49 protein-coding genes (1 of these 49 running past the window's edge) are annotated in these 57,059 nt (G+C 65.5%); 16 read left to right on the top strand and 33 right to left on the bottom strand.

The annotated features are described in order from the left end of the window. The 10 genes in view from gspL to ACNFCI_RS20320 are tightly spaced (at most 30 nt apart) and all read right to left on the bottom strand, a layout consistent with a single transcriptional unit that may run on beyond the window. A protein-coding gene (gene gspL / locus ACNFCI_RS20365) for a type II secretion system protein GspL (protein WP_416768160.1) crosses the window boundary here: on the bottom strand, positions 1 to 1,008 show its 5' portion. 99 nt of this gene lie to the left of the window's left edge; the window shows 1,008 of its 1,107 coding nt (coding positions 1-1,008); the start codon lies at positions 1,006 to 1,008; the stop codon falls past the left edge of the window. Next, a complete protein-coding gene (locus ACNFCI_RS20360; RefSeq protein WP_416768159.1) occupies positions 1,005 to 1,595 on the bottom strand; it encodes a PulJ/GspJ family protein in 591 nt (196 codons plus the stop codon). Before ACNFCI_RS20360 ends, gspL begins: the two co-directional genes overlap by 4 nt. Next, positions 1,592 to 1,960 carry a type II secretion system protein GspI gene (locus tag ACNFCI_RS20355; RefSeq protein ID WP_416768158.1) on the bottom strand — a complete coding sequence of 123 codons (369 nt, stop codon included), beginning with the start codon at positions 1,958 to 1,960 and terminating at the stop codon, positions 1,592 to 1,594. The genes ACNFCI_RS20360 and ACNFCI_RS20355 overlap by 4 nt, the downstream gene beginning before the upstream one ends. Next, positions 1,957 to 2,394: a type II secretion system minor pseudopilin GspH gene (gspH, locus tag ACNFCI_RS20350; RefSeq protein ID WP_368829787.1), complete on the bottom strand. Its 438-nt coding sequence runs from the start codon at positions 2,392 to 2,394 to the stop codon at positions 1,957 to 1,959. Before gspH ends, ACNFCI_RS20355 begins: the two co-directional genes overlap by 4 nt. Positions 2,395 to 2,397: 3 nt before the next feature. Then, positions 2,398 to 2,832 (bottom strand): type II secretion system major pseudopilin GspG, encoded by a 435-nt coding sequence (gene gspG / locus ACNFCI_RS20345; RefSeq protein WP_084856732.1) that lies wholly within the window; start codon positions 2,830 to 2,832, stop codon positions 2,398 to 2,400. Positions 2,833 to 2,862: 30 nt separating this feature from the next. Further along, positions 2,863 to 4,065, bottom strand: coding sequence for a type II secretion system inner membrane protein GspF (gene gspF / locus ACNFCI_RS20340; protein WP_416768157.1), 1,203 nt, complete (start codon positions 4,063 to 4,065; stop codon positions 2,863 to 2,865). Between the two features lie 2 nt (positions 4,066 to 4,067). Further along, on the bottom strand, positions 4,068 to 5,516 hold the full coding sequence (locus tag ACNFCI_RS20335; RefSeq protein ID WP_416768164.1) for a GspE/PulE family protein: 1,449 nt from the start codon (positions 5,514 to 5,516) through the stop codon (positions 4,068 to 4,070). Beyond that, entirely contained in the window at positions 5,516 to 7,468 is a 1,953-nt protein-coding gene (gene gspD / locus ACNFCI_RS20330) for a type II secretion system secretin GspD (RefSeq protein WP_143515201.1), read from the bottom strand. The genes ACNFCI_RS20335 and gspD overlap by 1 nt, the downstream gene beginning before the upstream one ends. A 3-nt stretch (positions 7,469 to 7,471) precedes the next feature. Further along, positions 7,472 to 7,897, bottom strand: coding sequence for a pilus assembly protein PilZ (locus ACNFCI_RS20325; RefSeq protein ID WP_084856727.1), 426 nt, complete (start codon positions 7,895 to 7,897; stop codon positions 7,472 to 7,474). Beyond that, positions 7,894 to 9,534 (bottom strand): lipoprotein UxpA, encoded by a 1,641-nt coding sequence (locus ACNFCI_RS20320; RefSeq protein WP_416768156.1) that lies wholly within the window; start codon positions 9,532 to 9,534, stop codon positions 7,894 to 7,896. Before ACNFCI_RS20320 ends, ACNFCI_RS20325 begins: the two co-directional genes overlap by 4 nt. A gap of 224 nt (positions 9,535 to 9,758) precedes the next feature. On the opposite strand from ACNFCI_RS20320, the gene ACNFCI_RS20315 reads away from it, so the two are divergent. Beyond that, positions 9,759 to 11,807 (top strand): PhoX family protein, encoded by a 2,049-nt coding sequence (locus ACNFCI_RS20315; protein ID WP_084856724.1) that lies wholly within the window; start codon positions 9,759 to 9,761, stop codon positions 11,805 to 11,807. 214 nt (positions 11,808 to 12,021) lie between these two features. Here ACNFCI_RS20315 and gspK read toward each other — a convergent pair whose 3' ends face one another. Continuing rightward, positions 12,022 to 12,987 (bottom strand): type II secretion system minor pseudopilin GspK, encoded by a 966-nt coding sequence (gene gspK / locus ACNFCI_RS20310; RefSeq protein ID WP_416768155.1) that lies wholly within the window; start codon positions 12,985 to 12,987, stop codon positions 12,022 to 12,024. 142 nt (positions 12,988 to 13,129) lie between these two features. Here gspK and tatA point away from each other — a divergent pair, with 142 nt between their 5' ends. Genes tatA through tatC form a run of 3 tightly spaced genes read left to right on the top strand, consistent with a single transcriptional unit; the run spans position 13,130 to position 14,405 of the window. Then, a complete protein-coding gene (gene tatA, locus ACNFCI_RS20305; RefSeq protein ID WP_084856720.1) occupies positions 13,130 to 13,360 on the top strand; it encodes a twin-arginine translocase TatA/TatE family subunit in 231 nt (76 codons plus the stop codon). After that, on the top strand, positions 13,360 to 13,638 hold the full coding sequence (tatB, locus tag ACNFCI_RS20300; RefSeq protein WP_084856718.1) for a Sec-independent protein translocase protein TatB: 279 nt from the start codon (positions 13,360 to 13,362) through the stop codon (positions 13,636 to 13,638). Before tatA ends, tatB begins: the two co-directional genes overlap by 1 nt. Further along, on the top strand, positions 13,635 to 14,405 hold the full coding sequence (tatC, locus tag ACNFCI_RS20295) for a twin-arginine translocase subunit TatC (protein WP_368829795.1): 771 nt from the start codon (positions 13,635 to 13,637) through the stop codon (positions 14,403 to 14,405). The genes tatB and tatC overlap by 4 nt, the downstream gene beginning before the upstream one ends. Before the next feature lie 72 nt (positions 14,406 to 14,477). Here tatC and cutA read toward each other — a convergent pair whose 3' ends face one another. Together cutA and purL are read right to left on the bottom strand one after the other, a co-directional pair. Next, entirely contained in the window at positions 14,478 to 14,789 is a 312-nt protein-coding gene (cutA, locus tag ACNFCI_RS20290; RefSeq protein ID WP_084856714.1) for a YqfO family protein, read from the bottom strand. 2 nt (positions 14,790 to 14,791) lie between these two features. Then, on the bottom strand, positions 14,792 to 18,691 hold the full coding sequence (gene purL / locus ACNFCI_RS20285) for a phosphoribosylformylglycinamidine synthase (RefSeq protein ID WP_324813220.1): 3,900 nt from the start codon (positions 18,689 to 18,691) through the stop codon (positions 14,792 to 14,794). 321 nt (positions 18,692 to 19,012) lie between these two features. On the opposite strand from purL, the gene mltF reads away from it, so the two are divergent. After that, the gene (gene mltF, locus ACNFCI_RS20280; protein WP_196144602.1) at positions 19,013 to 20,470 is read left to right on the top strand and encodes a membrane-bound lytic murein transglycosylase MltF; all 1,458 of its coding nucleotides are present in this window, start codon (positions 19,013 to 19,015) and stop codon (positions 20,468 to 20,470) included. A gap of 126 nt (positions 20,471 to 20,596) precedes the next feature. Here the strand turns inward: mltF and tadA are convergent, their stop codons facing one another. The 6 genes from tadA to ACNFCI_RS20250 form a co-directional block, all read right to left on the bottom strand. After that, on the bottom strand, positions 20,597 to 21,076 hold the full coding sequence (tadA, locus tag ACNFCI_RS20275; RefSeq protein ID WP_416768154.1) for a tRNA adenosine(34) deaminase TadA: 480 nt from the start codon (positions 21,074 to 21,076) through the stop codon (positions 20,597 to 20,599). Then, positions 21,076 to 22,458 carry a multicopper oxidase family protein gene (locus ACNFCI_RS20270; RefSeq protein ID WP_324814129.1) on the bottom strand — a complete coding sequence of 461 codons (1,383 nt, stop codon included), beginning with the start codon at positions 22,456 to 22,458 and terminating at the stop codon, positions 21,076 to 21,078. The genes tadA and ACNFCI_RS20270 overlap by 1 nt, the downstream gene beginning before the upstream one ends. Positions 22,459 to 22,633: 175 nt before the next feature. Continuing rightward, positions 22,634 to 24,211 carry a glutamine-hydrolyzing GMP synthase gene (gene guaA / locus ACNFCI_RS20265; RefSeq protein WP_084856706.1) on the bottom strand — a complete coding sequence of 526 codons (1,578 nt, stop codon included), beginning with the start codon at positions 24,209 to 24,211 and terminating at the stop codon, positions 22,634 to 22,636. Between the two features lie 78 nt (positions 24,212 to 24,289). Then, positions 24,290 to 25,759, bottom strand: a complete 1,470-nt coding sequence (gene guaB / locus ACNFCI_RS20260) for an IMP dehydrogenase (RefSeq protein WP_084856704.1) — start codon at positions 25,757 to 25,759, stop codon at positions 24,290 to 24,292. An 86-nt stretch (positions 25,760 to 25,845) separates the two neighbouring features. Then, a complete protein-coding gene (locus ACNFCI_RS20255; protein ID WP_084856702.1) occupies positions 25,846 to 26,403 on the bottom strand; it encodes a sugar ABC transporter ATPase in 558 nt (185 codons plus the stop codon). 46 nt (positions 26,404 to 26,449) lie between these two features. After that, positions 26,450 to 27,205, bottom strand: coding sequence for a sulfite exporter TauE/SafE family protein (locus tag ACNFCI_RS20250; RefSeq protein WP_368829800.1), 756 nt, complete (start codon positions 27,203 to 27,205; stop codon positions 26,450 to 26,452). A 97-nt stretch (positions 27,206 to 27,302) separates the two neighbouring features. Between ACNFCI_RS20250 and ACNFCI_RS20245 the strand changes: the two genes are divergently transcribed. From ACNFCI_RS20245 to leuA, 4 genes are all read left to right on the top strand, one after another. Continuing rightward, complete coding sequence (locus tag ACNFCI_RS20245; protein ID WP_324814142.1) at positions 27,303 to 28,208, top strand: LysR family transcriptional regulator; 906 nt, start codon at positions 27,303 to 27,305, stop codon at positions 28,206 to 28,208. Positions 28,209 to 28,228: 20 nt separating this feature from the next. Beyond that, positions 28,229 to 29,608, top strand: coding sequence for an exodeoxyribonuclease VII large subunit (gene xseA / locus ACNFCI_RS20240; RefSeq protein WP_324814146.1), 1,380 nt, complete (start codon positions 28,229 to 28,231; stop codon positions 29,606 to 29,608). A gap of 3 nt (positions 29,609 to 29,611) precedes the next feature. Then, positions 29,612 to 30,439, top strand: coding sequence for a peptidoglycan DD-metalloendopeptidase family protein (locus tag ACNFCI_RS20235; RefSeq protein WP_416768153.1), 828 nt, complete (start codon positions 29,612 to 29,614; stop codon positions 30,437 to 30,439). 472 nt (positions 30,440 to 30,911) lie between these two features. After that, complete coding sequence (gene leuA, locus ACNFCI_RS20230) at positions 30,912 to 32,585, top strand: 2-isopropylmalate synthase (protein WP_084856694.1); 1,674 nt, start codon at positions 30,912 to 30,914, stop codon at positions 32,583 to 32,585. A gap of 136 nt (positions 32,586 to 32,721) precedes the next feature. On the opposite strand, the gene ACNFCI_RS20225 is transcribed toward leuA, so the two are convergent. The 3 genes from ACNFCI_RS20225 to zwf are packed head-to-tail and all read right to left on the bottom strand — an operon-like array spanning position 32,722 to position 35,589. Further along, positions 32,722 to 33,402, bottom strand: a complete 681-nt coding sequence (locus tag ACNFCI_RS20225; RefSeq protein ID WP_416768152.1) for a bifunctional 4-hydroxy-2-oxoglutarate aldolase/2-dehydro-3-deoxy-phosphogluconate aldolase — start codon at positions 33,400 to 33,402, stop codon at positions 32,722 to 32,724. Positions 33,403 to 33,419: 17 nt separating this feature from the next. Next, complete coding sequence (pgl, locus tag ACNFCI_RS20220; RefSeq protein WP_084856690.1) at positions 33,420 to 34,133, bottom strand: 6-phosphogluconolactonase; 714 nt, start codon at positions 34,131 to 34,133, stop codon at positions 33,420 to 33,422. After that, a complete protein-coding gene (gene zwf / locus ACNFCI_RS20215) occupies positions 34,120 to 35,589 on the bottom strand; it encodes a glucose-6-phosphate dehydrogenase (RefSeq protein WP_324814160.1) in 1,470 nt (489 codons plus the stop codon). The genes pgl and zwf overlap by 14 nt, the downstream gene beginning before the upstream one ends. Before the next feature lie 209 nt (positions 35,590 to 35,798). Between zwf and hexR the strand changes: the two genes are divergently transcribed. Further along, positions 35,799 to 36,662, top strand: a complete 864-nt coding sequence (gene hexR / locus ACNFCI_RS20210; protein WP_216356234.1) for a DNA-binding transcriptional regulator HexR — start codon at positions 35,799 to 35,801, stop codon at positions 36,660 to 36,662. Here the strand turns inward: hexR and ACNFCI_RS20205 are convergent. The 10 genes from ACNFCI_RS20205 to edd form a co-directional block, all read right to left on the bottom strand. Further along, positions 36,655 to 37,509, bottom strand: a complete 855-nt coding sequence (locus tag ACNFCI_RS20205; RefSeq protein WP_084856685.1) for a D-hexose-6-phosphate mutarotase — start codon at positions 37,507 to 37,509, stop codon at positions 36,655 to 36,657. The genes hexR and ACNFCI_RS20205 overlap by 8 nt on opposite strands. Positions 37,510 to 37,626: 117 nt before the next feature. Next, the gene (locus tag ACNFCI_RS20200) at positions 37,627 to 38,928 is read right to left on the bottom strand and encodes a carbohydrate porin (protein WP_324814196.1); all 1,302 of its coding nucleotides are present in this window, start codon (positions 38,926 to 38,928) and stop codon (positions 37,627 to 37,629) included. An 84-nt stretch (positions 38,929 to 39,012) separates the two neighbouring features. Further along, positions 39,013 to 40,161, bottom strand: a complete 1,149-nt coding sequence (locus tag ACNFCI_RS20195) for an ABC transporter ATP-binding protein (protein WP_084856682.1) — start codon at positions 40,159 to 40,161, stop codon at positions 39,013 to 39,015. A gap of 3 nt (positions 40,162 to 40,164) precedes the next feature. Then, positions 40,165 to 41,001 (bottom strand): carbohydrate ABC transporter permease, encoded by an 837-nt coding sequence (locus ACNFCI_RS20190; protein ID WP_324814163.1) that lies wholly within the window; start codon positions 40,999 to 41,001, stop codon positions 40,165 to 40,167. Then, positions 40,994 to 41,902, bottom strand: a complete 909-nt coding sequence (locus ACNFCI_RS20185) for a carbohydrate ABC transporter permease (RefSeq protein ID WP_084856678.1) — start codon at positions 41,900 to 41,902, stop codon at positions 40,994 to 40,996. The genes ACNFCI_RS20190 and ACNFCI_RS20185 overlap by 8 nt, the downstream gene beginning before the upstream one ends. Positions 41,903 to 42,011: 109 nt before the next feature. Beyond that, the gene (locus tag ACNFCI_RS20180) at positions 42,012 to 43,277 is read right to left on the bottom strand and encodes an ABC transporter substrate-binding protein (protein WP_084856835.1); all 1,266 of its coding nucleotides are present in this window, start codon (positions 43,275 to 43,277) and stop codon (positions 42,012 to 42,014) included. A gap of 136 nt (positions 43,278 to 43,413) precedes the next feature. Beyond that, positions 43,414 to 44,868, bottom strand: a complete 1,455-nt coding sequence (locus ACNFCI_RS20175; RefSeq protein ID WP_368829804.1) for an ATP-binding protein — start codon at positions 44,866 to 44,868, stop codon at positions 43,414 to 43,416. Next, positions 44,849 to 45,574: a response regulator gene (locus ACNFCI_RS20170; RefSeq protein ID WP_084856674.1), complete on the bottom strand. Its 726-nt coding sequence runs from the start codon at positions 45,572 to 45,574 to the stop codon at positions 44,849 to 44,851. The genes ACNFCI_RS20175 and ACNFCI_RS20170 overlap by 20 nt, the downstream gene beginning before the upstream one ends. 84 nt (positions 45,575 to 45,658) lie before the next feature. Next, entirely contained in the window at positions 45,659 to 46,618 is a 960-nt protein-coding gene (locus ACNFCI_RS20165) for a glucokinase (protein WP_368829805.1), read from the bottom strand. Further along, a complete protein-coding gene (edd, locus tag ACNFCI_RS20160; protein WP_416768151.1) occupies positions 46,615 to 48,441 on the bottom strand; it encodes a phosphogluconate dehydratase in 1,827 nt (608 codons plus the stop codon). The genes ACNFCI_RS20165 and edd overlap by 4 nt, the downstream gene beginning before the upstream one ends. 264 nt (positions 48,442 to 48,705) lie before the next feature. Between edd and gap the strand changes: the two genes are divergently transcribed. The 6 genes from gap to ACNFCI_RS20130 all read left to right on the top strand — a co-directional run bounded on the left by gap (position 48,706) and on the right by ACNFCI_RS20130 (position 55,439). Continuing rightward, the gene (gene gap, locus ACNFCI_RS20155; protein ID WP_084856669.1) at positions 48,706 to 49,707 is read left to right on the top strand and encodes a type I glyceraldehyde-3-phosphate dehydrogenase; all 1,002 of its coding nucleotides are present in this window, start codon (positions 48,706 to 48,708) and stop codon (positions 49,705 to 49,707) included. Between the two features lie 207 nt (positions 49,708 to 49,914). Further along, entirely contained in the window at positions 49,915 to 50,427 is a 513-nt protein-coding gene (locus ACNFCI_RS20150; RefSeq protein ID WP_084856667.1) for an RNA polymerase sigma factor, read from the top strand. A 91-nt stretch (positions 50,428 to 50,518) separates the two neighbouring features. Next, positions 50,519 to 51,475 carry a FecR family protein gene (locus ACNFCI_RS20145; RefSeq protein ID WP_084856833.1) on the top strand — a complete coding sequence of 319 codons (957 nt, stop codon included), beginning with the start codon at positions 50,519 to 50,521 and terminating at the stop codon, positions 51,473 to 51,475. A 126-nt stretch (positions 51,476 to 51,601) separates the two neighbouring features. Continuing rightward, positions 51,602 to 54,190, top strand: a complete 2,589-nt coding sequence (locus ACNFCI_RS20140; RefSeq protein ID WP_368829806.1) for a TonB-dependent receptor — start codon at positions 51,602 to 51,604, stop codon at positions 54,188 to 54,190. 177 nt (positions 54,191 to 54,367) lie between these two features. Beyond that, the gene (locus ACNFCI_RS20135; RefSeq protein ID WP_324814185.1) at positions 54,368 to 54,958 is read left to right on the top strand and encodes a biliverdin-producing heme oxygenase; all 591 of its coding nucleotides are present in this window, start codon (positions 54,368 to 54,370) and stop codon (positions 54,956 to 54,958) included. Positions 54,959 to 55,013: 55 nt separating this feature from the next. After that, a complete protein-coding gene (locus ACNFCI_RS20130; RefSeq protein ID WP_084856831.1) occupies positions 55,014 to 55,439 on the top strand; it encodes a YbaN family protein in 426 nt (141 codons plus the stop codon). On the opposite strand, the gene arcD is transcribed toward ACNFCI_RS20130, so the two are convergent. Beyond that, positions 55,419 to 56,846: an arginine-ornithine antiporter gene (arcD, locus tag ACNFCI_RS20125; protein ID WP_368829807.1), complete on the bottom strand. Its 1,428-nt coding sequence runs from the start codon at positions 56,844 to 56,846 to the stop codon at positions 55,419 to 55,421. The two genes, ACNFCI_RS20130 and arcD, sit on opposite strands and share 21 nt — an antisense overlap. Positions 56,847 to 57,059: the final 213 nt, after the last annotated feature.

Below are 57,059 nucleotides of genomic sequence, written 5' to 3'. Positions count from 1 at the left end.
CCAAGGCGGCGCGGCGCCATCACCCTCCATGCGAAGGTGCCAGCGCCGGCCATCGAAGCGCACGGCCTGCAGGCGCCAACGGGGTTGCTCACGCAGCCAGGCCTGCAAACGGGTTTGCAGGTCCTCGAGCTGGCGCAGGCGCAGTTGCCGTTCCGTCTCGGCCCCCTGCAGGCGCTTGAGGGCCTGTGCGGCCTGGCGTGACGACGCCTGTTGGCCTACCACCGCGTGTACCTGGGCTCGCCATAGTTGCGCCTGGCGCCATTGCTGGTGCGTCCACAACCCGGCCCATAGCGTGCACAACAGCAGGCAAGCCAGCATCAGGCGCAGATGCACGCGCGGCAGTTGGGGCCTGCGCCAAGTTTGCGTACGCTGCTGGGCGAACAGCCCGGGCAGCGCGTCGAGGTTGGCCAGGTGCGTCGGCCAGGCGCCCTCCATGACCTCCATCGGCAGGCCCGCCCAAGGCGAACGCGGGGCCTCGCCCAGGGCCTGCGGCCAGGCCAGCCAATGCTCGCGGCCATCCTCGACCACGCCTCTGAACAGCCTCATGTCCGTCGGCTTGCGCCATTGCCATGCCGTGCCCGTCGTCGGTGCCGGCAGCAGCTGGAACTCCGCCCAGCAGCGCTCGAGCGGCAATCCCCAGGTTGCACACTGGGCTTGCCAGGCTTCGAGCTGCTGGCGGGCCACGATTACCAGACGTACCTGGCCCGCCAGCCGGGCAAGGTTGGCGCAGGCCAGGGTCTGGGGGTCCTGCAACAACTGGTCCTCCAGCAGCAATGGCCACTCCTCGCGCCTGAGCCCAGCAGGTGCAGGCACCTGGAAATGGCTGCACGCCTCCCCCGGCACCACCAAGGCTACACGGGCGTGCGGCTCGGCTGGCGGCTCGCCCTGGCCCTGGCGCAGCGGTGTGTCGCCGTCCACCAGCAACCAGTCCCAGGGGGCGTCGGCCTGGCCGGGGCGCAGCAGGAGCCAGGGCCGGGCCGGCGCGGGTCGGCGCCACTCACGTTTCATGAGCGCCCCCAGGGCAATACGAAGGTGCAGGCATACGGTGCTCCATCACGCTGCAGATGCAGGCGCACGCCACGACCAGGGTGCACCGGTTGGTCGGAAGGCCAGGCCAGCCAACGGCCCTCCTGGAAATAGAGAATGTGCATGGCGTCCACCCGCTGCAGTTGGTCACGCAACACCCAGTGCGGCTCAGCCACGGCGTACAGGTCTGCCGAGCTTTCCAGCAGCAGCCGCTGGCCCTGGGCATCGAAGCGCAGGCGCTGGCGCTGCAGGCGCGACCCGCCCTCGGCCTGCGGCCAGCCAGTTGCAGCCACCCAGAACAAGGTGTTGCGCTGCGGCTGCCAGTCGAGCCAGCGCACCGCCAGGGGCAGGCGTTGTTCATACACCCGGCGCAGCACCGGGCTGTCGAAACGACGCTCCAGGGCCAGGCAGAACTCCAGGACGCTGTCTGCGTCGGCAGACGTGCCGAGGCGTTCGCGCACCTTGAGCCAGCCGTTCACCAGCGCCGCAAGCATGACGCCGAGCACGGCGGTCAAGGCCAGCGCCACCATCAGTTCGATCAGGGTCATGCCTCCCTGGCGCGCGTTCATGGGCGCTCCAGGAAAAGGCTGTACTGCCCCAGCGGCAGACGTTGGTCGGCGTCGGCGAACAGCCGCAACTCGCCCCGGCGCAAGTCGCGCACACCTGTGCCACGCAGTTGCAACTGCCAGTGGCAGGCCTGCCCGCCCTGGTGCAGTACGCCGCTGTTCTGGTTGGACGGTGGCCAGTAGCGCTCCACGGTAAAACGCGCCTGCAGTTCGCGCGCGCAGAGCAGGCCCAGGCGATGCTGTTGCACGCTTTCCTGCACGGCCAGGCGCTGGCGCAGCACCTGGCTGGTGATCACCGCCAGCACTGCGGCGATCGCCAGGGCGACGCTCACTTCGAGCAAGGTGAACCCTCGCTGGCGCGCCTTCATGAGCCCTGGATCCTGCGCAGCTGGCCATCACGCCCCCACGCCCAACGCTCGCTGCCTTCGGCCCAGCGCCAGGTCAGGCTGCCCGGCTGGGCCCAGCCCTGCGGGGTGAACACCAGTTGCGGTGCCTGGCTCGCGGGCCAGTCCGGGCGCAGCGCCGTGGGCCAGTCGCCCAGGCGGGTCGGCTCGGCTACCCAACCTGCCGGCTCACGCCGAACGAACTCCGGGCGCTGGCCGTTCCAGCGCAGGCCACGCAACTGGCCCGCGTGCCGGGCCAGGGCAGACTGGCTGCGGATCTCGGCGGCCAGGCGCGCCAAGGCTTGATCGGCGCCAGCCTTGCCGCCGTCGAGCCAGGCCACGCCGAGCCCGGTCATCAGCCCGGCGATAGCCAGCACCACCAGCAGCTCGAGCAGGCTGAAGCCGCGTTGGCCGGTCACAGGTCAGAGCGCCCAGTTGCCCAGGTCGGCATCCAGGCCCTCGCCGCCCGGCACGCCATCGGCCCCCAGGGAATAGACATCGACCCGGCCATGCTCACCAGGCAAGCGATATTGATAGGGCGTACCCCAAGGGTCTTCCGGCAAGCGACGGATATAGCCGTCGCTGCGCCAGGCCCGTGGCAGCGGCTCCTGGGTCGGCTTCTTCACCAGGGCCGCCAGGCCCTGTTCGCTGCTGGGAAAGCGCAGGTTGTCCAGGCGGTACATGTCCAGCGCCTGTTCCAGGGTCGCCAGGTCGGCCATGACCTTCTGGCGCATGGCCTTGTCCTGGTTGCCCAGCACGCTGGGGGCGACCACGGCGATGAGCAGGCCGATGATGAAGATGACCACCATGATTTCCATGAGGGTGAAGCCACGCTGGCGGGGGCGTCGGTGCTGCATGTCGGTGCTCCTTTTCACATTGCGGGGTTTTCACAGTTGCAGGCCCTGGTTGAGCTGCATGATCGGCAACAGCACCGCCAGCACGATGAACAGCACCACGCCGCCCATCACCAGGATCATCAGAGGTTCGAAGAGCGCCATGGCTGTGTCCACCTGGCGGGCGAAGCCGCGCTCCTGGTCATCGGCCACGCGCTCGAGCATGTCGGCCAAGGTGCCGCTGGCCTCGCCGCTGCCGACCATGTTCACCAGCAGCGGCGGGAACTGGCCGCTGGCATCCAGGGCCCGGTGCAGGCTGGTACCGCCTTCGACCTGAGTACGCACCTGTTCCATGGCCTGGCGGATGCGCCGGTTGCCGACCGTCTCGGTGGCCACCTGCAAGGCTTCGAGCAGGGCCACGCCGCTGCCGCAGAGGATCGCCAGGCTGCGCGCGAGCCGCGCGCTTTCCAGTACCTGCAGCAGCGCGCCGACACGCGGCAGGCGCAGCAACAGGTCGTCGCGGCGCAAGCGCCAGTGGGGCTTGCGCAGCAGCCAGGCGCACAGCAACGTCGACAGGAACGCCAGGCCCAGCAACCAGGGGCCTGCCGTGACCAGGCCCTGGCTGAGCCCGATCAACAGCGAGGTGACCAGGGGCAGGCTCTGCCCGGAATGGGCGAACTGCTCGGTGAGCTTGGGAACCACGAAGGTCATCAGGCCGATCACCACCGCCAGCGACACCCCCATCAACACGCTGGGGTAGATCAGTGCCGTGCGGGCCTTGTGCTGCTGGCGCTGCACCTGCTCCAGATGATCGGCCAGGCGCGCCAGCACCTGGGCCAGGCGCCCGGAGCGCTCGCCGGCTTCGACCAGGGCACAGTACAGGCCGGTGAAGGGGGCGCCCTGGCGGGCCAGGCTGCGCGCCAGCCCCAGGCCTTCAGCCAGCGAGCCGCGCACGGCGACCAGTACCGTGTGCAACGCTGGCTGACGCAGTTGCCGCTCCAGGGTCGCCAGGGCATCGACCAGGGGAATGCCGGCACCGGTCAAGGTCGCCAACTGCCGGGTGAGCTCGCACAGTTGCGGCCGGCTCAGGCGTTGGCGGTGCGGCTTGCTTTCGCCCGGGTCCTGACGCTGCAACTGACGGGCGAACAGGCCCTGCTCGCGCAACAGTTGCCGGGCATGGCGCTCGGTGTCGGCCTGCACGCTGGCCTTGTGGATTCGCCCGGCCATGTCGACCGCCTGGTATCGGTAGGTCGGCATGCTCAGCCCTGCACCACGCGCAACACTTCGGCCAGGCTGGTCCGGCCGCGGGCCAGGCAGTCGCTGGCCATGCCCACCAGGCTCTGGCGCCGGTCGGCGAGGTAGCCTTGCATGGCCACCTCGCTGGCGCCGTCATACAGCAGCGCCACCAGGCCGGCATCCAGTTCGATGAATTCGTAGAGGCCCAGGCGCCCCACATAGCCAGTGCCCTGGCACTGCTCGCAACCGACCGGGTGGTAGGTCTCGTCCAGGTTCGCAAGCTCAGGCCACAGACGCCGCTCGGCCGCCTGCAGTGGGTGTGGCACGGCACATGGGCACAACCGCCTGACCAGGCGTTGGGCCAACACGCCACGCAGGCTGGAGGCGATGAGGAACGGCTCGACACCCATGTCGCGCAGACGCGTCACCGCGCCCACGGCACTGTTGGTGTGCAGGGTCGAAAGCACCAGGTGCCCAGTGAGGCTGGCCTGCACCGCGATCTGCGCGGTTTCCCGGTCACGGATCTCGCCGAGCATGATCACGTCCGGGTCCTGGCGCAGGATGGCACGCAGGCCACTGGCGAAGGTCAGCCCCGCGCGTGGGTTGATGGCGGTCTGGCCGATGCCGGCGATGGCGTATTCCACCGGGTCTTCGACCGTGAGAATGTTGCGGCTGCCGTCGTTGAGGCTGTTGAGGCAGGCATAGAGCGTGGTGGTCTTGCCAGAACCGGTGGGGCCAGTGGAAAGCACGATGCCATTGGGGCGGGCCAGGCAGCCACGCAAGCCGTGCAGCACCGCTTCGGTCATGCCCAGGTTGTCCAATGCCAGCAGGCTGGCCTGTTTGTCCAGCACGCGCATCACCACCCGCTCGCCGTGGATGCCCGGCAAGGTCGAGACCCGTACGTCCACTTCGCGCCCGGCAGCGCGCAGGGTGATGCGCCCGTCCTGGGGCTGGCGCTTCTCGGCGATGTCCAGGCGTGCCATGACCTTGATCCGCGACACCAGCATGGCCGACAGCGCCCGCGGCGGGCGCAGCACCTCGCGCAGGTGACCGTCGATGCGCAGGCGCACCACCAGGCTCTGCTCGAAGGTCTCGATATGGATATCCGAAGCGCGCTGGCGCAAGGCCTGGGCGAACAGGCCGTTGATCAGGCGAATCACCGGCGCTTCGTCATCGCTTTCGAGCAAGTCCTCGATGCGCGGCATCTCGCTCATCAGCCCGGCCAGGTCGACCTGGTCGCCGATGCCTTCGATCAAGGCCTCGGTGGCCGACTCCCCCGCTTGGTACAACAGGCCAAGACGCTCGTCGAAGGCAGCACGGTCCAGGTATTGGCAGGCGAGCGGCTGGCCATGCACGCGCAGCAGCTCGTGAAGCTGGTCGCTGTCGGCATCGTCGCGCAGCCACAGCTGCCAACCTTCGGCACTCGGGGCCATGGCCAGGCCGGCCTGGCGTGCCAGGCGATATGGGAGCATCACCAGTCCCCGCCTTCCAGGCGCGCACGGCTGGAGGGGAACACCTTCAGCAATTGCGAGCCCTCGGCCAGCTCCGGCAGGTGCAGCGGCGTGCCCTGCTGCAGGCTGCGGTATTTCTCCTGGCTCAGGCCCGCCAGGCTCTGGCCGTCGCGCAGGATGCGCGGGCGGATGAACACCATCAGGTTCTGCTTGGTGTTCTTGCTGGCGTCGGAGCGGAACAGCCGGCCCAGCCCCGGGATGTCGCCCAGCAACGGGACGCGCTGGTCGCTGGTGCTCAGCTCGTCGCTGATCAGGCCACCGAGGATCACCAGGCCATTGTCCTCGACCATCACCTTGGTCTTGATTTCGCGCTTGTTGGTGATGACGTCGCTGGCCGCGCTGGAATCAGCGATCGACGAGACCTCCTGGACGATGTCCAGGCGCACGCTGTTGTCGATGTTCACCTGCGGCTTGATACGTAGCTTGACCCCCACTTCCTTGCGCTCGATGGTCTGGTAGGGGTTGGCGTTGTTCTGGGTCACGGAGCCGGTGACGAAGGGCACCTCCTGGCCGACCAGGATCGACGCCTCGGCGTTGTCCAGGGTCAGCAGGGTCGGCGTCGACAGCAGGTTGAAGCCGCTCTTGCCCTTGAGCGCGTTGATCAGCATGGCGAAGTTGAAGCCGCCGCCGATATGGCCGATGCCGACGGTGGCACCGGTGGTGGCCGAAAGCAGCTTGCCGAGCTTTTCGTTGTCGCCGCTGGCGGCCGCCCCGGCGACGTTGGCGATGTTCACGCCGTTGCTGCCGAAGTTGACGATACCGGCGCCGAACTTCTCGTCGGCGAACAGCCATTGCACGCCCAGCTCCTGGGCCTGGCTGTCGCTGACCTCGGCGATGATCGCCTCGACCACCACCTGGGCACGGCGGATGTCCAACTGCTCGACGATGTTGCGGTAGGCGGCCAGCTCGCTGTCCGGGCCGACCATCACCACGGCATTGGTGCCTTCTTCGTACTCCAGGCGAATACCCGAGTCGCTGGCCATCGCCACCGGCGCCTCCTTGCCCTGCCCTTCGCCTTCGGTCGGCACCGCGCCGCTCTGGCTGAGGCCGCGCAATACCTTGACCACCTCACTGGCGTTGGCGTGACGCAGGTAGATCACCTGGGTGTTGCTGCTGTGCAGGCTGTCGCTGGGCCGGTCGAGCTGGGCCAGCAGGGCGCGCACGCGCTCGCGGCTATCGGCGCTGCCGCGTACCAGCAAGGCGTTGCTGCGCGGGTCGGCCACCACCTGGGCGCTGTCGGCGCCCTGCTCGCGGGCCAGCAAGCGGGTTACCAGCTGGGCGGTGTCGGCGGCACTGGCATGGCGCAGCGGCATCATCTGCAGGGGCTCGTCGCTGACCTGGTCGAGCTGGCGCAGCAGGCTGTCGATACGCTCGAGGTTGCTGCGCCAGTCGGTCACCACCAGCAGGTTGGCCGCAGGATACGGGGTGATGACACCGACCCGGGGGTCGATGAGCGGCTTGAGGATGCCAAGCATCTGTTCGCTGGCAGCGTTGCGCACGTTGAACACCCGGGTGGCCACGCCATCGCTGCCCTCGCTCTGCCTGCCGGCGGCCTCCACAGGCACCGGCTCCAGGCGCGCGGCCTGGTCGGGGACGATCTTCACGCTGCCGTTGGGCAGGTCGACGGCGGCAAAGCCCTGCGCACGCAACTGGGCCAGGAAGATGTCGTAGATGGCCTCGGCGTCATGGCGATCGACGGTACGCACGGTGACCTTGCCCTTGACCCGTGGGTCGACGATGAAGCTGGTGCCGGTGATGCGCGACACGCTGTCGATGAACTCGCCAAGGTCGGTGTCGACGAAGTTCACCTCGTACAACGGCGTGCCGTTCTCGTCGATCTCCTCGGGCTCCTCGGCCCAGGCCAGTGCAAGGCCCAGGCTCAACATTGCGGCCACACAGTATCTTGCAAACATCGCTCATCCTTGCCGCTTGAAGCCGGTCACGGCGGGCCGTGGCGGCCAGGGCAGGCGTTCGCGCCGCCCCTGGTTGTCGAAAATCAGGCCATCGGCGTCGATGGCCTGCAGCACGATGCCCGGCGCCAGCCGCTGGCCAAGGCCGAGGGTGCGTACCTGTTCGCCGAAACGCAGCACCACCACCGTGGCGGACAGCGGCTGCGCCTTGAGGCCTCCCAGGTAGCGCAGCGGCAAGCGGGTCAAGGGAATGACGCCATCGTCGAGCGCGGGCTGCCAGTGGCCGGCCATCAGACCGGGCAGGCCCGTATCGCGGCTGTCGGGAGCACGGGCGGGCTGCAAGGGTTGGCTGAGCTGCAGCACGCATTGGGCGGCGAGCCAGCCGGCCAGGGTCAGCAGCGATGCGCCGAACAGGCGGCCGCGCCAGGTCACGACGCCACCTGCCGAGGGTGCCAGCCGGGGTGGCCCTGTACATAGCGCACATCCGGCCGTTGCAGCGTGTCCAGCTGCCAGTCGGGGCGCTGGCGCAGCAGCCAGGCCTCGACCTTCTGCCACAACGGCTCGCCGGCCTTGGCATCGAACTGCAGGCCAAAGGTGCGGCACAGCCCTTCGACCGGCTCGAGGCCCGCGACCCGCTTGCCCTGGGGGCTGTAGCTCAGGCGCCAGGCCTGGCCTTGCCAGCGGGGCAGGTCCTGGCTGTTGTCCAGCAGCAGCGGGTCGCCGAACAATTGCTCGGCGGCGTTCTCCAGCACCTGCTCGACCTGCCGCGCCGGCGCCTCGACCACCGGTGCCGGGTAGCCGCCAGACAACGCGATCAGGTGTTCGCGGGTGATGAATTCACCGCTGGCCAGCGGTGCGTCGTAGCGCAGCCCTGGCAGCAACACCGGGACGCTGCTGCCGTCGGCCAGTGCCTGGTGCAGCAAGCGGTCCCAGCTGCCGCCGAGGGTGTCGCGACGCCAAAGAGCTTCCGGCGCCCTGGCCAGGGGCTGGTCAAGCCAGGCGGCATGCCCGGCGCGTTGCAGGTACAGCTGCGTACGCAACTGGCTGGCGCGGCCCTGGGCAACCGGGCCGAGCTGGTGCTCGAAGGCGGGGAAGAATTGCGCCGTGAACCGCCACTGCCCGGCCACCTGCTGGCAACGCAGGCGGAATGCGCCACTGGCGCGGCAACCGGCGAACAGCACCGGCACGCGCCGCCCGCTGGCCTGGGTGACCTCTACCGGTGCGGGCCAGAAGTCCTGGCCGCGGGCGCAAAGCAGCACGTCGAGCTCAGGCACCCGCTCGGCCAGCCACAGGCCAGGGCCGGTGCCGACATCGGCCAGCGCCACGACCAGGTCGGCTTCACGGCGCGCCTGCTGAAAAGTGGGCAACAGTGATTGGTACCACTGTTTAAGGGAGGCTTTCTGGTCTTGGGCATAGGGGTCGGTCACCCCGACCACGGCAATGCGCGCCCCGCCCCGCTCGAACACCCGCATGCCATCGATGGCCAGTGCCTTGGCCTGGCTGACTGCGAGGCCGGCACCAACAGTGGTGGCCGGTGCCTGGCGATACAGGCCGGCGCAACGCTGCGGCCAGAGCACGCGTTCGTCGCTGCTGACCCGCACCTCGCTGCCCAGCAGCTGGCTGCCCTGCACACCGCTGTCGCCCTGGGTCAGGTAGGCCAGGCCGCTGCCGTTCCAGCATTGGCCGTTCTCCAGGGTCAGGCTGTTGTTCGCCCCCGCCTCGCCACGCAATTGCTCCAGCAACGCCGCCAGCACCGCATAGCCACCCAGGCGGGCATTGCCGGCCTGGGTGGCATCGAGCAAGGGGGCCAACGCGGGGTCGAACGCCAGGGCACTGGCGCCGGTCATCCAGGGTGCACGCCCCAGGTGGCTGACCGGCCCCAGCCGGGTCGCCGGCACCACGGGTGGGCCGGGCTGACGGGTGTCGAGGGTGTCGGCGAAGTAGAGCAGGTCCACCGCGGCGTTGTCGCGGCCCCGCCCCGGGAATGTGGAGCAGGCGCCAAGCAAGGGTGCCAGTGCTCCGACACCCATCCAGCTGATGACTTCCCGCCTGCCTACACTGCTTGCCATCGCCCCCGCCATCCTCGCCCGTCTCCTTGTTGGGTCCCGGATATTGCGGCGCCTGGATGACAGTTTGATGGCAGATATCCGACAATGATTCCAAAAAAATCTTTGTAACGCGATGCTAAGAACGGCCTGTTTTAAAAAGCCCTTAACATTTCTGCCAACCAATCATCATCTTTGCGCTCTACAGTCGCGGTTTTCTTCAACTCAGCCAACCTAAGGACACCCTGATGAGTCGAGATACCGGCGACAACCTGGACCGCAACCCAAGCGACAACCTGCCAATGGCCAGCGTCATGGACGCGTACCTGAGCCGTCGCAGCGTGATGCGCGGCAGCCTTGGCGCAGCGATCGCCATGATCGCCGGTACCGGTCTGACAGGCTGCTTCGACGGCGGCGGCTCCGACCACGACGATGCCCCCGCGCCCGAGCCGGAAAAGCCGAAACTCAAACTGGGCTTCCAATCCATCCCCGGCTCGCGCACCGATGCCTGCGTGGTCGCCGCGGGCTACAGCGCCTATGTCCTGGCGCCCTGGGGCACGCCGCTGAACCGCAACGCCAACCCATGGAAGGCCGACGGCAGCAACACCTCCACCGACCAGGCCAATGCCATGGGCATGCACCATGACGGCATGCACTTCTTCCCCATCGACGGCCGCTCCGACGATGGCCTGCTGGCGATCAACTTCGAGTACATCGACGCCGCTGCCCTGCACCCCAACGGACCGACCACCGACCTGGACGGCAAGCGCCCGGTCGAGGAAGTGCGCAAGGAGATCAATGCCCACGGTGCCGGTGTGGTGCGCCTGAGCAAAGTCAACGGCCGCTGGCAGGTGGTGGACAACGACCCGCTCAACCGCCGCTTCACCACCGCCTCGCTGATGGACATCGCCGGCCCGCTGCGCGGCACCGACCACGTCAAGACCAAGTTCTCGCCCACCGGCACCCAGTGCCGCGGCACCAACAACAACTGCGGCAACGGCTACACGCCGTGGGGCACCTACCTGACCTGCGAAGAGAACTGGCCCGGCATCTTCGTCAACAAGGCCACCCGGCCAGAGGACCAGGTGCGTATCGGCGTGGCCACCGCCAACGGCCAGTACAAGTGGGAGAGCGCAGCCGGTGACAGCACCGAGGTGAATGACGAATTCGCCCGCTTCGACATCACCCCGAGCGGCGCCAGCGCCACCGACGACTACCGCAACGAAGCCAGCACCTACGGCTACATCGTCGAGATCGACCCGTACAACAGCGCGACCCTCGCCACCAAGCGCACCGCCCTGGGGCGCTTCCGTCACGAAGGCTGCTGCCCGGGCCTGCCGGTGGCCGGCAAGCCCCTGGTCTGGTACATGGGCGACGACTCGAACAACGAGTACCTGTATAAGTTCGTCTCCGACGCCGTATGGAGCGAGGCCGATGCCAACCCGTCCGACCGCCTGGCGACCGGCGCCAAGTACATGGACAAAGGCAAGCTCTACGTAGCGCGCTTCAATGCCGACGGCACCGGCAAGTGGCTGCTGCTCGACGTGGCCACCCCGACCACCGGCGGCAGCACCCTGGGCGCGCTGTACGGCGACCTGCCCGGCATCATCCTCAACACCCGAGGTGCCGGCGACGCTGTGGGCGCCACGCCGATGGACCGCCCGGAGTGGACCACAGTCAACCCACTCAACGGCGACGTCTACCTGACCCTGACCAACAACAGTGCGCGCACGCCGGACAAGGTGGATGCCGCCAACCCTCGCGGGCCGAACCGCCACGGCCACATCATCCGTTGGCACGACAGCGACGATCACCTGAGCTTCACCTGGGACATCTTCGTGTTCGGCGCCAATGCCGATGGCACCGCGGACATCAACCGCTCCGGTCTTACCGAACTGAACCAGTTCGCCAGCCCCGACGGTATGAGCTTCGATAGCCGGGGCGTGCTGTGGTTCGAGACCGACAACGGTGAGAAGAGCGTGACCAGCTACACCAACGACCAGTTGCTGGCGGTCATCCCGACCGACCTGGTGGACGCCAACGGCAAGCAGGTGCCGGTCAATGCCAAGAACCAGGTGGACCTGCGCCGCTTCTTCGTCGGCCCGAACGGGTGCGAGGTGACCGGTATCGCCTTCACGCCGGACAACAAGACGTTGTTCGTCAACATCCAGCACCCGGACAACTGGCCGTCGACCGACAAGGCGACCGACGTGACCCCGGCAGGCACCACGGTGCGGCCACGGGCTTCGACGGTGGTGATCCAGCGTAACGATGGCGGGGAGATCGGGACGGTCTGACCCAACGGGGCCGCGTTGCGGCCCAATCGCCGGCAAGCCGGCTCCCACCTGCCCTGCGCTGTTTCAAAGACATCGCCATACCGGTGGAAGCTGGCTTACCAGCGATAGGGCCAGGGCAAGCAACCAAGACAGTTGCACCCACTTGTCCTGCGCTGTTTTCAGAGACACCGCCGTACCTGTGGGAGCCGGCTTGCCGGCGATGGGTTCTCGCCTTTCACCAGAGAACTGGCGACCTACTGCTGACCCGCACCTGCTGCGCCGGCACCCTCGCATGCCATTGCACCACCCCCTGCGCCTGCACCTGGAACTCGCTGCGCAGAGTGCGCCCTTCTTGTTCGAATGACAGCTGCAACAGAAAGTACCCACTGTTGAGCAGCAACCCCTCGCTCAGCCGTTCGAAGGTCTCGTCGTCCACCGCCCCCAAGGCCTGGCGCAGTGCCGCCGCATCCACGTAGCCAGACGCCGGCCTGCCGCTGACAATACGGCTGAGCAGCGAACGGGGAAAACGGCCCTCATAGATGGCATCGAGCAATGGCAGGTGCTCTAACCCCAGGGCGTTGGCATTCAAGCGCCAGCCACGGGTCTCGGGCAAGGCGCAGAGCATCGGGTAGCGCGCCTGGCGGCCGGGGTCAGGCTCGAGCAGCAGGTTCAGCTCGCTCATGTCCAGCATCGGCTGGTTGGCCGCCAGCCTTGGTGGCCGCTGACGCAGGTACTGGGCGCTTTCGGCCCCTTGCAAGCGAGCATCGCTGTCGGCATCGAGCCAGTCGGCCAGGGCCTGCACCAGCCGCTCGGCCGCCATGTCGTCGCCGAGCAGGTAGCGCAGCTGGCGCTCGGCACGTTCGCCATCCTCGCCGAGCAAGGCGTTGACGTTGAAGCAAGTGTGCTGGTCGCGCACCCGCAATCGGGCGGTGCCGGCGCCAAAGTCATAGTCTAGCGGTTGACCGCGCAAGGCCTGCCAGAACAACGGGCTGGCCCGCCATGCCGGGTCGCGCAGGGCCTGGCTGGCATAGGCCAGGCCGGCCTGCTCCATCGCCCGCACCTGCACCCGTTGCTGCAACAGCCGCACGTCGTCCACCTGATGGCGGCCATCCTCCACCAGCCAGGCCAGGCCACCGGCGAGCATCGCCAGCGCCACCAACACCATCAGCAATGCTGCCCCACGCTGTCGCCTACCGCCCATCCTGCCCATCCCTGCGCCTGCCAAAAGCGCCAGTCAACACGGCGCGTGTTTCAGGCAGATGGCAACGCCAGCGTTCATGTGCACGTCATCTAAGGCAGGCAGGATCGTCGTTCCTTTTCATGACCTTACAGGAGTGGTCGCAATGGGTGGCATCGGAATCTGGCAATTGGTGATCGTGCTGTTGATCGTCTTCCTGCTGTTCGGCACCAAGCGTCTGAAGGGCCTGGGTAGCGACGTGGGCGACGCGATCCAGGGCTTTCGCAAATCCATGGGCAGCGGCGCGGAAACAGAGCCGACCAACGCCCAGGTACAGCAACAGGCTCCGCTGACCGGCCAGGCCGCCCAGCAGCCGCAAGCGGACCGCCAGGCCTGATGTTCGAGGTAGGCTTCACCGAACTGTTGCTGGTGGGCATCGTCGCTCTGCTGGTACTGGGCCCCGAGCGTCTGCCCGTGGCGGCGCGTACCGTCGGTCGTGGGCTCGGCCAGGCACGGCGGGCCATGCAGGCACTACGGGCGCAGGTGGAACGGGAAATCGACCTGCCGCCACTGGACAGCCAGCCCTTGCAGCGCCTGGAACAACAGATCCGCCAGGGCGTGAGCCTCGAGGCCCCGCCTGCGACCACCACCCCGGCCAAGGAGCACAGCGCATGAGCACTGCCATGGAACACGAGGCGCGCATGCCCTTGACCGAGCATCTGCGCGATATGCGCAAGCGCCTGGTACGCAGCCTGCTGGTGGTCGCTGTGGTGTTCGCCGGGCTGTTTCCCTTCGCCCAGACGCTCTACACCTTGATCTCCGAACCCTTGCGGCGCTTCCTGCCGCAAGGCGCCAGCATGATCGCCACCAGCGTCACCTCGCCCTTCCTGACACCGTTCAAGCTGGCGGCGATGTGCGCACTGTTCGTCGCCATGCCAATGCTGCTGCACCAGGCCTGGGGCTTCATCGCGCCGGGCCTGTACCGCCGGGAGCGGCGCATTGCCCTGCCCTTGCTGGTGTCGAGCATCCTGCTGTTCTATGCCGGCATGGCGTTCGCGTTCTTCCTGGTGTTTCCGATGATGTTCGGGTTCTTTGCCAGCGTCACCCCAGAAGGGGTGGCGATGATGACCGACATCAGCCAGTACCTGGATTTCATCATGGCGCTGTTCCTGGCGTTCGGCCTGGCGTTCGAGATCCCCGTGGCGACCTTCATCGTGGTCTGGGCAGGGCTTGCCGATGTGGCCACACTACGACGCAGCCGGCCCTACGTGATCGTCGGGTGTTTTGTGGTGGGGATGATCCTGACGCCGCCGGACGTGTTTTCGCAGACCCTGCTGGCGGTGCCGATGTGGCTGCTGTTCGAGGTGGGGTTGCTGGCCTGTGCGGGGTTGCGGCGGCCTGAGGGTGGGCACGATTCAGCAGTGCAAGACCTGCGTCTGTAGGGGCGGGCTCGGTGTGCGGCTGCTGCGCAGCCGATCGCGGGACAAGCCCGCTCCCACAGAGTCCGGTGTGGTCTAGAACTCGGCGAGGCGCCAGACCTCGTAGGCCGGCGTCTCGTACGGGTGGCTCGCCTTGAGCGCGGCGACGACCTGTGCGACCAGGTCGTCGGCCACCACCAGCTCCACCTTCCATTCCTGCACCTGCTCGACCTGGCCAGCCTGCCCGAGGAACGGCTGGCTACCGTCCAACGGGCGGAACTGGCCCTGGCCGAGGGTTTGCCAGGCGCAGTGGTCGTAGTCACCGATGCGCCCGCCCCCAGCGGCGAACACGGCCGCCTTGACCACATCCACGTGGCTCGGCGGCACGAAGAAGGCGAGCTTGTACACCCTTAGTTCACCCAGACACGCGCATTGCGGAACATACGCATCCAGGCACCATCTTCCTGCCACTCATCCGGGCGCCAGGAGTTCTGCACGGCACGGAACACACGCTCGGGGTGCGGCATCATGATGGTCACGCGGCCGTCGCGGCTGGTCAGGCCGGTGATACCACGCGGCGAGCCGTTCGGGTTGGCCGGGTAGGCCTCGGTGACCTTGCCATGGTTGTCGACGAAACGCAGGGCCACGCAACCGGACAGGTCGGCTTCCAGCAGGGCCTCTTCGCTGGCGAACTCGGCATGGCCTTCACCATGGGCGATGGCGATCGGCATGTGCGAACCGGCCATGCCCTGCAGGAAGATCGAGTTGGACTTCTGCACCTCGACCATGGCCACGCGCGCCTCGAACTGCTCCGAGCGGTTGCGCACGAAGTGCGGCCAGTATTCGGTGCCCGGGATCAGCTCGTGCAGGTTGGACATCATCTGGCAACCGTTGCACACGCCCAGGGCGAAGCTGTCGTTGCGCGCGAAGAACGCCTGGAAGGTGTCACGGGCACGGCTGTTGAACAGCGCCGACTTGGCCCAGCCCTCGCCGGCCCCCAGCACGTCACCGTAGGAGAAGCCGCCACAGGCCACCAAGCCCTTGAAGGCTTCGAGGTCGACACGGCCAGCGAGGATATCGCTCATGTGCACGTCGATGGCCGCGAAGCCGGCGCGGTCGAAGGCTGCCGCCATCTCGACCTGGCCGTTGACGCCCTGCTCGCGCAGGATCGCCACTTGCGGACGCACGCCCTTCTTGATGTACGGCGCGGCGATGTCCTCGTTGACGTCGAAGCCCAGCTTGACCGACAGGCCAGGGTTGTCTTCTTCCAGCAGGACGTCGAATTCCTGGTCGGCGCAGTCGGCGTTGTCGCGCAGGCGCTGGATCTGGTAGCTGGTCTCGGCCCACTGGCGCTGCAGCAGACGACGGTCGTCGTCGAACAGCACTTCGCCGTTCAGGCTGATGGAGACTTCGCCATTGTTGACCGGCTTGCCGATCACCGCGACGCACCCTTCGCCCAGGCCGGCAGCGCTGAACTGCGCGAGCACGTCCGGGGTGGCATCCTGGCGAACCTGGATGACCGCACCCAGCTCTTCGTTGAAGAGGATGGCCGCCACGTCGCGCTTGCTGTCGGTCAGCGGATCGAGTTGCAGATCGAGACCGCAGTGGCCGGCGAAGGCCATTTCCAGCACGGTGGTCAGCAGGCCGCCGTCGGACCGGTCGTGGTAGGCCAGCAGGTGGCCGTCGGCGTTCAGGCCTTGGATCACGGCGAAGAAGGCCTTGAGATCCTCGGCGTCGTCGACGTCCGGCGCCTGGGCACCGATCTTGCCGTAGGTCTGGGCCAGGATCGAGGCACCCATGCGGTTCTTGCCACGGCCCAGGTCGACCAGGATCAAGTCGGTCTCGCCCTTGTCCATGCGCAGTTGCGGGGTCAGGGTGCCGCGAATGTCAACCACCGGGGCGAAGCCGCTGACGATCAGCGACATCGGCGCGGTGACGCTCTTCTGCACGCCATCCTCGTTCCACTGGGTCTTCATCGACATGGAGTCCTTGCCCACCGGAATGGTCAGGCCCAGTTCCGGGCACAGCTCCATGCCGACGGCCTTGACGGTGTCGTACAGGCGAGCGTCTTCACCCGGATGCCCGGCAGCGGACATCCAGTTGGCCGACAGCTTGATATCGGAAAGCTTCTCGATGCGGGCGCCAGCCAGGTTGGTGAGCACCTCACCGATGGCCATGCGGCCGGAGGCCGGAGCGTCGAGCAGGGCCAGCGGGGTGCGCTCGCCCATGGCCATGGCTTCGCCGGTGTAGACGTCGAAGCTGGTGGCGGTGACCGCGCAGTCGGCCACTGGCACCTGCCACGGGCCGACCATCTGGTCACGGGCGACCAGGCCGGTGATGGTGCGGTCGCCGATGGTGATCAGGAAGCTCTTGCTGGCCACGGCCGGGTGACGCAAAACGCGTTCGACAGCCTGGTCCAGGTCCAGCTCGCTCGGGTCGAAGTCATCACCCAGCTCGGCCTCGCGGGTGACCGAACGGTGCATGCGCGGCGGCTTGCCCAGCAGCACGTCCAGCGGCATGTCGACCGGGGTGTTGTCGAAGTGGCTGTCGGTGACGGTGAGGTGTTTTTCCTCGGTGGCTTCGCCGACCACGGCGAACGGGCAACGCTCGCGCTCGCAGATGGCCTTGAAGCGCTCGAAGTCCTCGGCGCTGACCGCCAGCACGTAGCGCTCCTGCGACTCGTTGCTCCAGATTTCGTGCGGGGCCATGCCCGGCTCGTCGTTGGGCACGTTGCGCAGCTCGAAGCGGCCGCCGCGGCCACCGTCGTTGACCAGCTCGGGGAAGGCGTTGGAGATACCGCCGGCACCGACGTCATGGATGAAGGCGATCGGGTTCTTGTCGCCCAGCTGCCAGCAACGGTCGATGACCTCCTGGCAACGGCGCTCCATTTCCGGGTTTTCGCGCTGTACCGAGGCGAAGTCCAGGTCGGCCGAGCTGGCGCCGGTGGCCACCGACGAGGCGGCGCCGCCGCCCAGGCCGATCAGCATGGCCGGGCCGCCGAGCACGATCAGCTTGGCGCCGACGGTGATCTCGCCCTTCTGTACATGGTCTTCACGGATGTTGCCCATGCCGCCGGCGAGCATGATCGGCTTGTGGTAGCCACGCACTTCTTCGCCGCGCGGGGTGTTGACCGCCTGTTCGAAGGTGCGGAAGTAGCCGGTCAGGGCCGGGCGGCCGAATTCGTTGTTGAACGCAGCGCCGCCCAGAGGGCCTTCGACCATGATGTCGAGGGCGTCGACGATGCGGCCCGGCTTGCCGTAGGCCTGCTCCCAGGGCTGCTCGAAGCCCGGGATGCGCAGGTTGGAGACGGTGAAGCCGGTGAGGCCGGCCTTGGGCTTGGCGCCACGGCCGGTGGCGCCTTCGTCGCGGATTTCGCCGCCGGAGCCGGTGGAGGCGCCGGAGAATGGGGCGATGGCGGTCGGGTGGTTGTGGGTCTCGACCTTCATCAGGATGTGCACCGGCTCCTGCACCGCGCCGTACTGGCGGGTTTCAGGGTTCGGGAAGAAGCGACCAGCGACGTTGCCGACGATGACCGAGGCGTTGTCCTTGTAGGCCGACAGCACGCCTTCGCTGTGCATCTGGTAGGTGTTCTTGATCATCCCGAACAGGCTTTTTTCCTGGGCCTGGCCGTCGATGTCCCAACTGGCGTTGAAGATCTTGTGGCGGCAGTGCTCGGAGTTGGCCTGGGCGAACATCATCAGCTCGATGTCGTTCGGGTTGCGCTTGAGGCCCTGGAAGGCATTGACCAGGTAGTCGATCTCGTCTTCGGCCAGGGCCAGGCCCAGGTCGATGTTGGCCTGGGCCAGGGCGGCGCGACCACCGCCGAGGATGTCCACGGAGGTCATCGGCTTGGGCTGGGCATGGCTGAACAAGTCGGCGGCATCTTCGAGGCGGCCCAGGACGCGCTGGGTCATGCGATCATGCAGCTCGGCGGCGACGGCGGCCGCGTCGGCATCGGACAGCTCGCCGGCGACGTAGTAGGCAATACCGCGCTCCAGGCGCTGGATGCTCTGCAGGCCACAGTTATGGGCGATATCGCTGGCCTTGCTGGCCCAGGGCGAAATGGTGCCCAGGCGCGGCACGACCAGGAACAGGCGGCCGCTCGGCTCCTGGACCGGGACGCTCGGGCCGTACTTGAGCAGACGGCCCAGCACCTGCTGCTGGTCGGCGGTCAGCTCGCCATCGACATCGGCGAAGTGGGCGAATTCGGCATACAAACCAGTAACAGCGGGTACTTTCTGGCTCAGTTGCTCGAGTAACTTACCGTGGCGGAAGGCAGAAAGGGCAGGAGCGCCGCGCAGGATCAACATCGTCGGGACAGCCTCAGGAAGGGGTGTGCTTAGAGGCCGTGCATTCTAGCCTAATTCGTACGGTTTCGGCACCCGCTCTAAGCCACGGCTGCCGGGCGGCGGAACCGGACTTTGCGGTCAAAAAATTATCGCTTCCATGCCTTGCAACCGCTACCGGCCTTTCGCCGGCAAGCCGGCACAGGGTACGGCACACCCCTTGCGGGGCCGGCTTGCCGGCGATCGGGCCAGGGCGGACCTGGGGCCCACCACAAGGCTCGCTACCAGACAGTCCGTATATTGTCGAGATATGGCGGGGCCAGTCCTTTGCGTATACTGCAACCTATGTTCGCCCACACTGCTTTGCGCCAGCGCTGCGCCAGATGGCTCTTCGCAACCGGACTCTTCCTGATGCTCGGTGCCTGTGTTGAAAAACCCAGCACCCTAGAACGCGTCAAGGAAGACGGCGTGCTGCGCGTAATTACCCGCAACAGCCCGGCCACCTACTTCCAGGACCGCAACGGCGAAACCGGCTTCGAGTACGAACTTGTCAAGCGTTTCGCCGACGATCTCGGCGTGAAACTGGAAATCGAGACGGCCGACAGCCTCGATGAACTGTTCGACCAGCTGGGCAAGCCCTCAGGCCCGGTGCTGGCCGCCGCAGGCCTTGTCAGCAGCGAAAAGCGCACTGCCCAGGCAAAGTTCTCCCATCCGTACCTCGAGGTGACCCCGCAGGTCATCTACCGCAACGGCCGCTCCCGGCCCACCAACGTCAAGGGGCTCATCGGCAAGAAAATCATGGTGCTCAAGGGCAGCAGCCATGCCGATCAGCTGGCTGAACTGAAAAAGCAAAATCCTACGTTGGAATACGAAGAGTCTGATGCGGTCGAGGTCGTCGACCTCCTGCGCATGGTCGATGAAGGGCAAATCGACCTGACCTTGGTGGATTCCAACGAGCTGGCCATGAACCAGGTCTACTTCCCCAACGTGCGCGTGGCATTCGACCTGGGCGACTCCCGTGACCAGCGCTGGGCGCTGGCGCCCGGCGAGGACAACAGCCTGCTCAACGAGGTCAACGAGTTCCTCGACAAGGCGCAGAAGAACGGCACCCTGCAACGCCTGAAGGAGCGCTATTACGGCCATGTCGACGTGCTCGGCTACGTTGGCGCCTATACCTTCGCCCAGCACCTGCAGCAACGCCTGCCCAAATATGAAAAGCACTTCCGCGCCTCCAGCAAGGTCGAGCAGGTGGACTGGCGCCTGCTGGCAGCGATCGGCTATCAAGAGTCCATGTGGCAACCGGAAGTCACGTCCAAGACCGGCGTGCGCGGCCTGATGATGCTCACCCAACGCACCGCCCAGGCCATGGGCGTGTCCAACCGCCTGGACCCCAAGCAGAGCATCCAGGGTGGCGCCAAGTACTTCGTGCTGGTCAAGAGCCAGCTCGACGACAGCATCAAGGAGCCTGACCGTACCTGGTTCGCCCTGGCCGCCTACAACGTCGGCAGCGGCCACCTGGAGGACGCGCGCATGCTGGCCAAGCGCGAGGGGCTGAACCCGAACAAATGGCTGGACGTGAAGAAGATGCTGCCGCGCCTGTCGCAGAAGCAGTGGTACCGCAAGACTCGCTACGGCTATGCCCGCGGCGGCGAGCCGGTGCACTTCGTGGCCAACATCCGCCGCTACTACGACATCCTCACCTGGGTGACCCAGCCGCAGCTCGAAGGCCAGGTGGCCGAAGGCAACCTGCACGTGCCCGGGGTCAACAAGGACAAGCCGGCGGAACAGTCGCCGCCGATGTAGGCCCTTCTGGAGCGGCCTTGTGCCGCGAAAGGGCTGCGCAGCGGCCCCAGCGATTCATGCGCCTGCACCGGACTGGGGCTGCTGCGCAGCCCTTTCGCGGCACAAGGCCGCTCCTACAGGGGCGCGCTAGCCCTTGGCGCGCTTGGCCTTGAAGAACTCGCTGAGTATCTGCCCGCACTCCTCGGCCAACACTCCTCCCTCGAACATCACCCGATGGTTCAGAAAGCCTTGGCTGAAGAACTGCCCCTGGCTCTGCACGATCCCTGCCTTGGGCTCCAGCGCTCCATACACCACCCGGGCGATGCGCGAATGCACGATCAAACCGGCGCACATGCTGCACGGCTCCAGGGTCACGTAGAGGGTGCTGCCTGGCAGCCGGTAGTTGCTGGCGGCCTTGGCCGCCGCGCGGATGGCCACCATCTCGGCATGGGCACTGGGGTCGCTGTCGTTGATCGGACGGTTGAAACCCTGGCCGATCACCTGGCCGTGCTGCACCAGCACCGCACCCACCGGCACTTCACCCATGGCGGCGCCCTGGGCGGCCAGGTCCAGGGCCAGGCGCATGAATTCCTGGTCGCGGCTGCGATCGATGATCTGCGGGCGCATCAGACCACCGCGATCGCGGCCATCAGGCCGGTTTCCATGTGGTCGATCACGTGGCAGTGGAACATCCAGGTGCCAGGGTTATCCGCCACCAAGGCGACTTGGGCCCGTTCGTTCTTGCCCAGCAAGTAGGTGTCGGTGAACCACGGTTCGACGATCTTGCGTCGATTGGAGGCGATCACCTTGAAGCTCATGCCATGCAGGTGGATGGGGTGCTGGTACTGGGTCATGTTCTTCAGTTCCAGGATGTAGCTCTTGCCCTTGGTCAAGGTGGCGATAGGACGCTCGGCACAGGTCTTGTCGGTGATGTCCCAGGCCTGGCCGTTGATCTGCCAGAGGCTCGGCGGCCGGCCGTTCTCGGTACCCACTGAAACCTTGCCGGCCCACTCGAAATTGAAGTTGAGTTTCTCGGCGTTCTCCAGGTCCGGCTCGGCGATTGGGTTGGCAGGCAACGCTTCGGGCCAATCACCCGGTGCCTCGTGGCTTGCCACCGAGCGCAGGGTGCCCAGGCGCACGAAGCCGTCGCGCAGGGAAATTTCCTCGCCCGCTTCAGGGATGCGAATGGCCAGGCAGATCCGCATGCCCGGGCCGAGCCAGTAGTCGTCGTCCAGCGGCCGTGGGGTGATCGGGTTGCCGTCGAGTGCGTAGATCCTGGCCTCGCAGTTGCCCTTGAGGTTGATGCGGTAGGTCCAGGTGTTGTCCAGGTTCAGCAACCGCACCCGCACCACCTGCCCGGCCGGCAACTCGGTGACCGACCCTGCCTGGCCATTGATGGTGATCAGGCGCCCGGCGGTACCGTTGCGCGCCGCCTCCCGGGGGATGCTGAAGGGCAGCCAGGCGCCCTGCTCATCCACGTGCCAGTTCTTCAGGCTCAAGGTGCGCTCATGCCTGAACCCGGTAGGCTCGCGCTCCTCGACGATCAACGGCCCGACCAGGCCGCGCCCCAGTTCCTCGGAGCTGCTGACATGGGGGTGATACCAGTAGCTGCCGGCATCCGGCACGCGGAACTTGTAGTCGAAGAACTCGCCAGGCTTCACCGGCAGCTGCGACACGTAGGGCACGCCGTCCATTTCCAGCGGCAGGCGGATGCCGTGCCAATGGATGGTGGTTTCCACCGGCAGGTGGTTGATGAAGCGCACCCGCAACCAGGTCCCCTGGCGCACACGCAGCTCGGTGCCCGGAGCCGAGGGGCCAAAGGCCCAGGCCTCGGTCTTGAAGCCCGGTACCAGTTCGACGTCCAGGGGCGCGGCGATCAGTTCATAGTCATGCCCGGCATTCTCGTCCTCGACCTTGCCCAGCCAGTACCGCGCGGCGCCTCCCGCGCCCAGGCCAACCACCACCAGGCCGGTCAGGCCCTTGAGCATTTGTCGACGGGTAAAGGACATCGGTGCGGGTACCTCGTTTCTGCGCAATCAGTCTGCCAGTGGGCTGGCAATGAAGGGCGAATACGATACACCTGCAATTGAGAAAGATTAAGTGAAGAGTGCCTTTTATGGGCGCGGCCTTGTGTCGCGACGCCAGATACGACAAGGGCACCTTGCGGCGCCCTTGTGGCTCAACTCATTCCCACTCGATGGTGGCCGGCGGCTTGCTCGACACGTCATAGGTGACGCGCGAGATACCGTCGATTTCGTTGATGATGCGGCCGCTGACGGTCTCCAGCAGCTCGTACGGCAGGTGTGCCCAGCGAGCGGTCATGAAGTCCACGGTCTCGACGGCGCGCAGGGCCACGACCCAGGCGTAGCGACGGCCATCGCCGACGACGCCGACAGATTTCACCGGCTGGAACACCACGAACGCCTGGCTGGTCTTGTGGTACCAGTCGGCCTTGCGCAGTTCTTCGATGAAGATGTGGTCAGCGCGACGCAGGATGTCGGCGTATTCCTTCTTCACTTCACCGAGGATACGCACGCCCAGGCCCGGGCCCGGGAATGGGTGGCGGTAGACCATGTCGTACGGCAGGCCCAGCTCCAGGCCGATCTTGCGGACTTCGTCCTTGAACAGCTCGCGCAGCGGCTCGACCAGCTTGAGGTTCATTTCCTCCGGCAGGCCGCCGACGTTGTGGTGCGACTTGATCACGTGGGCCTTGCCGCTCTTGGCGCCGGCCGACTCGATCACGTCCGGGTAGATGGTGCCCTGGGCGAGGAACTGGATGTTCTCCAGCTTGCTGGCCTCGGCGTCGAACACGTCGATGAAGGTGCGGCCGATGATCTTGCGCTTCTTCTCTGGGTCGGTCTCGCCGGCCAGGTTGTCGAGGAACTGCTTTTCAGCGTCGGCGCGGATCACCTTGACGCCCATGTTCTCCTTGAACATGGCCATCACCTGGTCACCCTCGTGCAGGCGCAGCAGGCCGTTGTCGACGAAGACGCAGGTCAGCTGGTCGCCAATGGCACGGTGCAGCAGCGCGGCAACCACCGAGGAGTCGACACCGCCGGACAGGCCCAGCAGGACGTTGGCCGAACCGACCTGCTCGCGCACCTGGGCAATGGCGTCTTCGACGATGTTGGATGGGGTCCACAGGGCCTCGCAGCCGCAGATGTCCTGCACGAAGCGGGACAGGATGCGACCGCCCTGCTTGGTGTGGGTCACTTCCGGGTGGAACTGCACGCCGTAGTAGCCACGGGCATCGTCGAACATGCCGGCGATCGGGCAGCTCGGGGTGCTGGCCAGGATATTGAAGCTGCCCGGCATCTGGGTGACCTTGTCGCCGTGGCTCATCCACACGTCCAGGCCCAGTACGCCGTCATCGTCGACATGGTCTTCGATGCCGTCGAGCAGGCGGCTCTTGCCGACCACGTCGACGCGGGCATAGCCGAACTCGCGCAGGTCGGAACCTTCGACCTTGCCGCCCAGCTGCTCGGCCATGGTCTGCATGCCGTAGCAGATACCCAGCAGCGGTACGTTCAGGTCGAAGACGGCCTGCGGCGCGCGCGGGCTGTTGGCTTCGTGAACGGACTCCGGGCCGCCGGCGAGGATGATGCCGCGCGGGTTGAAGGCACGGATCGCTTCATCGTCCATGTCGAACGGGTGCAGTTCGCAGTAGACGCCGATCTCGCGCACGCGGCGGGCGATCAGCTGAGTGTACTGGGAACCGAAATCGAGGATCAGGATGCGGTGAGCGTGAATGTCGAGGGCCATGACTCAATCTCGTCAGTGGAAATCGGAAACGACGCGGGGCTGTCATGACAGCCCCGCTAACAGGTGTTGCTGGAAGCCTCAGCCTACGCGGTAGTTTGGCGCTTCCTTGGTGATCTGCACGTCATGCACGTGGGACTCGGCCATGCCGGCACCAGTGATGCGCACGAATTCCGGCTTGGTGCGCATCTCGTCGATGGTTGCGCTGCCGGTGTAGCCCATGGAGGACCGCAGGCCGCCCATCAGCTGGTGGATGATCGCCGCCAGGGCGCCTTTGTAGGGCACGCGGCCTTCGATGCCTTCCGGAACCAGCTTCTCGGCACCGGCCGAAGAGTCCTGGAAGTAACGGTCCGAGGAGCCTTGGGCCTGCGCCATGGCGCCCAGCGAGCCCATGCCGCGATAGGCCTTGTAGGAGCGGCCCTGGAACAGCTCGACCTCACCCGGGGCCTCTTCGGTACCGGCGAACATCGAACCCATCATGACGCACGAGGCGCCCGCCACGATGGCCTTGGACAGGTCACCGGAGAAGCGGATGCCACCGTCGGCGATCAGCGGCACACCCGTGCCTTCCAATGCGGCGGCGACGTTGGCGATGGCGCTGATCTGCGGCACGCCGACACCGGCGACGATGCGGGTGGTGCAGATCGAGCCTGGGCCGATACCGACCTTGACCGCGTCGGCACCGGCCTCGGCCAGGGCCTTGGCAGCGGCGCCGGTGGCGATGTTGCCGCCGATCACCTGCACGTGCGGGTAGGTCTGCTTGACCCAGCGAACACGGTCGATCACGCCCTTGGAGTGGCCGTGGGCGGTGTCGACCACCACCACGTCGACGCCGGCAGCAACCAGGGCGGCAACACGCTCGCCAGTGTCCTTGCCGGTGCCGACCGCGGCGCCGACGCGCAGGCGACCCTGGTCGTCCTTGCTGGCCAGCGGGTAGGCCTTGGCTTTTTCGATGTCCTTGACGGTCATCATGCCCTTGAGGTTGAACTTGTCGTCGACGATCAGGACTTTTTCCAGGCGGTGCTTGTGCAGCAGCTCGCGGACTTCGTTCTTGTCGGCGCCTTCGCGCACGGTGACCAGGCGTTCCTTGGGCGTCATCACCTCGCGCACCTTGGCGTCCAGGCGGCTTTCGAAGCGCACGTCACGGGAGGTGACGATACCGACCAGGTCGCCGTTCTCCAGCACCGGAACACCCGAGATGTTGTTCAGGCGGGTCAGGTCGAACAGGTCGCGCACGGTGGCGTCGGCGTCGATGGTGATCGGGTCTTTGACCACGCCGGCCTCGAACTTCTTGACCTTGCGGACTTCGGCAGCCTGCTGCTCGATGGTCATGTTCTTGTGGATGATGCCGATGCCGCCTTCCTGGGCCATGGCGATGGCCAGGCGCGCTTCGGTCACGGTATCCATGGCGGCGGAGACCAGCGGGATGTTCAGCTCGATGCCGCGGGTCAAACGGGTCTTGAGACTGACTTCATTGGGCAGTACCTCGGAATAGCCAGGTACAAGGAGGATATCGTCGAAGGTCAGGGCTTCTTGGCTGATACGCAGCATCGCGGGGGCTCCCGGGCGGGAAAAATGGAAGCGCGCCATTATACTCATCCACGGCGCGCCGCTCAATGCAAAATAAGGGCCTTCGGTCAGCCTTGCGGCAGTTTCACCTGCACCACCGCCACTGGCTGGTCCAGCCAGTCGGCGAAGCTGTCGAGAAAGGCCTGGGTGAACCCGGCCTCGCCCCAGTTGTTGAAGATGAAGCCCAGGTTGGAAAAGGCACATGGCTGCAGGAAAAGAAAGCCGTTGATGTCGTCCTCGAAGCCGCACAGCGGGCAGGTGAAGTTGTCCGTCACCCCGGGCATCCACTCTTCCAGGCTTTCGAACAGCGGCTCGCCGATTTCACGCCGGCATTCGGGGCAACCGGCCTCTTCGAGAAAGCCCTCGGTGGGTGTATAGATGCAGCGCTTGAGCATCACCTCCAGGCCGTTGACCTGCTCGCCGAAGGGTAGCCGCTCGGGGTGCAGCGCCACCTTGCGCGCACCTTCGGCCAGGGCATGCCCCATGCGGTTGCCGGTGCGGCCACAGGTGCTGAGCGGCTCCTCGACGATCTTCTCGCGCACCAGCCAGCGCAGGATCGCCCGGGCGCGGGCTTCGTGGACCGGGACAGTGGAGAGTTTGGGAACGATGATGCTCTGGGTGTTCATGAACGAAACGGGCCTGCGGACTGCGGTAATGATGAGATTCTACCGCTCAGCCGCCGAGGTAGCGACCGATCAGCGCCAGCCCGCTGGCCAGCACCAGCCAGGTGACCACGCGCACGAAGGCCTCACGGGACAGCTTCGAGGTCAAGTGCCGGCCTAGCCAGAGCCCGACAGCCATCACCGGCAGCAGGCAGGCCGCGAGCCACAACAGGTGGGCATCGGCATACGCCCCGGCGATGACAAACAGCGACAGGCGCACCACCGTGCTGCAACTGATCAGCGCGCTCTGGGTCGCCCGCGCCTGCTCCGTGGAGTCCAGCCGGGCATTGAGGTAGATCGCATAAAGAAAGCCCCCGCTGCCGAACAAGGCACCGAACAACCCACCCACCGTGCCCATCGGCACTGCCCAGGCGCCTGCCAGCCGCGCGGGCCGCGCCTTTATCGCCAGGCCATACAGCGCATACCCCGTCACGAACAGCCCCATCAGCAACAAGAGAACGTCCGACTTCAAGTGCAGCAGGAAGACCACGCCCAGGGTGCAGCCCACTGCCATGCACGGCAACAACCTCAACAGCTCGCTGCGCGCCACCGCCCTGCGCGAGGGTAACCAGTTGCCGAACGCTGCCACGAAGTCCAGCAGCACCAGCAGCGGGATGATCTGCGACAACGGCATGAAATGAATCAGTATCGGCCCCGCCACCAAGGCGGTGCCGAAGCCGGCGATGCCAAACACAATGTAGGCGATGCCAACACCCAGCAGGATGGGCAACCAATCAAGACCGGAAAAGGGCAGTTGGACGAGCATGGACACGATTCCTGACAAGACGCAGACAGGTTAGCCAGCCATGAGCCATGCCGACTAATATGCTTTTTCACCCTTAGCCATCTCGAAAAGGCATGCCATGACCTCCATCCGCCAACTGCGCTACTTCGTGGAAATTGCCGAGAACGGCAGCTTCAGCGCGGCTGCCGAGCGGCTGTACGTTGCCCAATCGGCCTTGAGCCGGCAGATCAAGGAGCTGGAGCAGGAGCTTGGCACGCCGCTGTTCGAACGCACCGCCCGCCAGCCACGCCTGACCGAGGCCGGGCTGGCGTTTCTCGACCGCGTCCGGCACCTGCTGGCGGACCTGGACAAGGCCGAACGCCTGGCCCAGGAGATTGGCCAAGGCTTGCGCGGTAGCCTGCGCCTGAATCACTCCAGCACCGTACCCTTGACCGGACGGCTGCTCGAGCGTCTGGGCGGTTATCTGGAAGCCAACCCAGGGGTTTCCCTGGAGATCGCCCAGCAATCGTCGGAAGCGCAGTTGGACGATATCGCCAAAGGACGTCTGGAGGTCGGCCTGCTTCGCCTGCCCGTATTGCGCCAGCACCAGGACGTGGAAACCCATACCCTGTTCAGCGAGCCATTGCTGCTGGCCGTCGCGGCAGGCCATCCACTGGCAAACGCCACGCAGGTCGGCCTGGACCGATTGCGGGACGAGCGCTTTATCTCCATTCCCCACCGGCAGCGAGGGGGGCTGAGCTATCTGTCCGCTTCGTTGTGCATGGCGGCAGGGTTCTTTCCACGCGCCGCACAGGTCGTGTCGCGCAAGACCACCCAACTGCAACTGATCCAGGCCGGCTTCGGGGTGGCGCTGTTGCCGTCCTGCATGCGCGACATTGCGCCAGCCTCGGTGCACTTCGTACCGCTGGATGAGCCTTGCCAGAGCACCGTGGCCCTGGCATGTCGACGAGGTGCAGGAGACCTGGTGCGACAATTCATCTCGGCGATGCAAGGCGCGAGCGCCAACACAGACAACCAGGCGTGATGTCCTTTATGATGCCCGCCATGATCAGAGACCCCTTCGAACGACTCGGCCTGGACCGCGAGGTCCTCACCGTCAGCCAGCTCAACGGCCGCGCCCGCGTGCTGCTCGAGGATGTGTTCCGCAGTGTCTGGGTGGAAGGCGAGATTTCCAACCTCGCCCGCCCGGCCTCCGGGCACATGTATTTCACCCTCAAGGACAGCGGCGCCCAGGTGCGCTGCGCACTGTTCCGGCAGAATGCCGCGCGTGTGCGCCAGGCCCTGCGCGACGGCCTGGCCGTGCGCGTGCGTGGCAAGGTCTCGCTGTTCGAGGGGCGTGGCGACTACCAGCTGATCCTCGACACCGTCGAGCCGGCCGGCGATGGCGCCTTGCGCCTGGCCTTCGAGGCGCTGAAGGAAAAGCTCGGTGCCGAGGGCCTGTTCAGTGCCGAACGCAAGAAGCCGCTGCCGGCCCACCCGCAACGCATCGGCATCGTCACCTCGCCCACAGGCGCGGTGATCCGCGACATCATCAGTGTGTTCCGCCGCCGCGCGCCGCAGGTCGAACTGAACCTGATCCCCACCGCCGTTCAGGGGCGCGAGGCCATCGGCCAGATCGTCCGTGCCCTGCGCCTGGCCGACAGCCAAGGCTACGACGCCGTGATCCTGGCCCGCGGCGGTGGTTCGCTGGAGGACCTCTGGTGCTTCAACGAAGAAGATGTGGCCCGCGCCGTGGCTGCCTGCGTGACGCCCATCGTCAGTGCCGTGGGCCATGAGACCGACGTATCGATCAGCGACTTCGTCGCCGATGTGCGCGCGCCGACGCCCTCGGCCGCCGCCGAGCTGCTGGCACCTGACAGCAGCGGCCTGCAGCAACGCCTCGACAGCCTGCAGCGGCGCCTGCTGCTGCGCATGAAGAACCGCCTGGCCCACGACCAACTGCGCCTGGACGGCCTGGCCCGGCGCCTGCGCCACCCCGGCGAGCGTCTACGCCAACAGGCCCAGCGCCTGGATGACCTGGACATGCGCCTGCGGCGTGCCTTCATGCTCACCCTGAACCAGCGCCACGAACGCCTGGGCCGCCTCGACACGCGCCTGGCAGCCCAACATCCAGGCCGGGCGCTGAAGCTGCTCGGCCAGCGCCTGGACGCCCTCGCCGAACGCCTGCCACGGGCCATGCGCGAGGTGCTCAAGGACCGCCGCCAACGCTTCCAGGCCCAGCTGCAGACCTTGCAGGTGGTCAGCCCCCTGGCCACCCTCGCGCGCGGTTACAGCATCCTGCTCGACGAGCGCGGCCAGGCCATCCGCAGCGCCGCCCAGACCCACAACGGCCAACGCCTGACCGCACGCCTGAACGAAGGCGAGCTCAAGGTGAGGGTCGAGGACAACCACCAGACCCCGGTCACCCTTTCGCTACTGGACTGATACATGCCCCGCCTGCTCGCGCCCCTGCTCGCTCTTTCCCTGCTGCTGCTCGGCACCCATGCCCAAGCCAGCTACATCACCCGCCAGCTGAACAAGCCGGTACCCGGCGGCGTGGCAGTGGTCGACCTCGGCCCCGCCGCCACCGCGCCCAGCGCACGTTTCGACGGCAAGCCGGTGTTGGTGGTTCAGGAACAGGGCAACTGGCTGGCCATTGTCGGCATTCCGCTGACCCAGAAACCCGGCCCGGCCGTCGTCACCCAAGGCTCGCGCACCCTGCCCTTCACCGTTGGCAGCAAGAAGTACCCCGAGCAGCACATCACCCTGAAGAACAAGCGCCAGGTCAACCCCAACCCTGCCGACCTCAAGCGCATCGACCGGGAACTGGCCGAACAGATCAAGGCCTATCGCAGCTTCAGCCCCACCCTGCCGAGCAACCTGATCCTCGACAAGCCGGTCACCGGCCCTTTGTCGAGCAAGTTCGGCGTGCGCCGCTTCTTCAACGGCGAGGAACGCAACCCTCACGCCGGCCTGGACTTCGCCGTGCCAGCCGGCACGCCGATCAAGACCCCAGCCAACGGCAAGGTGATCCTGGTGGGCGATTATTTCTTCAATGGCCGCACCGTGTTCGTCGACCACGGCCAGGGGTTCATCAGCATGTTCTGCCATATGTCGAAGATCGACGTGAAGCCGGGGCAGACGCTACGCCGCGGCGAGGTGGTCGGCCGCGTGGGCGCCACCGGGCGGGCGACCGGGCCGCACATGCACTGGAACGTCAGCCTCAACGACGCACGGGTCGACCCGGCGATCTTCATCGGCGCCTTCCAGCCCTGAATACAGCCCAGGCTCCGCTTGCTTCGTGGGAGCTGGCGGAGCCTGCGATGGGCCGCAAAGCGGCCCCTTGAGTCTGGGGGATCCAGCGTTTGAGGGCTTGGGGCTGCTTTGCAGCCCATCGCAGGCTGTCGCCAGCTCCCACCGAGATTGAGGCGGCCCAACGAACACCGTTAGCGCGCCTTTGCAAAGACCGCGCAAGCAACGCCGGACTTTTCAGAAAAGCGAGCGATAAAATCTCGAAACAATGAGTTTTTTGAGCATTTCTATCAATTTTTCCTGAAGGCTTGCCATCCCTCACCCCACTGGTTAGGGTTGAGGCATGAAAACCTCCAACACCCTCATTCTGCTCCGCCAACACCGCAGCCTCTGCCTGGTCAGTGCACGACTACCAGGGTGAATCGCGTCGCCTCGCCTTTTCATCTCGTTACGTTCGGCAGGCCCGATCACGGCCGCACACTAAAGGATTGCTTCCATGACCATGCTCAAAGACCCTTCGAAGAAATACCGCGCGTTCCCGACCATCGACCTGCCTGACCGCACCTGGCCGTCGAAGACCATCACCCAAGCGCCGATCTGGTGCAGTTCCGACCTGCGTGATGGCAACCAGTCGCTGATCGAGCCAATGGACTCGGAGAAAAAGCTGCGTTTCTGGAAGACCTTGGTGCAGGTAGGCGTGAAGGAAATCGAGGCCGCGTTCCCGTCCGCCTCGCAGACCGATTTCGACTTCGTGCGCACTTTGATCGAAGATGGCCACATCCCGGACGACACCACCATCCAGGTGCTCACCCAGGCCCGTGAAGACCTCATTGCCCGTACCTTCGAGTCCCTGCGCGGGGCCAAGAAGGCCATCGTGCACCTGTACAACGCCACCTGCCCGTCGTTCCGCCGCATCGTCTTCAACCAGGACAAGCAAGGCGTGAAGGACATCGCGGTCAACGCGGCCAAGCTGTTCGTCAAGTACGCCGCCCAGCAGCCGGACACCCAGTGGACCTTCCAGTACTCGCCGGAAACCTTCAGCGCCACCGAGATGGAATTCGCCAAGGAAGTCTGCGACGCCGTGATCGAGGTATGGAACCCGACGCCTGAGCACAAGATCATCCTCAACCTGCCGGCCACCGTCGAAGTGTCGACGCCGAACGTCTACGCCGACCAGATCGAGTGGTTCTGCCGCAACGTCAACCGCCGCGACAGCGTGATCATCAGCCTGCACACCCACAATGACCGTGGCACCGGCATCGCCGCCACCGAGCTGGGCTTGATGGCCGGCGCCGACCGTGCCGAAGGCTGCCTGTTCGGCAACGGCGAGCGCACCGGCAACGTCGACCTGGTGACCTTGGCGCTGAACCTCTACACCCAGGGCATCGACCCACAACTGGACTTCTCCGACATCGACGGCGTGCGCAAGGTGGTCGAGGAATGCAACCAGCTGCCCGTACACCCGCGCCACCCGTACGTCGGTGACCTGGTCCATACCGCGTTCTCCGGCTCGCACCAGGACGCCATCCGCAAGGGCTTCGCCAAGCAGAAGGACGGCGAGCTGTGGGAAGTGCCGTACCTGCCGATCGACCCGGCCGACATCGGCCGCAGCTACGAGGCGGTGATCCGCGTCAACAGCCAGTCGGGCAAGGGCGGCATCACCTACCTGCTCGAGCAGGAATATGGCATCAGCCTGCCGCGCCGCATGCAGATCGAGTTCAGCCAAGTGGTACAGGGCGAGACCGATCGACTGGGCCTGGAAATGACCGCCCAGCAGATCTACAGCCTGTTGCACAAGGAATACCTCCAGGCCAACACGCCGTATGCGCTGGTCAGCCACCGCCTGCAGGAAGAGAACGGCCACAGCGCCGTGGAAGTGGAAGTCGCCGGTGAAGGCGAGACCACGCTGCACTGGCGCGGCAAGGGCAACGGCGCGCTGGAGGCACTGGTCGCCGGTCTGCCGATCGCGGTCGAGATCATGGACTACAACGAGCATGCCATCGGCGCCGGCACCAACGCCAAGGCCGCGGCCTACATCGAACTGCGCGTGGCCGGTGGCCGCCCGGTACACGGCGTGGGCATCGACGAGAACATCACCACTGCCAGCTTCAAGGCACTGTTCAGCGCCCTGAACCGCTCGCTGAGCCAGCAGGCTGCCAAGGCGGCGTAAGCTGTCACGCAGTGATCGAGGCCCGCATCGTTCGATGCGGGCTTTTTTATTGGCCGGTACAGGCACTGCAAGAATTCCAGGCAAAAAAAAGGGGCGCCGACCAAGCGCCCCACAAGCCGTAAAGCACACAACAAATTCAGTTGGCGTCCAACAGCGCTATTGCCTCCGCACTGCACGCTTCGATCCGCGCCCAATCGCCATTCTTCACCCAGCTGCTGTCGAGCATCCAGGTGCCGCCTACGCACATTACGTTTGGCAGGGCCATGTAATTGCGGACATTGGCCGGGTTGACGCCACCGGTGGGGCAGAAACGGATATCGCCGAACGGGCCGCCAAAGGCCTTGATCGCCGCCACGCCGCCGCTGATCTCCGCGGGGAACAGCTTGAAGCGACGGTAGCCCAGGGCATAGCCCATCATGATTTCCGAGGGTGTGCTGATGCCCGGCAGCAGCGGGATATCGCTTTGCACGCCGGCCTCGAGGATGTCCGGAGTGATGCCCGGGGTGACGACGAACTGTGCACCGGCCGCCTCCACCGCAGCGAACATCTCGCGGTCGAGCACCGTGCCGGCACCGACGCACAGCTCTGGGCGCTGCTCACGCAGCACACGGATGGCCTTGAGGCCATGCTTGGAGCGCAAGGTCACTTCCAGGGTGCGGATGCCGCCGGCGGCCAGGGCGTCGGCCAGAGGCAGGATGTCCTCCTCACGGGCGATGGTGATCACCGGCAGGATGCGCGCCTGTTCGCAGATCGCGTCGATCCTCGCGGCTTTTTCAGCCATCGAGAGCAAAGGCTGTGGTCGTTCAAGGGTGGTCATGACAGTGGGTCCTTGGCTCATGGGCACCAGTAGATGTCCAGGGGGTCGTGAAGAAAGGCGCGAATCGGCATTTCAGTAATGTTTTCGCCCGCCGAGGCGGCGCGCAGGGTATCGAGTTTGCCCTGGCCCTGCACCGCCAGCACGGTGAAGGCGGCCTTGGCCAGCAAGGCGCGGGTCATGCTCAGGCGCTGGCGCGGCACGCTCGGGGCCAGCATCGGCAGGCAGCGACGCTCGCTGGCCAGGTCCAGGCCGTCGTGCAGGTTGGGGCTGGCCGGGAACAGCGAGGCCGTATGGCCATCGTCGCCCATGCCCAGGACCAGCACATCGATCGGGGGGAGTTCGGCCAGTGCCTGGTCGGCCTGCTCGGCTGCGGCCTCCAGGTTTTCCGCGTTGCGGTACAGCCCGATGAAGCGGGCCTTGGCCGCTGCGCCCTTGAACAGGTGACGCCTGAGCAGGCCGGCATTGCTGTCGGCATGCTCGACCGGTACCCAGCGCTCGTCGGCCAGGCTGACCGTGACTTTTGCCCAATCCAGCGCCTCGGTGGCCAGCTTCTCGAGAAACGGTACCGGGCTACGCCCGCCCGACAGCACCACACAGGCCTGGCCCTTGCTGGCGATGGCCTGACGCAGCCGCTCGGCCACGTCCCGGGCCAGCGAGGCCGCCAATGTATTGGAGTCCGCCAGCTGATGCACCTTCACGGTCGCCGGCAATTGCAGGTCAGATATCGCCATACCAAGCCCTCCCATCGCGAGTGATCAGGGCGATCGAACTCATCGGCCCCCAGGAACCGGCCGCGTAGGGCTTGGGGGCGTCCCCGGCGTTCTTCCAGCCGGCGATCAGTTGGTCGCACCATGTCCAGGCGTATTCGATTTCGTCTTTGCGCACGAACAGGTTCTGGTTGCCGCGCATCACTTCCAGCAACAGACGCTCGTAGGCATCCGGGATGCGTGCGCTGCGCCAGGTGTCGGAAAAATTCAGCTGCAAGGGCCCGCTGCGCAATTGCATGCCCTTGTCCAGGCCTTGCTCCTTGGTCATCACCCGCAAGGAAATACCTTCGTCCGGCTGCAGGCGGATGATCAGCTTGTTACCGATCTGCAAACGCTGTTCGGGGGCGAAGATGTAGTGCGGCGTCTCCTTGAAGTGGATGACGATCTGCGACAACTTCTGCGGCATGCGCTTGCCGGTACGCAGGTAGAACGGCACGCCGGACCAGCGCCAGTTGCGAATGTCGGCGCGCAGGGCGACGAAGGTCTCGGTGTCGCTCTGGGCGTTGGCGTTGTCTTCTTCCAGGTAGCCCGGCACCGGCTTGCCGTCGCTGTAGCCGGCGATGTACTGGCCACGCACCACACGGGTGGTCAACGCTTCGCCAGTGATCGGCGCCAGCGCCTTGAGCACCTTGACCTTCTCGTCGCGGATGCTGTCGGCGGACAGGTCGCTGGGCGGGTCCATGGCGATCAGGCACAGCAGCTGCAACAGGTGGTTCTGGATCATGTCGCGCAGTTGCCCGGCCTTGTCGAAGTAGCCCCAGCGGCCTTCGATGCCTACCTTCTCGGCCACGGTGATTTCCACGTGGGAGATGGAGTTCTGGTTCCACTGGGTTTCGAACAGGCTGTTGGCAAAACGCAGGGCGATCAGGTTCTGTACCGTCTCCTTGCCCAGGTAATGGTCGATGCGGTAGACACGATTCTCCGGGAAGAAACGCGCCACGGCATCGTTGACCCGGCGCGAGGACTCCAGATCATGGCCGATGGGCTTTTCCAGCACCACGCGGGTGCGTTCGGCAAGGCCGGCCTTGTCCAGGTTTTCGCAGATCGCGCCATACACGGCCGCAGGCGTTGCGAAATAGGCGATCAGCGGCAGGTCCGCCGCCACCTGCCCGGCCAGGTCCTGATAGCCCTCGGCCTGGAGGAAGTCCAGACGCAGGTAGCTCAGCCGGCCAAGGAAGCGCCCCAGTACGCCAGGCTCGATATCGGTATCGGGCACGAAGCGGCGCAGGTGGGCCTCGATGGTGGCCAGGTGTTGCTGGCCCTCGCCCGCTTCGCGAGCCAATGCCAGCAGGCGGGAATCGGGGTGCAGCAAGCCAGCCCGGTCGAGCTGGTAGAGCGCGGGAAACAGCTTGCGCAATGCCAGGTCGCCCAAGGCGCCAAACAGGGCAAAGGTGCAAGGTTCTACACTGATCGCAGCCATGATGTTGGTTCTTTCCTAAAGTTGGCCTAGGAATATCGCTTTCAAACGCAGTTTTCAAGGGCTAATGTAGTAAAAACTACAACATTACCGACAAATACCACAGACAAGTGGTGCGACACTGGCACCGACAGTACGATAGACACCGTGCAAACGGCCCGCTGTTCCATCAGCCGGCTGTCTTCCCGACCCAAGGACATACCATGGACCGCGTGCGAAACCTCCTGGAACAGATCCAGGGACGCCTCGACGAGCTGAACAAGGCCGAACGCAAAGTCGCCGAAGTCATCCTGCTCAACCCGCAACAAGCCACCCGCTTCAGCATCGCCGCCCTGGCCCAGGCCGCCAAGGTCAGCGAGCCGACGGTCAACCGCTTCTGTCGCTCCTTCGGCGTCAGCGGCTATCCCGAGCTCAAGCTGCAGCTGGCCCAGAGCCTGGCCAGCGGCGCCGCCTACGTCAGCCGCGCGGTGGAGCCCGACGACGACCCGGCCGCCTACACCCAGAAGATCTTCGGCAGCGCCATCGCCTCGCTGGACAGCGCCTGCCAACAGCTCGACCCGCAACAGGTCAGCCGTGCCGTGGACATGATGATCCAGGCCCGGCAGATCCACTTCTTCGGCCTGGGCGCCTCGGCCCCGGTGGCCCTCGACGCCCAGCACAAGTTCTTCCGCTTCAACCTGGCCGTGTCGGCCCACGCCGACGTGCTGATGCAACGTATGCTGGCCTCGGTGGCCCATACGGGCGACCTGTTCGTGATCATTTCCTACACCGGGCGCACCCGCGAACTGGTCGAGGTGGCCCGCGTCGCACGCGAGAACGGCGCCTCGGTGCTCGGCCTGACCGCCGCCGGCTCGCCCCTGGCCAAGGCCTGCAGCTTGAGCCTGCACATCCCGCTGCCCGAAGACACCGACATCTACATGCCGATGACCTCGCGGATCATCCAGCTCACCGTGCTCGACGTACTGGCCACCGGCATGACCTTGCGCCGGGGCGTGGACTTCCAGCCACACCTGCGCAAGATCAAGGAAAGCCTCAACGCCAGCCGCTACCCCGTCGAGGACGACGAACTCAGCTGAGCCGATGCGCCTGCAGGCTCAGGTGGGCCTGCTGCCCGGGCGCCAGGCTCAGCCCCTCACCACTGCCGCTGGCCGCTTCGACACAGACGAAACGCTGGCACTCGCGCCCGCTGACACCCACCAACGGCCGACGCCCCGGGTGCCAGACCACGGTATCGTCGCTGTCACCGGTATCGATGCACAGCTCGCGCTGCCAAGCCGGGTCCTGCAATTGCACTCGAGGCGTGCCCGGGTAGACCTTCTGGCACCCGCCCTTGAGCTTCAGCGCGCCATCCTCGCGGCAGGCCTGGCGATTCAAGCGGTCATAACCTTCGATATCCTCGAGCCCGGACAGCGCTATCTGCGCAACGTCGCTGATACGCCAATAGGCCAGCAGCGCATGGCTCAGCTGGCACGGCTCACTGTCCTGGTGCTCGGTGGTCAGGCTCAGCTCCATGCGCTGGCCCAACCGGGCATGCAGGTCGACCTGCCAGTCGCACAGCTGCAGGCGCCACGTGAGGGTCACGCCCTCCTCGTCCTCATGGCTGTCCATGAGCTTCCAGTCGAGCAACCGCGCCCAGCCATGGGCCGGCCACAGGTCTTCGCTCGGGTGACGCCCATACCAAGGCCAGCACACCGGCACGCCACCCCGAATCGCCCCCACCTGCGGCCACTGCTCGGCGCACCACAACCAGGGCCGTTCGCCCGTTGGCTGAAAGTGCAGGAGCTGCGCGCCCTGGCGGCTGAAAACCGCCTGGCAGCGGGGGTGGTCGATGATCAGTACATCGCGCTGCTGGTAACGCTCCCACTCGAACGTCGGCCGAGGCCTCTGCGCGCAAAAGAAGCGATGTAGCGGATGTTCGGGCATGGTTCCAAGCTCTTGTTGTTTGAGATAGCGCTATCTCGGCTCGGGCCTCGTTTCCACTGCGGACCAGTGGAAACGAGGAAGCCGGGAATGGATGGCGTAAATTTACAACAATTTTTCTCAGAATGACGACTGAATCTTCAAGCCTGCGACCAGCGCGTTATCCACATCGTCCACGCCGCCCGGGCTCTTGATGTATTGCAAGTTGGGCCGCACGGTCAGCCAGTTGGTGACGTGGAAGCCGTAGTAGAGCTCGGCGTTGTACTCGGTGCGCTGCAGCGGCACGAAGCCTGGGTTGTCGTAGTCGTCGATGCCACTGGCTGCGTTGAGCTGCTCGGCACGCTTCTTCACGTCGTCGTTGACGTGGATGCGGGCGATGCCCAAGCCGATGTCATCCTTGGGTCGGGCATCGAAGGGCCCCTTGTAGACCATGCCGACCTGCTGGTAGTTGTCGATGACGTTGGTGGCCTTGTCATGCACCGTGAAGTTGGCGAACAGGCTCAGGCCCCGATTGACGTCGCCGCCGTGGGCGGTCACCTGCTGTTGGGCCACCACCCACCAGCCATGCTTGCTGGAGTGGGACTTGAAGTCGTTGCCGGTGATGCCCTGGGGCTGGCCGTTGACGTCCTCGTAGACATCGTCGGCATTGGCGGTGCTGTAGTAGTAGCCCAGGCGGTACTCGCCCGGCAGGCCGTTGACCTTGGGCGACCAGACCATCTCCACCGGCAGGATGGCGCCCTTGGTGCCACTGCCGCTGAGCTTGAAGCCATTGCCGGTCTCCAGGTTCGAGGGGTTCTGTTCGAAGGCGCCCACCTGCACGAAGAATTCCGGGTTGATGTTGTACTTGACCCGCAGCGCCCACTGACTGACCGGCCAGTTGTACCAGATGCCGCCCACCCAGTTGCCCACCTGGGAGCCGCAGAACGCCAGGTTCTGGAAGTCGCAGGGGAAGCTGTTGAAGTCCTCGCCTTCGCCGAAGCGGCCGAATTTCACATCCAGGGCGCCGTCGAAGTACTTCTGCTTGATCCACATCTGGGTCAGGCGCCAGGTCTGGCCACGGCCCCAGACCTCCTGCACCGAGCTGAGATGGCCGGCCCGCGGGTCGCCGATGCGGTCGTTGGACAGGTTGCGACCGCTGCGCTCGGTGATCGCCAGCTTGAATTCGGCGTCATGCCAGCCAAGGATCTTCTGCAAGTCCAGGTGCGCGCCGAGGGCGAACTGGTCGCTGTAGCGAGCCGTCTTGTCGTCGTTGTAGCCGCCGTGCAGGTTGCCGGCCGCTTCGCCGACATAGTCAAGAGTGAAGTCGTAGCCTTTTTCCAGCAGTTCGGTGCGAACACCGCCCCAGTCGCCGGTCATCCATTTGGAGTCCGCCGAAAAGGCCTCGGCCGCCTGTGCCCCATTGCTGCCGACGATGGCCAGCATGGCCAGCGACCCCAGTGCCCTGATGCGTATGCGATGATCCATCCCTTGTTCCTCACTGTTCTTGTTATTGATGGTGTAGACGATTCAGCGCCCTTTGAAACGGGCGACATTACCGGTGGCCTGGCACACCGGCCCGGCACGTCCCAGACGCTCGCCGCTTTGTGCGTCGAACAGCAGCACCCGCGCCGGGTCGAACTGCAGGTTCAGGGTGTCACCGACCCGGCAGGCGACATCCGGCGCCAGCCGGCAGCAGACCTTGACCTGATTGAGGGTGACGAAAACCAGCAGGTCCGGCCCAGTGGGCTCGGTCACCTGCACCTGGGCGCGGATACCAGGCAAGCCGGTGCCCTCCCCCACGCCGATCTGCTCCGGGCGTATGCCCAGGACCACATCGCGCCCTTCCCATTCGCCCTCCACTCGCCCCAATGGCAGCTCGCAACGCGCCTGGCCGCTGTCGAGCAGCGCCAACAGGCGCCCTTCTTGTTTCGTCAGGCGAGCAGGGATGAAGTTCATCGGCGGTGAGCCGATGAAGCTGGCGACGAACTGGTTGGCCGGATCGTTGTAAATCTGTTGGGGCGTACCGAACTGCTGGATCACGCCATCCTTCATCACCGCGACCTTGTCGCCCAGGGTCATGGCCTCGATCTGGTCGTGGGTGACGTACACGGTGGTGGTCTTCAGGCGCTGGTGCATCAGTTTGATCTCGGTGCGCATCTCCACCCGCAGCTTGGCGTCCAGGTTCGACAGCGGTTCATCGAACAGGTAGATCTTCGGCCGCCGTGCCAGGGCACGGCCCATGGCCACCCGCTGCTGCTGGCCGCCAGAGAGCTGCCCGGGCTTGCGGCCGAGCAGGTGTTCGATCTGCAGCAGCTTGGCGACCCGCGCCACCTCTTCGTCGATGGCTGCCTGGGGCATCTTGCGGATCTTCAGGCCGAAGGCGATGTTGTCGCGCACGTTCATGGTCGGGTACAGCGCATAGGACTGGAACACCATGGCGATGTCCCGGTCCTTGGGGCTCATGGCGCTGATATCGGTGCCGTCGACCAGGATCTGCCCACCACTGATGTCCTCGAGCCCGGCGATGCAGTTCATCAGGGTCGACTTGCCGCAGCCGGAAGGCCCCACCAGGATCAGGAACTCACCCGACTCGATACCCAGGTCGATGGCCTTGAGGGTATCGGCCAGGCCACTGCCGTAGCGCTTGTTGACGTTGCGAAGTTCGAGCCGTGCCATGTGTCACCCCTTGACCGCGCCGGCGGTCAGGCCGCGCAGGAAATATTTGCCGGCCAGCACATAGACCAGCAGGGTCGGAAGCCCCGCGATCATCGCCGCCGCCATGTCGACGTTGTATTCCTTGACCCCGGTGCTGGTGTTGACCAGGTTGTTCAGGGCCACCGTGATGGGCTGGGCGTCGCCGCTGGCGAACACCACGCCGAAGAGGAAATCGTTCCAGATCTGGGTGAACTGCCAGATCAGGCAGACCATGATGATCGGCACCGACATCGGCAGCAGGATGCGCCCGAAGATCGTGAAGAACCCCGCCCCATCCAGCCGCGCCGCCTGCACCAGGGCCTCGGGCACGCTGCAGTAGTAGTTGCGAAAGAACAGCGTGGTGAAGGCCAGGCCATAGACGATATGCATCAGCACCAGGCCCGTGGTGGTACTGGCCAGGCCCAGCTTGCCCAGGGTGAACGAGGCCGGCAGCAGGACAGTCTGGAACGGCAGGAAGCAACCGAACAGCAACAGGCCGAAGAACAGCTGCGAACCCCTGAAGCGCCACATCGACAGCACATAGCCGTTGAGCGCGCCGATCAGCGTGGACAACACCACCGCCGGCACGGTGATCTTCACCGAGTTCCAGAAGTAGCCGCCCACGGTGTCCCAGGCCTTGATCCAGCCGATGCCGGTGACCACCTCCGGCCAGCTGAGCAGGTTGCCGGCACGAATATCCTCGGGTGTCTTGAAGCTGGTGAGCAGCATCACCACCAGCGGGATCAGGTACAGCGCGCAGGCGGCCAGCAAGGTGGCATGGATGGCCAGGCGGCTGGGGGCGAACCAACGTGGGCTAGTCATGGCGCTTGTTCCTCAGTTCCGAATACAGGTAGGGCACCAGGATCGCCAGGATGGCGCCGAGCATGAGGATCGCGCTGGCCGACCCCATGCCCATCTGCCCACGGCTGAAGGTGAAGTTGTACATGAACATCGCCGGCAGGTCGGAGGCATAGCCAGGGCCACCTGCGGTCATGGCGGCGACCAGGTCGAAGCTCTTGATAGCGATGTGGGCAAGGATCATGAGGGCGCTGAAGAACACCGGCCGCAGGCTGGGCAGGACGATGCGCAGGTAGATCCTCGGCAGGCTGGCGCCGTCGACCTGGGCCGCCCGCACGATGGACGAGTCGACCCCGCGCAGCCCCGCCAGGAACAGTGCCATGACGAAGCCGGACGCCTGCCATACCGCGGCGATCACCAGGCAGTACACGACCCGCTCGGGGTCTACCAGCCAGTCGAAGCGAAAGCCCTCCCAGCCCCAGTCGCGCAAGAGCTTGTCCAGGCCCAGGCCGGGGTTGAGCAGCCATTTCCAGGCCGTGCCGGTAACGATCATCGACAGCGCCATCGGGTAGAGGTAGATGGTGCGGATGACCCCTTCGCGGCGGATGCGCTGGTCCAGCAACACCGCCAGCACGACACCGACCACCAGGCTGATGGCGATGAACAGCCCGCCGAATACCAGCAGGTTCTTGCTGGCGACCCACCAGCGGTCGTTGGCCAGCAGCTTGAGGTACTGGGTCAGCCCGGCCCACTTGTAGTTGGGCATGAAGCTGGAGTGGGTGAAGGACAGCACGAAGGTCCAGAGGATGTAGCCGTAGAAGCCCACCAGGACGATCAGCATGCTCGGCGCCAGCACCAGTTTCGGGAGCCAGCGTTGCAGGGCGTCCAGGGGGGAGGCCCGCAGGGTTGCGGTTGCTGTGTTCATGAGTGATACCGAGTCAATGGCGGCGCTGCGCACCGCATCGCGGGGCAAGCCCGCTCCCACAAAGTGAGCGCTGCCCACAGGTCATGCGGCACCTGTGGGCGCAGGCCCGTTACTGGGCCGCCTTGATCGCCGCGCCCAACTGCTTGGCCGCCTTGGCCGGGTCGGCCTTGGGGTCGTTGAGGAAGTTGGTGACCACGTCGAAGATGGCCCCCTGCACCGCCAGCGACGAGGCCATGTTATGCGCCATGCTCGGCTGCAGGCCATCACCCTGCTCGGCTTGCTGGAAGTCCTTCTGCGATTGCTGGGTGCAGGCATCGAACTGGCTCATGTCCATGCCCTGGCGCACCGGCAGCGAGCCCTTGGCCTGGTTGAAGGCAGTCTGGAAGGTCGGCTCCAGCGCGACCTTGGCCAGGTCGTTCTGGGCCTTGATGTCGTTTTCATCCTTGAGCTTGAACATTGCCAGGGAGTCGATGTTGTAGGTGAAGCTGCCCTGTGTGCCGGGGAACGGCACGCATTGGTAGTCCTTGCCGGCCACCTTGTGCGCGGCGGTCCATTCGCTCTTGGCCCAGTCGCCCATGATCTGCATACCGGCCTTGCCGTTGATGACGTCGGCGGCAGCGATGTTCCAGTCACGCCCGGCACGGTTGGCGTCCATGTAGGTGCCCAGGCGTTGCAGAGCCTTGAAGGCCTCGACCATCTGGGCGCCGGCCAGGGTGTCCTGATCCAGCTCGACGAAGGCCTTGTGATAGCCCTGAGGCCCCAGGGTCGCCAGTACCAGGTTCTCGAACACAGTGCTGTCCTGCCAGGGCTGGCCACCATGGGCCAAGGGCTGGAAGCCTGCCGCCTTGAGCGTGTCGGCAGCGGCGAACAGTTCGTCCAGGGTGGTGGGCACCTTGGCCCCGGCCTTCTCGAACACCTGCGGGTTGACCCACAGCCAGTTGACCCGGTGGATGTTCACCGGTACGGCTACGTAATGGTCGTCGTATTTCCAGATGGGGGTGAGCTTGGCCGGCAGCAGTTGGTCCCACTGGTTGGCCTGGGCCACGTCGTCGAGCTCGGTGAGCAGACCCAAGGCGCCCCACTCCTGGATATCCGGGCCCTTGATCTGCGCGGCGGCGGGTGGGTTGCCGGCGACGGCGCGGCTCTTGAGTACGGTCATGGCCGCGGCACCACCGCCACCGGCCACGGCGTTGTCCTTCCAGGTGAAACCGTCTTTTTCGACCTGCTGCTTGAGGGTATTGACGGCGGCAGCCTCACCGCCGGAGGTCCACCAATGCAGGACTTCGACAGCGCCCTTTTCTTCGACAGCCAGGGCGGTCAGTGGCATGAATGAGGCGAGGGAAACGACAGCGGCGAGACGAGTGATCGCATTCATCGTGGGGGAACCTTTCTTGTTGTTATGCATAGGCAAGTCATGGTGCTTGCGCTTGCATTGGAGTCTAACCAGACGCCCACGGCGAGCAGGTAACGAAGGGATGCACGAATGTCACTGACTGGTGACATTCGGCGGGTCACTCGGCGCTGCGCGGCAGGCTCAAGGTCACCCGCAAGCCACCCTGGCGCAGGTTCAGCAGGCTCACCTCGCCACCGTGGCTGTGGGCGATGTTGCGCGCGATACCGAGCCCCAGGCCGTAGCCTTGCTGCTGCCCGGCCAAGCGGAAATGCGGCTCGAACACCTGCTCCAGACGCTGTTCGGGAACACCAGGCCCCTGGTCGTCCACCTGCAGGACAAAGCCGGTGGCGCTATCGAGAATGCGCAGGTGCGCCCTTTCCCCATACTTGATGGCATTGTCGATCAGGTTGCCGATGCAGCGGCGCAGGGCCAGGGGCTTGCCCGGATACGGCGCCAGGGCACGGCCCTCGAGGGTGATGCGCCCATCACCCAGGTAGGGCTCGGCGAGGATCTCAAGCACCTGGTTGAGGTCGATGGGCTCGATGTTCTCGTGGATATCGGTGTCCTTCACACATTGCAGGGCCCCCTTGATCAGCAGCTCCAGCTCGTCGAGGTCACGGCTGAACTTGGCCTGCATCCGCTCGTCCTCTAGCAACTCGACGCGCAGGCGCAGGCGTGTGATGGGCGTACGCAGATCATGGGACACGGCGCTGAACAGCTGCGCACGCTCGGTCAGGTAGCGGCTGATGCGCTCACGCATGCTGTTGAACGCCCGCCCTACCTCGGCCACTTCGCTGCCGCCACCCTCGACGACCGGCGCCACGTCGGCCCCCAGGGACATCTCCCGCGCAGCCCGGGCCAGGCGTTTGAGCGGACGGCTCTGCCAATGCACCAGCAAACCGATGAACAGCAACAGCAATGCGGTGGTCAGGGCGATGAAACCGATCTGCTGTCGCGGCAACCGCTCGGCCTCCAGGCTGGTGTAGGGCTCAGGCAGCAACGAGGCGATGTACAGCCACTCGCCTTCGCCCAGGCGAATCTGCGTCACCAGCACCGGCGGGTTCAGCGGCTCCAGGGTCAGCGAGTAGTGCGCCCAGGAGCGCGGCAGCTCGTCGAGTTTCAAGCCACTGTTGAAGATGCGCAGCTCCTGTGGACTGACGAATTCGACCAGGATTTCCATCTGCTGGCCCAGACGCTCGTGCAGCACCTGCTCGAACACCTCGATCACCGCCCGCTTGCGCGGGGTGATCGGCAGCATCGGCATGTCCAGCGGCTTGTCGTTGAGCGAGACGAAGAACCGCGTGCCACCCATGCTGCGCAACTGGTCCAGCACCATGGGCCGATAGGCGACTGGCAATGAGCGGAAGTAGCTGACGCTGGCGCTCATCGAATGGGCCAGGCTACGGGCACTGGCCTGCAGGCCCTGGAGCTGGCTGGCACGCAGCTGAGAGACCCAGATCAGGCTCGACAGCCCCTGGGCCAACAGCACCACCAGCAGCGTGAGCAGCAGCATGCGCCCGAGCAACGAGCGCGGCAGCAAGCGCAAGCGCCGCTCAGCAGGCCGGGCAGACATGGGCCGCCAGCAGGTAGCCGCTGCCACGCACGGTGCGTATCAGCCGAGGCGGTTTTTCGGTGTCGCGCAGGCGCTGGCGCAGACGGCTGACCGCCATATCGACGATGCGGTCCAGCGGCATCGGCTCGCGTCCACGGGTGGCATTGCCGATGGTGTCGCGGTCGAGGATTTGCTGCGGGTGGTCGAGAAACAGCTTGAGCAAGGCGAAGTCGGCCCCGGAGAGGATCACCTCCTCGCCGTCGCGGTGGAACAGCCGATGGCTGATGGTATCCAGGCGCCAGTCATCGAACATCAGCACGGCCTGGCTGGGCGCCGCCTGGCCGAATTCGGCGCGGCGCAGCAAGGCCTTGATTCGCGCCTGCAGCTCGCGCGGGCTGAACGGTTTGCCCAGGTAGTCGTCGGCCCCCAGCTCCAGGCCAATGACCCGGTCGGCTTCGTCGGAGCTGGCGGTGAGCATGATGATCGGCACCCGCGCCAGACGAGGATGCTGGCGCACCCAACGGCACAGGCTGAAACCGTCTTCGTCGGGCAGCATCACGTCGAGGATCACCAGGTCGCAGGGCTCGCGCTCCAGCGCCTGGCGAAAACCCTGGCCATCAGCCTCGGCATGCACCTGGAAACCGGAGCGGCTCAGGTAGGTCTGCAACAGTTCGCGGATTTCCTGGTCGTCGTCGACCATCAGGATCGATTTGCCGGTGGAGCTCACGTTGGCCGTTCCTTTGCTATCGATAGGGGTTGCCTTGCAGCCCATCGCGGTCCGACGTGTCCCGCGATGAAGCCTACGCTTGGTTCAATGATCCAACGCCTGCTGCAGTGCCACCCCGGCTCCCAGCAACCCGGAAAACTCCGCCGTCACCAGCCACACCGGCACCCCGTCGAAATACCCGCTCATGCAGCCCTTGTCGGCGAAGCTCGCAGCAAAGCCGCTGCGCAGGAACAGCTCGGCAAAACGTGGAATCACGCCGCCGACAATATAGACGCCGCCCCGCGCACCCAGGGTCAGGACATTGTTACCAGCGACTCGCCCGAGGAAGCGGCAGAACTGCTCGACCACCGCCAAGGCCCGGGGCTCACCGCCCAGGGCGGCATCGGTGATCTGCGCCGGGGTTTTGTGTCTGGGTGTGTCGCCATCGAGCGCGCACATCGCCTGGTACAGGCGCAACAGGCCTCCGCCACTGAGCACCGTTTCGGCGCTCACATGGCCGATCTGCCCATGGATCTGCTGGTGGATCGCCGCCTCCCGTGCGTTGCCCACCGGCAGGTCGACATGCCCACCCTCCCCCGGCAAGGCCAGCCAGTGCTGGTTGTCCAGGCGCAACAGGCTGCCCACGCCCAACCCGGTACCGGGGCCGATGACCAGGGCTGGCCGGGCAGGGTCGGCCGTACCTGCGCAGACCTGGCGGTATTCACCGTCCTGCAGGCGCGTCATGCCCAGGGCCATGGCGCTGAAATCGTTGATCAACAGCAGGCGCTCGACCTGCAGGGCCTGGCAAAAGGCGCTGCGGCTCAGGCGCCAGTGGTTGTTGGTGAAGCGGAACTCATCGCCGCTGACCGGCCCTGCCACCGCCAGGCACACCGCAGCCAGGCCGCCGCGCGGGATGCCTTGCCCGGCGAGATAGGCCTCGATGGCCTGCTCGGGGTTGGTGTAGTCGGCGGTCGCCAGGACCTGTACCGCCTGCAGCTGGTTGTCGTGCCACAGGCCGAAGCGCGCATTGGTGCCTCCGATGTCGCCAACCAGCAAGGCCTTCATTTGAGCTGCTCCAATGCCGAAGTGAAGGCGCTGACGCCCTGCTCGGCCGAGCTGAACGCCACGCGCATGAAGCCGAACAGCTCGCGCCCCATGCCCAGGTCGTTGCCCTGGGGAGCCGTGGGCAGGTCACGGGTTGCCAGCTCTTCGGCCGACACCATGACCTGCAGCGTGCCTTCGACACCGTCGACCCGCACGATATCACCATCGCGCACCCGCGCCAGCGGGCCGCCATCGTAGGCCTCCGGGCATACATGGATCGCCGCCGGGATCTTGCCCGAAGCGCCAGACATCCGCCCGTCGGTCACCAGTGCGACCTTGTAGCCGCGGTCCTGCAGCACGCCGAGGAACGGGGTCAGCTTGTGCAGCTCGGGCATGCCGTTGCAACGCGGGCCCTGGAAGCGCACCACCGCGACGAAGTCACGCTCCAGTTCACCGGCCTTGAAGGCATCGGCCAACGATTGCTGGTCATGGAACACCCGCGCCGGCGCTTCCACCACCTGATGCTCGGGCGCCACGGCCGAGACCTTCATGACGCCCCGCCCGAGGTTGCCGTTCATCACCCGCAGGCCGCCTTCGGCCGAGAACGGCCGGGCCACCGGGCGCAGGATGCTTTCGTCCAGGCTCTGGCGTGGGCCTTCACGCCAGACCAGCTTGCCCTCCTCCAGGAAGGGCTCCCGGGTGTAGCGGCGCAAGCCGTGGCCGGCCACGGTATTGACGTCCTCGTGCAGCAGCCCGGCGTCGAGCAGTTCGCGAATGAGGAAGGCCATGCCACCGGCGGCCTGGAAGTGGTTGATGTCGGCCTTGCCATTGGGATAGACGTGGGACAGGGTCGGCACCACTTCGGACAGGTCCGCCATGTCCTGCCAGGTCAGCTGGATGCCCGCAGCCTGGGCGATGGCCGGGATGTGCAGGGTATGGTTGGTGGAGCCCCCTGTGGAATGCAGGGCGACGATGGCGTTGACCAGGGCCTTTTCGTCGACGATCTCGCCCAGCGGCATGAAGCTGCCGCTGGCCTTGGTCATACGCGTGACCTGCTGCGCCGCCTCGGCGGTCAGGGCGTCGCGCAGCGGGGTGTAGGGGTTGACGAAGGAGGCCCCCGGCAAGTGCAGGCCCATCACTTCCATCACCAGCTGGTTGGTGTTGGCCGTGCCGTAGAAAGTACAAGTGCCCGGGCTGTGGTAGGACTTCATCTCCGATTCCAACAGCTCCTCGCGGCTGGCCTTGCCTTCGGCGTAGCGCTGGCGCACGTCAGCCTTTTCCTTGTTGGAGATGCCCGACGGCATCGGCCCACCCGGTACGAAGATGGTCGGCAGGTGACCGAAGCGCAGGGCGCCCATCATCAGGCCGGGGACAATCTTGTCGCAGATACCTAGCATCAGCGCCGCATCGAACATGTTGTGCGACAGCGCGATGGCCGTGGACAGGGCGATCACCTCGCGGCTGGCGATGGCCAGCTCCATGCCCGGCTCGCCTTGGGTGACGCCGTCGCACATGGCCGGCACGCCACCGGCGAACTGCCCGACCGAGCCGATCTCGCGCAGGGCCTGCTTGATCTGTTCCGGGAAGTGCTGGTACGGCTGGTGGGCCGAGAGCATGTCGTTGTAGGCCGAGACGATGGCCACGTTGGCGGCGTTCATCATGCGCAGGCTTTGCTTGTCCTGAGCGCCACAGCCGGCCACGCCATGGGCGAAGTTCGCACATTGCAGGCTGGCGCGCATGGGGCCGTCGCTGGCCGCGCCGCGAATCAGCTCCAGGTAGCGTTCACGGGTGGCACGGCTGCGTTCGACCAACCGTTCGGTGACCTCAAGGATGCGCGGATGCATGTACTGGACTCCAGGCTAACTGTGGGGTGGTGTCTTCGGGCATTTCCCCTCCAAACGATTGCGGCCTAGGCTCAAGGTGAGGGTGCCTGACGCGATCAAGGGGTGGTCTGCCCGACCACTCGTTGTAGGTTTAACAAAATACTGCCATCAAAAAGGCTTGTTTTCTATCCTGCGAGGAATAATCTTGTAATTCCAATAACAAAACCGTTTCAGTGAAGTCACCTTTTTGCCACAGGCTTCACCCGGACCGCCAGAGGTAATGCCATGACCCTTCGCATCGCCATCAATGGATTTGGCCGCATCGGACGCAACGTCCTGCGCGCACTCTATACCCAAGGCTACCGCCAGGACCTGCAGGTCGTCGCCATCAACGACCTGGGCGACAGTGCGATGAACGCCCACCTGCTCAAGTACGACAGCGTGCACGGCACGTTCGAGGCCAGCGTCGAAGCCGACCAGGAGAGCCTGACGGTCAACGGTGACCGCATCTCGGTCAGTGCCATCCGCAACCCGGCAGAGCTGCCGTGGAAGGCCGAGGGCGTGGATGTAGTGTTCGAATGCACCGGCCTGTTCACCGACCGGGCCAAGGCCGCCGCCCACCTGGCCGCCGGGGCACGCAAGGTGATCGTCTCGGCACCTGCCAAGGGCGCCGACGCCACGGTGGTCTACGGGGTCAACCATGACAGCCTGCGAGCCTCGCACCAGATCATCTCCAACGCCTCCTGCACCACCAACTGCCTGGCACCGATCGCCCAGGTCCTGCACCGCGAGTTCGGCATCGAGCAAGGGTTGATGACCACCATCCACGCCTATACCAATGACCAGGTGCTCACCGACGTCTACCACAGCGACCCTTACCGGGCGCGCTCGGCCACCCAGTCGATGATCCCGAGCAAGACCGGCGCCGCCGAGGCCGTGGGCCTGGTGCTGCCGGAACTGGCCGGCAAGCTCACCGGCATGGCCGTGCGGGTGCCGGTGATCAACGTATCGCTGGTGGACCTGACCGTGAACCTCAGGCGCGAAGCCACCGCCGAGCAGGTCAACCAACTGTTCCTCGAGGCCAGCCGGCACTCCCGGGTATTGGGCTACAACGCGTTGCCGCTAGTGTCGTGCGACTTCAACCACAACCCGTTGTCGTCGATCTTCGATGCCAACCATACCCGGGCCAGCGGAAGGATGCTCAAGGTGCTGGCCTGGTACGACAACGAGTGGGGCTTCTCCAACCGCATGCTGGATAACTGTCTGGCGTTGTGCAACGCCCGCTGATCGCGGGCAGGCCCTTGTGGGAGCGGGCTTGTCCCGCGATTAGGCGGCACTGCCAATACAGTTCATGGCAAGGGCTTCGCCCTTGATCGCGGGACAAGCCCGCTCCTACAGGCATCGCCAGCAGATTCGCGCCGATAGCATGTTGGACTTGACCAATAGGGCAGATGATAAGCATTATCATTCGCCTCTCGTTGGTCAGGTTTTCCCGTGAGTCAGTCCCGCTTCGATACCGTCTTCCTCACCCAGCGCCTTACCTTGCTGCGCACACTGCAGCGCATGGTCGGCAACCCCAGCACGGCCGAGGACCTGCTGCAGGAAACCTACCTGCGGGTCACCCGTGCCCTGGGCGAGCGGCCGATCGAACACCTCGAGCCCTTCGTGTTCCAGACGGCGCGCAACCTCGCCCTGGACCACCTCCGTGCACGCAAGGTGCAGGCACGTACATTGGTCGACGATGTGCCCGACGACATCCTGTACAACGTCGCTGCCCCCACCACCAGCAACGAAGATGCCGCCCACGCCGAGCAGTTGCTCGAGCGCTTGAGCATCAGCCTCGGTCAGTTGACCCCGCGCCAACAACGTATCTTCATCCTCAGCCGCCTGCATGGCGCCAGCTACCTGGAAATCGCCGACCAGCTGAAGGTTTCGGCCAGCACCGTGCAGAAGGAGCTCAAGCTGATCATGGCGATCTGCATGGGCGTGGCCGAGCGCCTCGAATAACCGCCACTCGCCGGTCGGCCCAGGCAAGGCGCTTGCCATGGCTTCGCGCAGCCGTGATCATTTGCGAAAAGACCTACAGCAAGGATTCTTCGTGACAGACAGCCCTGCCTCTCGCCCATCACCTGCAGGGCCTGACGCCCGTGCCATGGACGAGGCGATGGACTGGCTCGTGCGCCTGCAGTGCGCCAGCGACGAGGACATCCGGGCCTTCGAAGCCTGGCTGGGTGCGACTGAGGAAAACGCCGCAGCCTATGTACGTGCCGAGGCCCTGTGGAACGGCGCTCCCTTACGCCAGGCCGCCGCGCAACTGCACCAGGCCCAGCGCCGATCCCTGGTCGCACGTCTGCACCCCCATCGCAAGCCCCTGGCTACCGCCGCTGTATTGCTGGTCGGGCTGCTCACCTTCGGCAACCTGCCGATGCGCCTACAGGCCGACCACCTGACAGTGGTCGGCGAACGCCAGCGCCTGCAACTGGACGATGGCGCCAAGGTGCTGCTCAATACCGACTCGGCCTTCGCAAGTGACCTGCGCAACGGCCAGCAGGTCGCGCGCCTGCTCAAGGGCGAGGCCTATTTCCAGGTGCCTGGCAATACCACATCGCCCCTGCAAATCCAAGCCGGCCCTTTGCGCGCGCAGGCGAGCGACACCGATTTCGCCGTGCGCTACCTCGATGGCCAGGCCCAGGTCAGGGTGCAACGCGGCGATGTGGACGTGCAGGCGCCGAGCGATCAACGCATTCGCCTCAGCGCCGGCGACAGCATCAGCGTCGGGCCCCAGGGCTTCGGCGAACGCGAGCGCGCGGACCTGCGCAAGGACCTGGCCTGGGTCGACGGGCGCCTGGTGTTCGAGAATTGCCCGCTGAGCCAGGTGCTCGCTGAAGTGCGGCGCTATTACCCAGGCTGGATCATCAACCGCAACGCACGCCTCGATCAGGTCGCGGTGACCGGCAACTACCGCCTCGACCAACCGCTGGAAACCTTGCGCGCCCTCGCCCACATCACGTCGGCACAACTGCATGAATACCCGGCGCTGGTGATCATCAACTGATCCACTGATTATTTTTACGCGATCAGCACCCTGCATCCGTCTCGTTATGGCCAATGCAACTGATTCTTGTTTGAAAACAAGAACAGTCATCACCTATAACAGTTCGCGCGTCAGGGAGCGCCTTCGATGTCCACAGGTCCAACTCGCCCGTCCAACCCGCCCCGCCGTATGGGGCAATTGTCCCTGCTGACCTTGGCCCTGCTCGCCAGCGGCGCCTGCAGCCTGCCAGCGCTGGCTGCGGAACCGGCCCAAGCCAGCAGCCCACGCATGGGCGACTACCGCTTCGCCATCGACCAGCAGCCTTTGGTTGCAGCGATCAATGCGTTCAGCCAGGTCACCGGCTGGCAGGTCGGCTTCAGCGCAGAGGTGGCCGAAGGTGTTTCCTCGCCAGGCGTGCAGGGCTCGCTGACGCCGCAAACAGCGCTGCGCCGCCTGCTGCAAGGTACCGGGCTCCAATTCCGCACCATCAGCAACGGCAACGTAGTGCTGGAGCGCCAGGCGATCGGCAACACCATTGCCCTGCAACAACTGACAGTCAGCGCCACCCGCAGCGCCCAGGACGTCAGCCAGGTGCCGAGCACGGTGACCGTGCAGACCCGCGAACAGCTCGACCGGCAGAACGTCAACACCATCCAGGACATGGTGCGCTACGAGCCCGGGGTATCGGTCGCCGGCACCGGCCAGCGCAGTGGCTTGAACGGCTTCAACATTCGCGGCATCGACCGCGAACGCATCCTGACCCAGGTCGACGGCGTCTCGATCCCCGACAGCTTCTTCTACGGCCCCTACGCGCAAACCCAACGCAACTATGTCGACCCCGAGATCGTCAAGCGCGTGGAAATCCTGCGCGGCCCGGCGTCGGTGCTGTACGGCAGCAACGCCATCGGCGGTGCGGTGAGCTACTTCACCCTCGACCCGGACGACATCATCAAGCCCGGCCAGGACGTCGGTGCCCGCCTGAAGACCGGCTACAGCTCCGCCGATGAAAGCTGGTTGAACTCCGCCACCGTCGCCGGCCGCCAGGGCGCCTTCGACGGCCTGCTGCACCTGAGCCAGCGCAACGGCCAGGAGACCGAGAGCTACGGCAGGCATGGCGGCACCGGCCTGGACCGCACCGAAGCCAACCCGGTGGACGCGCGCACCACCAACGTGCTGGCCAAGCTGGGCTGGAACTACGCCGATGACTCACGCCTGGGCTTGACCTACGAGCGCTACAAGGATGACCGCGACCAGAACATGCTCAGTGCGGTAGGCGGCCCCTTCATCCCAGGCATGGGTGCCATGAACATGTACCGCGCCCGTACCGGTAACGACACCATCACCCGCGAGCGCTTCGGCATCCAACATGAGTTCGGGCTCGACAGCCTGCTGGCCGACCACGTGAAGTGGAGCCTGAACTACCAGATCGCCAAGACCGACCAAAGCACCGAGGAGATCTACGCCCCGAGAGTGCGTGAGGTACTGCGCACCCGCAGCACCACCTACAAGGATCGTCAATGGGTCTTCGATGCGCAGCTGGACAAGGCGTTCAGCCTGGGCGAAACCGAACACCTGCTGACCTACGGCACGACCTTCAAGCATGACAAGGTGACCGGTTCACGCAGCGGTACCGGTACCTGCCTGTCGGTTGGCAGGGGCTGCCCGGCCCCAGGCGCGGACAGCCCGGCAGATGGCCAGGCACTGGTCAGTGATTTCCCGGACCCGACGGTCGATACCTACAGCCTGTTCGCCCAGGATGAAATCCGCTGGAACAACTGGACCTTCCTGCCCGGCGCCCGCTACGACTACACCCGCATGAAACCGAAAATGACCGACGCGTTCCTGCGCGGCCTGGAGAACGGCGACGGCAGCGCACAGAACGTCGACGACTCGACCAAGCACTGGCATCGCCTGTCGCCCAAGCTGGGCGTCACCTATGCCTTCAACGACCATTACACCTGGTACGGCCAGTACGCCGAAGGTTTCCGCACGCCGACCGCCAAGGCCATGTACGGTCGTTTCGAAAACGCGGAGCTGGGCTACAGCGTCCAAGGCAACCCGAACCTGGAGCCCGAAAAGAGCAAGAGCTATGAAACCGGCCTGCGTGGCCACTTCGACGCGGGCAGCTTCGATGTCGCGGTGTTCTACAACAAGTACCGTGACTTCATCGACGAGGATGCGGTCAAGAGCCTGGACCTGCTGCCCACCTACCAGGCCAACAACATCAGGCATGCCACCATCAAGGGCGCCGAGGTCAAGGGCCGCCTTGACCTCGGCCACTTCGGCGCGCCGCAGGGTCTGTACACCCAAGGCTCGATCGCCTATGCCTATGGCCGCAACGACGACACCGGCCAGCCATTGAACGCCGTCAACCCGCTGACCGGCGTGTTCGGGCTGGGCTACGAGCAACCGGGCTACGGCGCGCAGGTCAGCTGGACGCTGGTCAAGCGCAAGACCCGCGTCGACGACGACACCTTCTTCGCTCCGGATGGCCAGAGCACCAAGTTCCGTACACCTGGCTACGGGGTGCTGGATCTGACCGGTTTCTACAAGGTGACCGACGACCTCACGGTCAACGCCGGTCTGTACAACCTCACCGACAAGAAGTATTGGCAGTGGGACTCGGTACGCCGCTACGACGGCCAGGGCGAGGCCGCCGTGACCCAGCCGGCCAACCTCGACCGCCTGACGGCGCCAGGACGTAACTTCGCCATCAACTTGGTGTGGGATATCTGAGCCGTTCGCCGCAGCGGCCTGGGTGTCTGTGAAATCGAGCGCCGCCCGCGCGGCGCTCGACCTCACAAACAATACCTACCCCAAGAGGTACGCCCTCCTAAACCAAACAGAATTTTTACGTCCAGCCACCACCTCGTTCGTCTTGTCACTAGAGCCCAATTTCCCAAGGACCCACCCATGACCACCACTTCCCTGCGCTCCCAGCGCCTGAACCAGGTCACCCACGGCCCCCACAGCGAACTCGACGCCCTGGTCAAATCCCACACACCATTCGACAGTCGCGAAAGCTTCGCCCGCTTCGTGGTTGCCCAGTACCTGTTCCAGTCCGAGCTCAAGGCCCTGTACAACGACCCGAAACTGATCGCCCTCTTCCCCGACCTGGCCGCCCGCTGCCGTGCCGAGCATGCCCGCCTGGATTTGGCCGACCTGGATACAGAAGTGCCTGCCCCGGTGCCCGGTGCCCTGCACAACCCGAGCCTCGGCCAGGCCTTGGGCTGGATCTTCGTCTCCGAAGGCTCCAAACTGGGCGCCGCGTTCCTGATCAAGCGTGCCGTGGCCTTGGAGCTGTCCGAGCGTTTCGGTGCCCGTCACCTGGGTGAGCCGGAAGGTGGCCGCGCCGAAGGCTGGAAGCAGTTCACCCGGATCCTTGACAGCCTGGCACTGTCGCCCGAAGAGGATGCCGCCGCCGAGCGTGGCGCGGTCGAGGCCTTCGAGCGTTTCACCGAGTTGCTCAAGCACGCCTATGCCGCGGATGCCGCACTGGCCTGACACGCTTCACCCGGCCATCCGCTTCGATGGCCGGGCCGTTCATTGCAGTGAGACCATGACCCGACCTGCCCGCTCGAAACTGTCCCGCCTGTTGTTCGCGCTCCTGGCCTACATCAGCCTGGGCATCGGCCTCGTGGCCATCGTCATCCCCGGCCTGCCGACCACCGAGTTCATCCTGCTCGCCGCCTGGGCCGCCACCCGCAGCTCCCCGCGCCTGAGCGCCTGGCTGGAGAGCCATCGCCTGTTCGGCCCAATCCTGTACAACTGGCGCCATGGCAAGGTGATCCAGCGCCGGGCCAAGGTCAGCGCCACCGCCAGCATGCTGCTGTGTGCCGGGTTGATGTTGGTATTTCTGGAAGCGCGCTGGCCGGTGTTCCTGGCCATCGGCGGCATGACCCTGGGCAATCTGTGGATATGGTCGCGCCCGGAACGTCCCACTCCGCCCACCTCGGGCGAAGGTTCACAAGCTCAGCACTCCTGAATAGAGCGCATAGGCGGCCAGGCCGGCCCCGGCCAGCACCGCTGCGAAGATCAGCTTCTCCCATCGGGTGAACAGCGCCTGCCCCTGCTCATGCTTGGCCCGGGCGAACAGGATCACCCCGGGCGCATACAGCAGCGCCGACAGCAGCAGGTACTTGAGCCCCCCGGCGTACAACAGCCAGACGGCATAGAGCAACGCGACCACGGCCACCAGCAGGTCCTTGCGTCGCAGCCCCTCCTGCCCGGCATAGCCCTCTGCGCGCAGCGCCAGCAGTACCGCATAGGCCGCCGACCAGAAGTACGGCACCAAGATCATCGAGGAGGCCAGGTAGATGAGGCTGGTGTAGGTGCCTGCCGAAAACAGGGTGATCAGCAGGAAGCCCTGGATCATGCAGTTGGTCAACCACAGGGCATTGGCCGGTACATGATTGGCGTTCTCCCGCGCCAGAAAGCGCGGCATGGTCTTGTCCCTGGCGGTGGCAAAGAGGATCTCGGCGCACAGCAATGCCCACGACAGCAGTGCCCCGAGCAACGACACCGCCAGCCCGACGCTGATCAGCAACGCGCCCCAGGGGCCGACGATATGCTCGAGCACCGATGCCAATGACGGGTTCTGCAAGTTGGCCAGCTCCGGCTGGGTCATCACGCCCAGCGACAGCACGTTGACCAGCACCAGCAAGGCCAAAACGCCGAGGAAACCGATCACCGTGGCCTTGCCCACGTCCGAACGATGCAGGGCCCGGCCGGAATAGACGCTCGCGCCCTCGATGCCGATGAACACGAACACGGTCACCAGCATCATGTTGCGCACCTGCTCCAGCACGCCGCCGAACTTCGGGTTGCCCAGGCCCCAGATGTCGCGGGTGAAGATATCGGCACGGAATGCGAAGGCTGCGATGACGATGAACATCAGCAGCGGCACCACCTTGGCGATGGTGGTCACCTGGTTGATGAACGCTGCCTCCTTGATGCCGCGCAACACCAGGAAATGCACCGCCCACAGCAGGATGGAGGCGCAGCCGATGGCCACGGGCGTATTGCCCTCGCCGAACACCGGGTAATAGAAGCCTAGGGTGCTGAACAGCAGCACGAAGTAGCCGACGTTGCCCAGCCAGGCGCTGATCCAGTAGCCCCAGGCCGAGGAGAAGCCCATGTAGTCGCCGAAACCGGCCTTGGCATAGGCATACACCCCGGAGTCGAGTTCAGGCTTGCGGTTGGCCAGGGTCTGGAACACGAAGGCCAGCGCCAGCATGCCCACCGCGGTGATGCCCCAACCGATCAGCACCGCCCCGACATCGGCCCTCGCCGCCATGTTCTGCGGCAACGAAAAGATACCGCCGCCGATCATCGAGCCGACCACCAGTGCGATCAACGCCCCCAGGCGCAGCTTTTGTCCCGGTTCGCTCATAGGCCTCCCCTCGGTGCGCTGTAATACGCATGAAACAACCGTCCCGCTCATATAAAAACCACAGCGCTTTTATAGTAGCCCAAGCGATCAAGACTAAAAGCTTGGCGGTTGCAGGAGCTGAGTGCAACACGGTTATTGAATTGAAGCCGGAGCATCATGCCGCATTGCCATGGCATTTTGCATGACCTCTCCCATCACCTCGATGGGGCATTT

The sequence above is a fragment of the Pseudomonas sp. NY15356 genome (genome assembly GCF_048068175.1).
Classification (GTDB): domain Bacteria; phylum Pseudomonadota; class Gammaproteobacteria; order Pseudomonadales; family Pseudomonadaceae; genus Aquipseudomonas; species Aquipseudomonas putida_K.
Note: the sequence above shows the minus strand (reverse complement) of the source record. Positions and strands in the feature narration are given on the sequence as shown.

What these genes read in the sequence shown, in the direction of transcription:
- ACNFCI_RS20360 (WP_416768159.1), bottom strand. Translation starts at nt 1,595, where the DNA reads ATGAACGCGCGCCAGGGAGGCATGACCCTGATCGAACTGATGGTGGCG.
- ACNFCI_RS20355 (WP_416768158.1), bottom strand. Translation starts at nt 1,960, where the DNA reads ATGAAGGCGCGCCAGCGAGGGTTCACCTTGCTCGAAGTGAGCGTCGCC.
- gspG (WP_084856732.1), bottom strand. Translation starts at nt 2,832, where the DNA reads ATGCAGCACCGACGCCCCCGCCAGCGTGGCTTCACCCTCATGGAAATC.
- gspF (WP_416768157.1), bottom strand. Translation starts at nt 4,065, where the DNA reads ATGCCGACCTACCGATACCAGGCGGTCGACATGGCCGGGCGAATCCAC.
- ACNFCI_RS20335 (WP_416768164.1), bottom strand. Translation starts at nt 5,516, where the DNA reads ATGCTCCCATATCGCCTGGCACGCCAGGCCGGCCTGGCCATGGCCCCG.
- gspD (WP_143515201.1), bottom strand. Translation starts at nt 7,468, where the DNA reads ATGTTTGCAAGATACTGTGTGGCCGCAATGTTGAGCCTGGGCCTTGCA.
- ACNFCI_RS20320 (WP_416768156.1), bottom strand. Translation starts at nt 9,534, where the DNA reads ATGGCAAGCAGTGTAGGCAGGCGGGAAGTCATCAGCTGGATGGGTGTC.
- ACNFCI_RS20315 (WP_084856724.1), top strand. Translation starts at nt 9,759, where the DNA reads ATGAGTCGAGATACCGGCGACAACCTGGACCGCAACCCAAGCGACAAC.
- gspK (WP_416768155.1), bottom strand. Translation starts at nt 12,987, where the DNA reads ATGGGCGGTAGGCGACAGCGTGGGGCAGCATTGCTGATGGTGTTGGTG.
- tatA (WP_084856720.1), top strand. Translation starts at nt 13,130, where the DNA reads ATGGGTGGCATCGGAATCTGGCAATTGGTGATCGTGCTGTTGATCGTC.
- tatB (WP_084856718.1), top strand. Translation starts at nt 13,360, where the DNA reads ATGTTCGAGGTAGGCTTCACCGAACTGTTGCTGGTGGGCATCGTCGCT.
- tatC (WP_368829795.1), top strand. Translation starts at nt 13,635, where the DNA reads ATGAGCACTGCCATGGAACACGAGGCGCGCATGCCCTTGACCGAGCAT.
- purL (WP_324813220.1), bottom strand. Translation starts at nt 18,691, where the DNA reads ATGTTGATCCTGCGCGGCGCTCCTGCCCTTTCTGCCTTCCGCCACGGT.
- mltF (WP_196144602.1), top strand. Translation starts at nt 19,013, where the DNA reads ATGTTCGCCCACACTGCTTTGCGCCAGCGCTGCGCCAGATGGCTCTTC.
- tadA (WP_416768154.1), bottom strand. Translation starts at nt 21,076, where the DNA reads ATGCGCCCGCAGATCATCGATCGCAGCCGCGACCAGGAATTCATGCGC.
- ACNFCI_RS20270 (WP_324814129.1), bottom strand. Translation starts at nt 22,458, where the DNA reads ATGTCCTTTACCCGTCGACAAATGCTCAAGGGCCTGACCGGCCTGGTG.
- guaA (WP_084856706.1), bottom strand. Translation starts at nt 24,211, where the DNA reads ATGGCCCTCGACATTCACGCTCACCGCATCCTGATCCTCGATTTCGGT.
- guaB (WP_084856704.1), bottom strand. Translation starts at nt 25,759, where the DNA reads ATGCTGCGTATCAGCCAAGAAGCCCTGACCTTCGACGATATCCTCCTT.
- ACNFCI_RS20255 (WP_084856702.1), bottom strand. Translation starts at nt 26,403, where the DNA reads ATGAACACCCAGAGCATCATCGTTCCCAAACTCTCCACTGTCCCGGTC.
- ACNFCI_RS20250 (WP_368829800.1), bottom strand. Translation starts at nt 27,205, where the DNA reads ATGCTCGTCCAACTGCCCTTTTCCGGTCTTGATTGGTTGCCCATCCTG.
- ACNFCI_RS20245 (WP_324814142.1), top strand. Translation starts at nt 27,303, where the DNA reads ATGACCTCCATCCGCCAACTGCGCTACTTCGTGGAAATTGCCGAGAAC.
- xseA (WP_324814146.1), top strand. Translation starts at nt 28,229, where the DNA reads ATGATCAGAGACCCCTTCGAACGACTCGGCCTGGACCGCGAGGTCCTC.
- ACNFCI_RS20235 (WP_416768153.1), top strand. Translation starts at nt 29,612, where the DNA reads ATGCCCCGCCTGCTCGCGCCCCTGCTCGCTCTTTCCCTGCTGCTGCTC.
- leuA (WP_084856694.1), top strand. Translation starts at nt 30,912, where the DNA reads ATGACCATGCTCAAAGACCCTTCGAAGAAATACCGCGCGTTCCCGACC.
- ACNFCI_RS20225 (WP_416768152.1), bottom strand. Translation starts at nt 33,402, where the DNA reads ATGACCACCCTTGAACGACCACAGCCTTTGCTCTCGATGGCTGAAAAA.
- pgl (WP_084856690.1), bottom strand. Translation starts at nt 34,133, where the DNA reads ATGGCGATATCTGACCTGCAATTGCCGGCGACCGTGAAGGTGCATCAG.
- zwf (WP_324814160.1), bottom strand. Translation starts at nt 35,589, where the DNA reads ATGGCTGCGATCAGTGTAGAACCTTGCACCTTTGCCCTGTTTGGCGCC.
- ACNFCI_RS20205 (WP_084856685.1), bottom strand. Translation starts at nt 37,509, where the DNA reads ATGCCCGAACATCCGCTACATCGCTTCTTTTGCGCGCAGAGGCCTCGG.
- ACNFCI_RS20200 (WP_324814196.1), bottom strand. Translation starts at nt 38,928, where the DNA reads ATGCTGGCCATCGTCGGCAGCAATGGGGCACAGGCGGCCGAGGCCTTT.
- ACNFCI_RS20195 (WP_084856682.1), bottom strand. Translation starts at nt 40,161, where the DNA reads ATGGCACGGCTCGAACTTCGCAACGTCAACAAGCGCTACGGCAGTGGC.
- ACNFCI_RS20190 (WP_324814163.1), bottom strand. Translation starts at nt 41,001, where the DNA reads ATGACTAGCCCACGTTGGTTCGCCCCCAGCCGCCTGGCCATCCATGCC.
- ACNFCI_RS20185 (WP_084856678.1), bottom strand. Translation starts at nt 41,902, where the DNA reads ATGAACACAGCAACCGCAACCCTGCGGGCCTCCCCCCTGGACGCCCTG.
- ACNFCI_RS20180 (WP_084856835.1), bottom strand. Translation starts at nt 43,277, where the DNA reads ATGAATGCGATCACTCGTCTCGCCGCTGTCGTTTCCCTCGCCTCATTC.
- ACNFCI_RS20175 (WP_368829804.1), bottom strand. Translation starts at nt 44,868, where the DNA reads ATGTCTGCCCGGCCTGCTGAGCGGCGCTTGCGCTTGCTGCCGCGCTCG.
- ACNFCI_RS20165 (WP_368829805.1), bottom strand. Translation starts at nt 46,618, where the DNA reads ATGAAGGCCTTGCTGGTTGGCGACATCGGAGGCACCAATGCGCGCTTC.
- edd (WP_416768151.1), bottom strand. Translation starts at nt 48,441, where the DNA reads ATGCATCCGCGCATCCTTGAGGTCACCGAACGGTTGGTCGAACGCAGC.
- gap (WP_084856669.1), top strand. Translation starts at nt 48,706, where the DNA reads ATGACCCTTCGCATCGCCATCAATGGATTTGGCCGCATCGGACGCAAC.
- ACNFCI_RS20140 (WP_368829806.1), top strand. Translation starts at nt 51,602, where the DNA reads ATGTCCACAGGTCCAACTCGCCCGTCCAACCCGCCCCGCCGTATGGGG.
- ACNFCI_RS20135 (WP_324814185.1), top strand. Translation starts at nt 54,368, where the DNA reads ATGACCACCACTTCCCTGCGCTCCCAGCGCCTGAACCAGGTCACCCAC.
- ACNFCI_RS20130 (WP_084856831.1), top strand. Translation starts at nt 55,014, where the DNA reads ATGACCCGACCTGCCCGCTCGAAACTGTCCCGCCTGTTGTTCGCGCTC.
- arcD (WP_368829807.1), bottom strand. Translation starts at nt 56,846, where the DNA reads ATGAGCGAACCGGGACAAAAGCTGCGCCTGGGGGCGTTGATCGCACTG.